This window comes from Hydrogenophaga laconesensis (assembly GCF_031457235.1).
Classification (GTDB): domain Bacteria; phylum Pseudomonadota; class Gammaproteobacteria; order Burkholderiales; family Burkholderiaceae_C; genus Hydrogenophaga; species Hydrogenophaga laconesensis.
In genome coordinates this window covers 1-54,672 of the sequence record NZ_JAVDWE010000015.1, presented here as the reverse complement: position 1 = coordinate 54,672, position 54,672 = coordinate 1, and the positions used below count along the sequence as shown (strand labels likewise).

At 67.2% G+C, this 54,672-nt stretch carries 59 protein-coding genes, 1 pseudogene and 1 riboswitch (1 of these 61 only partly in view); of the genes and pseudogenes, 29 read left to right on the top strand and 31 right to left on the bottom strand.

Annotation, left to right across the window (positions count from 1 at the left end; genetic code table 11):
- From J2X09_RS21705 to J2X09_RS21610, 20 genes and pseudogenes are all read right to left on the bottom strand, one after another.
- Window positions 1–922: the 5' portion of an enoyl-CoA hydratase-related protein gene (locus tag J2X09_RS21705; protein ID WP_204735547.1), read on the bottom strand. It extends 815 nt beyond the left edge of the window; 922 of the gene's 1,737 nt are visible here — the first part of the coding sequence; the start codon lies at window positions 920–922; the stop codon falls past the left edge of the window.
- On the bottom strand, window positions 919–1,395 hold the full coding sequence (locus J2X09_RS21700; protein ID WP_204735548.1) for a hypothetical protein: 477 nt from the start codon (window positions 1,393–1,395) through the stop codon (window positions 919–921). Before J2X09_RS21700 ends, J2X09_RS21705 begins: the two co-directional genes overlap by 4 nt.
- Before the next feature lie 112 nt (window positions 1,396–1,507).
- Window positions 1,508–2,566: a hydrogenase expression/formation protein HypE gene (hypE, locus tag J2X09_RS21695; RefSeq protein ID WP_204735549.1), complete on the bottom strand. Its 1,059-nt coding sequence runs from the start codon at window positions 2,564–2,566 to the stop codon at window positions 1,508–1,510.
- 1 nt (window position 2,567) lies between these two features.
- Complete coding sequence (gene hypD, locus J2X09_RS21690; RefSeq protein WP_310309370.1) at window positions 2,568–3,824, bottom strand: hydrogenase formation protein HypD; 1,257 nt, start codon at window positions 3,822–3,824, stop codon at window positions 2,568–2,570.
- Entirely contained in the window at window positions 3,821–4,099 is a 279-nt protein-coding gene (locus tag J2X09_RS21685) for a HypC/HybG/HupF family hydrogenase formation chaperone (protein ID WP_204735550.1), read from the bottom strand. Before J2X09_RS21685 ends, hypD begins: the two co-directional genes overlap by 4 nt.
- Complete coding sequence (locus J2X09_RS21680; protein WP_204735551.1) at window positions 4,090–5,346, bottom strand: Kae1-like domain-containing protein; 1,257 nt, start codon at window positions 5,344–5,346, stop codon at window positions 4,090–4,092. The genes J2X09_RS21685 and J2X09_RS21680 overlap by 10 nt, the downstream gene beginning before the upstream one ends.
- A 6-nt stretch (window positions 5,347–5,352) precedes the next feature.
- A complete protein-coding gene (gene hypB, locus J2X09_RS21675) occupies window positions 5,353–6,333 on the bottom strand; it encodes a hydrogenase nickel incorporation protein HypB (RefSeq protein ID WP_204735552.1) in 981 nt (326 codons plus the stop codon).
- A 32-nt stretch (window positions 6,334–6,365) separates the two neighbouring features.
- Complete coding sequence (locus J2X09_RS21670) at window positions 6,366–6,713, bottom strand: hydrogenase maturation nickel metallochaperone HypA/HybF (RefSeq protein ID WP_204735553.1); 348 nt, start codon at window positions 6,711–6,713, stop codon at window positions 6,366–6,368.
- On the bottom strand, window positions 6,706–7,848 hold the full coding sequence (locus J2X09_RS21665; protein WP_204735554.1) for a hypothetical protein: 1,143 nt from the start codon (window positions 7,846–7,848) through the stop codon (window positions 6,706–6,708). Before J2X09_RS21665 ends, J2X09_RS21670 begins: the two co-directional genes overlap by 8 nt.
- The gene (gene hybE / locus J2X09_RS21660; protein ID WP_204735555.1) at window positions 7,845–8,414 is read right to left on the bottom strand and encodes a [NiFe]-hydrogenase assembly chaperone HybE; all 570 of its coding nucleotides are present in this window, start codon (window positions 8,412–8,414) and stop codon (window positions 7,845–7,847) included. Before hybE ends, J2X09_RS21665 begins: the two co-directional genes overlap by 4 nt.
- Window positions 8,411–8,638: a rubredoxin gene (locus J2X09_RS21655; RefSeq protein ID WP_204735556.1), complete on the bottom strand. Its 228-nt coding sequence runs from the start codon at window positions 8,636–8,638 to the stop codon at window positions 8,411–8,413. Before J2X09_RS21655 ends, hybE begins: the two co-directional genes overlap by 4 nt.
- A complete protein-coding gene (locus J2X09_RS21650; RefSeq protein ID WP_204735557.1) occupies window positions 8,635–9,522 on the bottom strand; it encodes a hydrogenase expression/formation protein in 888 nt (295 codons plus the stop codon). Before J2X09_RS21650 ends, J2X09_RS21655 begins: the two co-directional genes overlap by 4 nt.
- A gap of 20 nt (window positions 9,523–9,542) precedes the next feature.
- Complete coding sequence (locus tag J2X09_RS21645; protein WP_204735558.1) at window positions 9,543–10,037, bottom strand: thioredoxin domain-containing protein; 495 nt, start codon at window positions 10,035–10,037, stop codon at window positions 9,543–9,545.
- 19 nt (window positions 10,038–10,056) lie between these two features.
- Window positions 10,057–10,359 (bottom strand): HypC/HybG/HupF family hydrogenase formation chaperone, encoded by a 303-nt coding sequence (locus tag J2X09_RS21640; RefSeq protein ID WP_204735559.1) that lies wholly within the window; start codon window positions 10,357–10,359, stop codon window positions 10,057–10,059.
- Window positions 10,360–10,486: 127 nt separating this feature from the next.
- Window positions 10,487–11,140, bottom strand: a pseudogene (locus J2X09_RS21635) (HyaD/HybD family hydrogenase maturation endopeptidase); the annotation flags it as partial.
- Window positions 11,141–11,160: 20 nt separating this feature from the next.
- Window positions 11,161–11,550 (bottom strand): HigA family addiction module antitoxin, encoded by a 390-nt coding sequence (locus J2X09_RS21630; RefSeq protein ID WP_204735561.1) that lies wholly within the window; start codon window positions 11,548–11,550, stop codon window positions 11,161–11,163.
- A 116-nt stretch (window positions 11,551–11,666) separates the two neighbouring features.
- The gene (cybH, locus tag J2X09_RS21625) at window positions 11,667–12,398 is read right to left on the bottom strand and encodes a Ni/Fe-hydrogenase, b-type cytochrome subunit (RefSeq protein WP_204735562.1); all 732 of its coding nucleotides are present in this window, start codon (window positions 12,396–12,398) and stop codon (window positions 11,667–11,669) included.
- Window positions 12,399–12,426: 28 nt separating this feature from the next.
- Window positions 12,427–13,029 (bottom strand): HupE/UreJ family protein, encoded by a 603-nt coding sequence (locus tag J2X09_RS21620; RefSeq protein ID WP_204735563.1) that lies wholly within the window; start codon window positions 13,027–13,029, stop codon window positions 12,427–12,429.
- A 26-nt stretch (window positions 13,030–13,055) separates the two neighbouring features.
- Entirely contained in the window at window positions 13,056–14,915 is a 1,860-nt protein-coding gene (locus J2X09_RS21615; protein ID WP_204735564.1) for a nickel-dependent hydrogenase large subunit, read from the bottom strand.
- Window positions 14,916–14,942: 27 nt separating this feature from the next.
- Window positions 14,943–16,043, bottom strand: coding sequence for a hydrogenase small subunit (locus J2X09_RS21610; protein ID WP_204735565.1), 1,101 nt, complete (start codon window positions 16,041–16,043; stop codon window positions 14,943–14,945).
- Between the two features lie 248 nt (window positions 16,044–16,291).
- Between J2X09_RS21610 and J2X09_RS21605 the strand changes: the two genes are divergently transcribed.
- Window positions 16,292–16,822 (top strand): DUF488 domain-containing protein, encoded by a 531-nt coding sequence (locus J2X09_RS21605; RefSeq protein ID WP_204735566.1) that lies wholly within the window; start codon window positions 16,292–16,294, stop codon window positions 16,820–16,822.
- Here J2X09_RS21605 and J2X09_RS21600 read toward each other — a convergent pair.
- Together J2X09_RS21600 and J2X09_RS21595 are read right to left on the bottom strand one after the other, a co-directional pair.
- On the bottom strand, window positions 16,779–17,573 hold the full coding sequence (locus J2X09_RS21600) for a DUF8757 domain-containing protein (protein ID WP_510184453.1): 795 nt from the start codon (window positions 17,571–17,573) through the stop codon (window positions 16,779–16,781). The two genes, J2X09_RS21605 and J2X09_RS21600, sit on opposite strands and share 44 nt — an antisense overlap.
- Before the next feature lie 62 nt (window positions 17,574–17,635).
- Window positions 17,636–18,562 carry a LysR family transcriptional regulator gene (locus J2X09_RS21595; RefSeq protein WP_204735568.1) on the bottom strand — a complete coding sequence of 309 codons (927 nt, stop codon included), beginning with the start codon at window positions 18,560–18,562 and terminating at the stop codon, window positions 17,636–17,638.
- 119 nt (window positions 18,563–18,681) lie between these two features.
- On the opposite strand from J2X09_RS21595, the gene J2X09_RS21590 reads away from it, so the two are divergent.
- The 9 genes from J2X09_RS21590 (at window position 18,682) to J2X09_RS21550 (ending at window position 26,262) form a co-directional block, all read left to right on the top strand.
- Complete coding sequence (locus tag J2X09_RS21590) at window positions 18,682–19,242, top strand: cupin domain-containing protein (protein WP_204735569.1); 561 nt, start codon at window positions 18,682–18,684, stop codon at window positions 19,240–19,242.
- A gap of 15 nt (window positions 19,243–19,257) precedes the next feature.
- Complete coding sequence (locus J2X09_RS21585) at window positions 19,258–20,052, top strand: alpha/beta fold hydrolase (protein ID WP_204735570.1); 795 nt, start codon at window positions 19,258–19,260, stop codon at window positions 20,050–20,052.
- A gap of 14 nt (window positions 20,053–20,066) precedes the next feature.
- Window positions 20,067–21,662, top strand: a complete 1,596-nt coding sequence (locus J2X09_RS21580; RefSeq protein WP_204735571.1) for an FAD-dependent oxidoreductase — start codon at window positions 20,067–20,069, stop codon at window positions 21,660–21,662.
- Window positions 21,659–21,853, top strand: coding sequence for a hypothetical protein (locus J2X09_RS21575; protein ID WP_204735572.1), 195 nt, complete (start codon window positions 21,659–21,661; stop codon window positions 21,851–21,853). The genes J2X09_RS21580 and J2X09_RS21575 overlap by 4 nt, the downstream gene beginning before the upstream one ends.
- Window positions 21,854–21,894: 41 nt before the next feature.
- The gene (locus J2X09_RS21570; RefSeq protein WP_204735573.1) at window positions 21,895–22,893 is read left to right on the top strand and encodes a Bug family tripartite tricarboxylate transporter substrate binding protein; all 999 of its coding nucleotides are present in this window, start codon (window positions 21,895–21,897) and stop codon (window positions 22,891–22,893) included.
- A gap of 21 nt (window positions 22,894–22,914) precedes the next feature.
- Window positions 22,915–23,889: a Bug family tripartite tricarboxylate transporter substrate binding protein gene (locus J2X09_RS21565; protein WP_204735574.1), complete on the top strand. Its 975-nt coding sequence runs from the start codon at window positions 22,915–22,917 to the stop codon at window positions 23,887–23,889.
- 203 nt (window positions 23,890–24,092) lie between these two features.
- Window positions 24,093–24,491 (top strand): hypothetical protein, encoded by a 399-nt coding sequence (locus tag J2X09_RS21560; protein WP_204735575.1) that lies wholly within the window; start codon window positions 24,093–24,095, stop codon window positions 24,489–24,491.
- 154 nt (window positions 24,492–24,645) lie between these two features.
- Window positions 24,646–24,912: a helix-turn-helix domain-containing protein gene (locus J2X09_RS21555; RefSeq protein ID WP_204735576.1), complete on the top strand. Its 267-nt coding sequence runs from the start codon at window positions 24,646–24,648 to the stop codon at window positions 24,910–24,912.
- A gap of 3 nt (window positions 24,913–24,915) precedes the next feature.
- Entirely contained in the window at window positions 24,916–26,262 is a 1,347-nt protein-coding gene (locus tag J2X09_RS21550) for a type II toxin-antitoxin system HipA family toxin (protein WP_204735577.1), read from the top strand.
- On the opposite strand, the gene J2X09_RS21545 is transcribed toward J2X09_RS21550, so the two are convergent.
- Together J2X09_RS21545 and J2X09_RS21540 are read right to left on the bottom strand one after the other, a co-directional pair.
- Window positions 26,259–27,710, bottom strand: coding sequence for a sensor histidine kinase (locus tag J2X09_RS21545; protein ID WP_204735578.1), 1,452 nt, complete (start codon window positions 27,708–27,710; stop codon window positions 26,259–26,261). The two genes, J2X09_RS21550 and J2X09_RS21545, sit on opposite strands and share 4 nt — an antisense overlap.
- A 1-nt stretch (window position 27,711) precedes the next feature.
- Entirely contained in the window at window positions 27,712–28,371 is a 660-nt protein-coding gene (locus J2X09_RS21540; RefSeq protein ID WP_204735579.1) for a response regulator transcription factor, read from the bottom strand.
- A 215-nt stretch (window positions 28,372–28,586) separates the two neighbouring features.
- On the opposite strand from J2X09_RS21540, the gene phnD reads away from it, so the two are divergent.
- Genes phnD through phnE (J2X09_RS21520) form a run of 4 tightly spaced genes read left to right on the top strand, consistent with a single transcriptional unit; the run spans window position 28,587 to window position 32,035 of the window.
- Complete coding sequence (gene phnD / locus J2X09_RS21535) at window positions 28,587–29,615, top strand: phosphate/phosphite/phosphonate ABC transporter substrate-binding protein (RefSeq protein WP_310309355.1); 1,029 nt, start codon at window positions 28,587–28,589, stop codon at window positions 29,613–29,615.
- A 5-nt stretch (window positions 29,616–29,620) separates the two neighbouring features.
- A complete protein-coding gene (phnC, locus tag J2X09_RS21530; RefSeq protein WP_204735580.1) occupies window positions 29,621–30,415 on the top strand; it encodes a phosphonate ABC transporter ATP-binding protein in 795 nt (264 codons plus the stop codon).
- Window positions 30,412–31,212: a phosphonate ABC transporter, permease protein PhnE gene (gene phnE / locus J2X09_RS21525; RefSeq protein WP_204735581.1), complete on the top strand. Its 801-nt coding sequence runs from the start codon at window positions 30,412–30,414 to the stop codon at window positions 31,210–31,212. Before phnC ends, phnE (J2X09_RS21525) begins: the two co-directional genes overlap by 4 nt.
- The gene (gene phnE / locus J2X09_RS21520; protein ID WP_204735582.1) at window positions 31,205–32,035 is read left to right on the top strand and encodes a phosphonate ABC transporter, permease protein PhnE; all 831 of its coding nucleotides are present in this window, start codon (window positions 31,205–31,207) and stop codon (window positions 32,033–32,035) included. Before phnE (J2X09_RS21525) ends, phnE (J2X09_RS21520) begins: the two co-directional genes overlap by 8 nt.
- Before the next feature lie 83 nt (window positions 32,036–32,118).
- Here the strand turns inward: phnE (J2X09_RS21520) and gyrB are convergent, their stop codons facing one another.
- The 3 genes from gyrB to dnaA all read right to left on the bottom strand — a co-directional run bounded on the left by gyrB (window position 32,119) and on the right by dnaA (window position 37,525).
- Window positions 32,119–34,734, bottom strand: a complete 2,616-nt coding sequence (gyrB, locus tag J2X09_RS21515; protein ID WP_204735583.1) for a DNA topoisomerase (ATP-hydrolyzing) subunit B — start codon at window positions 34,732–34,734, stop codon at window positions 32,119–32,121.
- Window positions 34,735–34,816: 82 nt separating this feature from the next.
- Window positions 34,817–35,923, bottom strand: coding sequence for a DNA polymerase III subunit beta (gene dnaN, locus J2X09_RS21510; protein ID WP_204735584.1), 1,107 nt, complete (start codon window positions 35,921–35,923; stop codon window positions 34,817–34,819).
- 183 nt (window positions 35,924–36,106) lie between these two features.
- Window positions 36,107–37,525: a chromosomal replication initiator protein DnaA gene (gene dnaA / locus J2X09_RS21505; protein ID WP_204735585.1), complete on the bottom strand. Its 1,419-nt coding sequence runs from the start codon at window positions 37,523–37,525 to the stop codon at window positions 36,107–36,109.
- Window positions 37,526–37,758: 233 nt separating this feature from the next.
- Here dnaA and rpmH point away from each other — a divergent pair, with 233 nt between their 5' ends.
- From rpmH to J2X09_RS21470, 7 genes are all read left to right on the top strand, one after another.
- Window positions 37,759–37,893: a 50S ribosomal protein L34 gene (gene rpmH / locus J2X09_RS21500; protein ID WP_006299042.1), complete on the top strand. Its 135-nt coding sequence runs from the start codon at window positions 37,759–37,761 to the stop codon at window positions 37,891–37,893.
- Window positions 37,894–37,966: 73 nt separating this feature from the next.
- Window positions 37,967–38,362, top strand: coding sequence for a ribonuclease P protein component (locus J2X09_RS21495; RefSeq protein ID WP_204735602.1), 396 nt, complete (start codon window positions 37,967–37,969; stop codon window positions 38,360–38,362).
- Window positions 38,352–38,639, top strand: a complete 288-nt coding sequence (yidD, locus tag J2X09_RS21490; protein WP_204735586.1) for a membrane protein insertion efficiency factor YidD — start codon at window positions 38,352–38,354, stop codon at window positions 38,637–38,639. Before J2X09_RS21495 ends, yidD begins: the two co-directional genes overlap by 11 nt.
- Entirely contained in the window at window positions 38,636–40,342 is a 1,707-nt protein-coding gene (yidC, locus tag J2X09_RS21485) for a membrane protein insertase YidC (RefSeq protein ID WP_204735587.1), read from the top strand. The genes yidD and yidC overlap by 4 nt, the downstream gene beginning before the upstream one ends.
- Window positions 40,343–40,477: 135 nt before the next feature.
- The gene (gene mnmE, locus J2X09_RS21480) at window positions 40,478–41,884 is read left to right on the top strand and encodes a tRNA uridine-5-carboxymethylaminomethyl(34) synthesis GTPase MnmE (RefSeq protein WP_204735588.1); all 1,407 of its coding nucleotides are present in this window, start codon (window positions 40,478–40,480) and stop codon (window positions 41,882–41,884) included.
- A gap of 108 nt (window positions 41,885–41,992) precedes the next feature.
- Window positions 41,993–42,484 carry a Crp/Fnr family transcriptional regulator gene (locus tag J2X09_RS21475; protein ID WP_204735589.1) on the top strand — a complete coding sequence of 164 codons (492 nt, stop codon included), beginning with the start codon at window positions 41,993–41,995 and terminating at the stop codon, window positions 42,482–42,484.
- 85 nt (window positions 42,485–42,569) lie between these two features.
- Complete coding sequence (locus tag J2X09_RS21470) at window positions 42,570–43,286, top strand: hypothetical protein (RefSeq protein WP_204735590.1); 717 nt, start codon at window positions 42,570–42,572, stop codon at window positions 43,284–43,286.
- A 19-nt stretch (window positions 43,287–43,305) separates the two neighbouring features.
- Here J2X09_RS21470 and J2X09_RS21465 read toward each other — a convergent pair whose 3' ends face one another.
- Together J2X09_RS21465 and J2X09_RS21460 are read right to left on the bottom strand one after the other, a co-directional pair.
- A complete protein-coding gene (locus J2X09_RS21465; RefSeq protein ID WP_204735591.1) occupies window positions 43,306–43,851 on the bottom strand; it encodes an adenine phosphoribosyltransferase in 546 nt (181 codons plus the stop codon).
- A gap of 212 nt (window positions 43,852–44,063) precedes the next feature.
- Window positions 44,064–46,049 carry a monovalent cation:proton antiporter family protein gene (locus tag J2X09_RS21460; protein WP_204735603.1) on the bottom strand — a complete coding sequence of 662 codons (1,986 nt, stop codon included), beginning with the start codon at window positions 46,047–46,049 and terminating at the stop codon, window positions 44,064–44,066.
- A gap of 61 nt (window positions 46,050–46,110) precedes the next feature.
- Between J2X09_RS21460 and J2X09_RS21455 the strand changes: the two genes are divergently transcribed.
- From J2X09_RS21455 to J2X09_RS21440, 4 genes are read left to right on the top strand one after another with little or no spacing between them, the layout of a single operon-like run.
- Window positions 46,111–47,109, top strand: a complete 999-nt coding sequence (locus J2X09_RS21455) for a KpsF/GutQ family sugar-phosphate isomerase (protein WP_204735592.1) — start codon at window positions 46,111–46,113, stop codon at window positions 47,107–47,109.
- A gap of 11 nt (window positions 47,110–47,120) precedes the next feature.
- Window positions 47,121–47,666: a KdsC family phosphatase gene (locus tag J2X09_RS21450; RefSeq protein ID WP_204735604.1), complete on the top strand. Its 546-nt coding sequence runs from the start codon at window positions 47,121–47,123 to the stop codon at window positions 47,664–47,666.
- Complete coding sequence (lptC, locus tag J2X09_RS21445) at window positions 47,663–48,334, top strand: LPS export ABC transporter periplasmic protein LptC (RefSeq protein WP_310309300.1); 672 nt, start codon at window positions 47,663–47,665, stop codon at window positions 48,332–48,334. Before J2X09_RS21450 ends, lptC begins: the two co-directional genes overlap by 4 nt.
- 19 nt (window positions 48,335–48,353) lie before the next feature.
- On the top strand, window positions 48,354–49,175 hold the full coding sequence (locus J2X09_RS21440) for an SDR family oxidoreductase (RefSeq protein ID WP_204735593.1): 822 nt from the start codon (window positions 48,354–48,356) through the stop codon (window positions 49,173–49,175).
- 96 nt (window positions 49,176–49,271) lie between these two features.
- Here J2X09_RS21440 and rbp read toward each other — a convergent pair whose 3' ends face one another.
- The gene (gene rbp, locus J2X09_RS21435; RefSeq protein ID WP_204735594.1) at window positions 49,272–49,670 is read right to left on the bottom strand and encodes an RNA-binding regulator; all 399 of its coding nucleotides are present in this window, start codon (window positions 49,668–49,670) and stop codon (window positions 49,272–49,274) included.
- A 283-nt stretch (window positions 49,671–49,953) separates the two neighbouring features.
- Window positions 49,954–50,029, top strand: a riboswitch (SAM riboswitch).
- Between the two features lie 54 nt (window positions 50,030–50,083).
- Here rbp and metX point away from each other — a divergent pair.
- Both metX and metW read left to right on the top strand, forming a co-directional pair.
- The gene (gene metX / locus J2X09_RS21430) at window positions 50,084–51,253 is read left to right on the top strand and encodes a homoserine O-succinyltransferase MetX (RefSeq protein WP_204735595.1); all 1,170 of its coding nucleotides are present in this window, start codon (window positions 50,084–50,086) and stop codon (window positions 51,251–51,253) included.
- Window positions 51,250–51,831 carry a methionine biosynthesis protein MetW gene (gene metW, locus J2X09_RS21425; protein ID WP_204735596.1) on the top strand — a complete coding sequence of 194 codons (582 nt, stop codon included), beginning with the start codon at window positions 51,250–51,252 and terminating at the stop codon, window positions 51,829–51,831. Before metX ends, metW begins: the two co-directional genes overlap by 4 nt.
- 18 nt (window positions 51,832–51,849) lie before the next feature.
- Here the strand turns inward: metW and J2X09_RS21420 are convergent, their stop codons facing one another.
- Entirely contained in the window at window positions 51,850–52,536 is a 687-nt protein-coding gene (locus J2X09_RS21420; protein ID WP_204735597.1) for a transglutaminase-like domain-containing protein, read from the bottom strand.
- A gap of 216 nt (window positions 52,537–52,752) precedes the next feature.
- Here J2X09_RS21420 and J2X09_RS21415 point away from each other — a divergent pair, with 216 nt between their 5' ends.
- Window positions 52,753–53,283, top strand: coding sequence for a chemotaxis protein CheW (locus J2X09_RS21415; protein ID WP_204735598.1), 531 nt, complete (start codon window positions 52,753–52,755; stop codon window positions 53,281–53,283).
- A 49-nt stretch (window positions 53,284–53,332) separates the two neighbouring features.
- Window positions 53,333–54,672, top strand: a 1,340-nt coding sequence (locus J2X09_RS21410; RefSeq protein WP_204735599.1) for a methyl-accepting chemotaxis protein, incomplete at its 3' end; no start/stop codon positions are given.

The window sequence follows — 54,672 nt, the reverse complement described above, 5'->3', positions numbered from 1 at the left end:
CGTGTTCGGTGTAGCGCAGCTCGCCCCATTCGCTGTCGGGCCGCTGCAGCGGCACGGGCAGGCGGGGCAGGGCGGCGGCTTCGGTGGCGAAGGCCTCGGCCGCCACCTGCTTGAACCCGGGTGCGCCCTCGGCCACACGGCGCGCCTGGCCGATCCACACGCCACCGTCGCGCGTGCGGCGCAACAGTGCGCCATCGCGCACCGCCAGCACCTCGCCCGGTGCGGCGTGCGCAAAGCCGGCCATCACCGCCGCGCTCGCGGCGTGGCCGTCGCCCAGGTGGCAGGCGTGCCCCCAGAGCGCATCGAGCACGCCGGGCTGACCGTCGGCGCAGCGCAACCGCGCCAGCACCTCGGCGGTGGTGTGGCGGCTCCAGTCGATGGCGCGGTCGGCCTGCCGCATCGCGGACCGCCATTGCGCGGCCGGCGGGGCATCGCCCTGGCGTTCCCCGCGCTCGAAACGCTGCAGGGCGGCGAGCGTCGCCTGCAGCGCGGCCTGCGTCACCTCGCGCCGGTACAGGCTGCCTTTGCTCGCCTCGCGCAGGGGGAACACGGCGTGTGCCCACACCGGGCCGGCGTCGAAATCGGCGTTGGCCTGCAGCACCGTCACGCCCCATTCGCGTTCGCCGCGCAGCACCGCCCAGTCCAGCGCCGAAGGGCCCTGGTCACCCGGCGGCCCGGGGTGGACGACGAGGCAGGTGAGCGCCTGCCACACGCTGGCCGGTATGCGGCGCTTGAGAAAAGGCGCGAGCAGCAGGTCGGGCCGGAACAGCGCCACCGCCTCTTCGGTCACGCGGTCGTTGATGTCCAGTTCCACGCTCACGGTGTGGCCGCGCGCGCGCAACTCGGCGAACAGGCGCTGCGTGAGGCTGTTGAAGCTGTGGCACAGCAACAGGATGCGCAGGCCGCCCGCCGGGGTGTTCATGGGCCTGGCCGCAGCCCCTGCAGTTCGCGCGCGGCGTGCCTGCGGCCCATGTGGGCGGCCAGCCGCGACTCGATGCCATCCAGCGCGGCGTTGAACGCGGCCACCGTGTGCGCGTCGCGCAGCGGTTGCACCACGGCCGGCGTATCGGCGCCGAAGTGCACGGCCAGCCGCGCCAGCGCCTTCCGGCACAACGCGTCGTGCACCGTGGCCGGCAAGGCCGTGGCCGTGGGGGGTGGCGCGGGGGGCGGCGCGGGGGGCGGCGCGGGCGCGGGCACCGGTTCGATCAGCCCCAGCGCCAGCAGCGCCTGCATCTGTTCGCGCACCTGCGGCACGCCACGCGAGGCCAGGGCGCTCACGGTGTCGCTGCCGTTCACCATGATCAGCACCGAGCGCATGGCGGCCGGCACGCGGTCCGAACGCTGCACGACCTCGGCGCGCCCGCGCGCGGTTTTCTGGAACACGGTATTGGGCATCAACTTCCCCTTCCGGCGTGAGATGTCCCCTCCAGGGACACCGAGGGTCCGGCTTCGCCGGCCCCAGGGTGTCGCCCCCCCGGGGGGAGGCGCCAAAGGCGACGCAGGCGGGTCAACATATCCGCGGCAGTTGCTCACCGCTGAGCCAGTCCACCACGCGCCGCCCGCCGAAGCGCGTGGCCATCTGCACGAAGTGGTGCGGGTCGGTGGTCACCTCGCCGATGCGCGCGGCCTCGGCGCCCAGCGGGTGCGCGCGCATGGCGGCCAGCACGGCGTCGGCCGCTTCGGGCGCGCACACGGCGACCAGCTTGCCTTCGTTGGCCACGTACAGCGGGTCCAGCCCGAGCAGTTCGCAGGCCGCGTCCACCTGCGGCCGCACCGGGATGGCGGCCTCCTGCAGCAGCATGCCCACGCCCGACTGTTTCGCGATCTCGTTGAGCGTGGTGGCCAGGCCGCCGCGCGTGGGGTCGCGCAGCACGCGCACCGCGCCGGGCGCCGCGTGCAGCATGGCGGCCACCAGGGTGTGCAGCGCGGCGGTGTCGCTCTCGATGGTGGTTTCGAACGCGAGCGACTCGCGCTGCGAAAGCACGGCCACGCCGTGGTCGCCAATGGGGCCGGAGAGCAGCAGCACGTCACCCGCGCGCGCGTTGCACCCGGCGATGTCCACCCCCGGTGGCACCACGCCCACGCCGGTGGTGCTGATGAACACACCGTCGCCCTTGCCCTTCTCCACCACCTTGGTGTCGCCGGTGACGATGGGCACGCCGGCGGCGCGCGCGGCCGCCGCCATGGAGCGCACGATGCGCTGCAGCTCGATCAGCGGAAAACCTTCCTCCAGGATGAAGCTCGCGCTCAGCCACAGCGGCGTGGCGCCCGACATGGCCACGTCGTTCACCGTGCCGTGCACCGAGAGGCAGCCCACGTCGCCACCGGGAAAGAAGAGCGGCGACACCACATGGCCGTCGGTGGCCATCACCAGCCGGCCTTCCCCGGCCGGGAAGCTGGGCAGCGGCAGGCGCGCGCCGTCGTCGCCCTGGCGCAGGTACGGGTTGTCGAAGGCAGCGAGAAACAGCTCCTCGATCAGCTGCGCCGCAGCCTTACCACCGGCGCCGTGGCCCATGTCCACGCGGCCGTGCTTGATGTCGAGCGGGCGTGTGTAGTCTTTTTTCATTTCAGCTTTCCAATGCCTCCGGAGCGCCTCCCAGGGGCACCGAGGAACCGGCTTCGCCGGGCCTCAGGTGCCGTCCCCCTCCCGCCGAAGGCGAGAGAGGGGGAAGCCGCGAAGCGGCGCAGGGGGTGATCTCCTGGACATCCCGGAAGCGCCCGTAGGTGTAGTGCGCCGCGCAGGCGCCCTCGCTCGACACCATGCACGAGCCCACCGGGTTCTCGGGTGTGCACACGGTGCCGAAGATCTTGCAGTCGGTCGGCCGCTTCACGCCGCGCAGGATCGCGCCGCACTCGCAGGCCTTGTTGTCGGCCACGGGCCTGTAGTTCAGCCCGAAGCGGCGCTCGGCATCGAAGTCGGCGTAGGCCTCGCGGATCTTCAGCGCGCTGTACGGCACCTCGCCCAGGCCGCGCCATTCGAAGCTGGGTCGCAGCTCGAACACCTCGGACACCATGGCCTGCGCCTTCAGGTTGCCTTCGGAGGTGACGGCGCGCTTGAACTGGTTCTCCACCAGCGCGCGGCCCTCGTTCACCTGGCGCACCAGCATCAGGATGGCCTGCATCACATCCAGCGGCTCGAAGCCCGCGATGACGACCGGCTTGCGGTACTCCTCGGCGAAGTGCTCGTAGGGGCCGGAGCCGATCACGATGCTCACGTGCGCGGGGCCGACGAAACCATCGATGGGCACCGTGCCGTAGTCGCGCACCTCGGGCGATTCGAGGATGTGCGTGATCGCTGACGGTGTGAGCACGTGGCAGCACAGCACGCTGAAGTTGGTGAGGCCTTCGCGCTTCGCGAGCTGCAGCGTGAGCGCGGTGGGCGGCGTGGTGGTCTCGAAGCCGATGGCGAAGAAGACCACCTCGCGTTGCGGGTTCTGGCGCGCGATGGTCAGCGCGTCGGCGGCGGAATACACCATGCGGATGTCGCCGCCGCGCGCCTTGGCTCGAATGAGAGACAGGCTTTCCGATGCCGGCACGCGCATGGTGTCGCCGTAGGTGCAGACGATGGCGCCCTGCGCGAGCGCGAGGCCGATGGCCTGGTCGATGCGGCCGATGGGCAGCACGCACACCGGGCAGCCGGGGCCGTGCACCATCTTCACGTTGGGCGGCAGCAGCTCCATCACGCCGTAGCGCGAGATCGCGTGCGTGTGGCCGCCGCAGAACTCCATGAAGCTGTAGGTGCGGGCCGGGTCGGCCTCGGCGGCGATGCGCGCGCCGATCTGTTGCGCGAGTTCACCGTCGCGGAATTCGTCGATGTATTTCATGGGAGCACCTCCGCCCCCACGCTCCCCACTGCGTGGGGTTCGCTGCTCCCCTCCTCGTTCATGCGCGCCATCTCGGCGAACAGCGCCAGCGTGCGTTCGGCTTCCTCGGGGTCGATGGTGCCGATGGCGTGGCCCACGTGCACGATCACGTAGTCGCCCACCTGCACATCGGCCACCAGGGCGATGGAGATTTCCTTGCGGATGCCACCGAGGTCGACCACGGCCTGGTCGTCGGGTCGAAGCTCCACCAGCCGCGCGGGTATGGCTAGGCACATGGTTGGGTCTCCTTTTCGTGGGTGTCGTTGTTCTGTGGGGTGCCGACTTCGAGCTGCCGCGCCGCCACCCAGGCCTGGCCGAGCGCCAGGCCCGCGTCGCCACAGCCGCTGGCGCCCGGCAGGTGCACCTCGAGGCCGGCGGCGCGCAGGCGCTCGATCACGCGCTCGCGCAGCACGCGGTTGAAGAAGCAGCCACCACCCAGGCACACGGTGCGCGTGCCGTGTTGGCGAGCGGCCTGCGTGGCCCAGTGCGCCAGCGCGTCGGCCAGCGCCACATGAAAGCCCGCGGCGGCCTCGTCCGCACTCGCGGCCGGCACGTCGAGCAGCCGGGCGAACAAGCCGCGCAGGTCGAGCCGGCGCTGGCCGTCGGGCAGGGTGTCGGTGAGCAGCTCCACCAGCGCGTCGGCCAACGGCTCGGGCGCGGGGTGGTGTTCGAGCCAGCGGCGGGCCGCAGTTTCCAGTGCGATCGCGGCCTCGGCCTCGTCGGTCTGGCGCACGCTCAGGCCCAGCGCGGCGGCGGCGGCGTCGAACCAGCGGCCGGTGCTGCTGGTCAGCGGGCTGTTCAGGCCGCGTTCCAGCATCTGCCGCACGCCTTGCGCCGTGGCCTCGCCCACGGCGGGGGCGAAGCGCGGCACGATCTCGGCGCCGCGTTCCAGCGCGTGCAGCGCGCTCGCGGCCATGCGCCAGGGCTCGCGCGCGGCGCGGTCGCCGCCGGGCAGGGCGAGTGGGTGCAGGTGGCCCAGGCGCTGGCAGCGTGCGCCGTCCACCAGCAACAGCTCACCGCCCCAGGCTTCGAAGTCGGTCGCCGGGCCGCCCCAAGACCGGCTGTCCCCCACTGGGGGAACGGGCGAAGCCCGGCAGGGGGAGGCCTGTTTTTCGCCCAGGCCCACGCCGTCGAGCGCGAGGCCGATCACCGGGCCTTGCAACTGGTTTTCAGCGACAACAGCCGCGATGTGTGCGTGGTGGTGCTGCACGCCAATGGCGGGCACGCCCAGCGCGTCCGCGAGTTCCACCGCGAAACGTGTGCTGAAGAAATCCGGATGCAGGTCGTGTGCCACCGCGCGCACCGGCTGGCCGTGTGCACCCAGCAGCGCGCGCGCCGAGGCTTCCAGCGCGGCGCAGGCCGCCGGGTCGCTCAGGTCGCCGTGCACGGCGGACCAGTGGGCCTGCCCCTGCGCGTCGAGCAGGCACGCGGCGTTCTTCAGCCAGGCGCCGCAGGCGATCACGGGCGGGGCGCGGTGTTCCATGGCGTGTCAGCCCGCGGCGCCCAAGGCCTCACGCGTGCGGGCCAGTTCGGCTTCGAGCTGGCGCACGCGTTCGCGCAGCGCGGTCTCGGTGCCGTGGGGTTCATCGTGGTGGTGATGGTGGTCGTGGCCCATGCGGTGGTCCAGCCAGTGCAGCCAGGCGTCCATGCCCTCGCCCGTGGTGGCCGAGAGCTGGATCACCTCGATGCCTGGGTTCACGCGCCGCGCGAGTTCGATGCAGCGCGCCACGTCGAAGCGCACGTGCGGCAAGAGGTCCACCTTGTTGAGCACCATGAGCGAGGCGGCGGCGAACATGTCGGGGTACTTCAGCGGTTTGTCCTCGCCCTCGGTCACCGAGAGGATCGCCACCTTCGCGGCCTCACCCAGGTCCCACACGGCGGGGCACACCAGGTTGCCCACGTTCTCGATGAACAGCAGGCTGTGCGCGTGGTGGTGATGGTGGTGCCGGTGGTCATGGCCGTGATCGTGGTCGTGCTCATGCGTGTGCAACCGCGAGAAGGCCTCGGCCACCATGGGCGCGTCGAGGTGGCAGCCCTTGCCGGTGTTGACCTGGATCGCCGGGGCACCCGTGGCGCGGATGCGGTCGGCGTCGAAGCTGGTCTGCTGGTCGCCCTCGATCACCGACACCGGCAGGCCCGGCGCGTGGGTCTTCAGTGCTTCGATGGTGGCGCACAGCAGCGTGGTCTTGCCCGAACCCGGGCTGGACACGAGGTTGAGCGCGGTCACGCCATGCGCGTCGAAGTGCGCGCGGTTCTGCGCGGCCACGCGGTTGTTCGCACCGAGGATGTCGGTCTCCAGCTTGATCGCGCGCGCCTGGCTCATGCCCGGCACCGACACGCGGGCCGCGCCCGCGCCGAAGTGCAGGTCGCCACTGGCCGGGTTCACCTGCACCGGTGCTTCGGTGGCCGGGGCGTGGTGGTGGTGTTGGTGCGTGGCACCGCTGTCACTGCATCCGCATACGACACACATGTCGGGTCTCCTGTTCTGTCTCGTGAGGCCATTCAATCATCGGCCACCTGCATGTCCAGCACGCGCAATTCGCTGCCGCCGGTCGGTTGCAGGTGAAAGCCACCGCAGGCCGGGCAGGCGTCGCCGCGCTGTGCCAGGGCCACGGTCTGCGAGCAGCCCAGGCACCAGGCCTGGCCCGCGGGTTCTTCGATCTCGATGCGCGCGCCGTCGAGCAGCGTGCCGGGCGCCAGCGCCTCCAGCGCGAAACGCAGCGCGCGCACGTCCACGCCCGCGAGCTGCCCGGCTTCGAGCCGCAGCGCCAGCAGGCGCGTGAAGCCTTCGCGTGCGGCGGTGTCTTCCACCAGCTGCAGCACACCGCCGGCCAGGCTGGCTTCATGCATGGCCCACCTCCTGCGCCTGCGCACGCGGCGCCGCGCGGCGCTCGATGGTGAAGGGCACGCAGGGGTCGAACGCGGCCACCAGCAGGTTCACGCTGCGCGCCAATGTGGCCTCCGGTTGTGCGGGGTCGAGCCGCGCCAGGCGCTGCGCCACTTCGCCCTGCGGGTGGAAGTTCCATTCGGTGGGCGCCACCACGCGGCAGGCCAGCACGCGGTGCGAGGCCGGGTCCACCTCCACCTGGTGCACCAGCAGGCCGCGCGCCATCTCCACCCAGGCCAGGCCCCGGTTCGGGCCGGTGGCCACGGCACCATGGCTCAGGCAGGTGTCGCCGCCGTCCAGCGCGAGCCGCGCCAGTTCGGCCAGGCGTGCGCCGAGCAGCCCCCAGGGCGTGAGCGGCAGGTCTTCGCGGGCCTGGCCGATGCGGCTCCAGGGGCCAGTGTGCGCGCAGGCGCCGTGCCACAGCGGGCGCAGCGCGAAGGCCGGCCTGTGTGCGAGCGTGGCGCCCAGCATGCGCAAGCTGATCGGGTCGGCGTGCGGGCGCAAGGCGTTGTCGGGTTGCAGCGCGGGGCCGGTGTCGGCTGGCCGTGCGTGGCGCAGCGCCTGGGGAAGCCAGTGTTCATGGCGTTGTGCCCAGGTGTCGAGCCAGTCGGTGCCGCCCGCGCGCCAGGCCGCGAGCCAGTCGGCCACCGGCCTGTGCAGCAGCGCGTGCTGCAGCCAGTCGCGCAGCGCGGGCCAGGGGTCGGTGGCGTCCTGCCGGGGTAGCGGGCAGGTGCGCAGGTCGGTGGTGGCCTGCGTGGCGAGCGCGGGCGCAAGCAGGAGCGGCCAGTCCAGGCCGATGCGGCGGACGTGCTCCATCGCCGTCTCGCGGCGCAGGCGTTCGGCCACCGCCTCGGGTGGCGGCAGCAGGCCGGGCACGGCCGCGTCGATCGCGATCTGGCTGCACAGGTGGTGCGCGTGGCCGCACAGGTTGAACAGGCTGGCCATCAACCCGGGCAGCCGCGCCGCTGGCACGCCGTGGCCCATGCGCGAGGCCCAGTCCTGGCGCGAGCTCTGCAGGCCCAGCGGTGGCGGTGCCCCGGGCGTGACGCGCAGCGCGCCGGCCAGCTGCTGCAAACCGCCGAGCGCCACGTCGGTCATGCGCGGCCCCCGAGGAAGAAGGCGCGGCGCGCCGGCACCGGCTCGCGCACGGCCGGTGCCGGCGCCGCAACCGGCGCGGGCCGCGTCAACGCCAGCGCCTCCCGCGCGGTCTCGCGCGCCAGCGCCTGCGTGGTGAATTCGCCCATGGGCGAGAACAGCGCGCAGGTCTCGTGGAAGCCCACGGCGGGGTCGTGCGCGCCGATGAAATCGAAACGCTCGCTGCCGAACGCGTGCACCGTGCTGCGGCCCACGCGGTGGCCGTGCGGCAGCGGCTGCGCGGGCAGGCGCACCAGGCTCATGAACCACGGCGTGATGAGCACGCCCTCGGCCACCGGTTCTTCGGCATCCGCCGCACTCCACTCGAAACCCACCGCCTCCACCTGCAGCGCTGCGTTGAGCAGGGGAATGCCCTGCATGCGCTCGACCTGCACAAGGCGGTAGAAGTTTTCGAGCGCGAGGACGCGCTCCTCCAGCACATGCCGCGGAACCGGCTGGGCCGGGCCGCTGGCATGGCCCCCCTGCAAGGGGGAAGACGCGAAGCGGCGCAGGGGGTGTTCCTGTGTCATGGCAGCAGAAGGAACTGATCGGGCTCGCAATCGCAGTTCGGGCAGCGCCAGTGCGCCGGCAGGTCGGCGAACGGCGTGCCGGCGGGAATCTGCCATTGCGGGTCGCCCGTGGCCGGGTCGTACACCCACCAGCAGATCTTGCATTCCAGGCGCGAGTCCGGCCGCAGCACCTCGCGGTTGCCGAGGTAGGAGCCCTCGAAGCCTTCGAAGTGGTCCACCTTCATTCCCCTTCGAGGTACACCATCACCTCGCGCAAGCGGTCGTGCGAATCGCGCAGGTCTTCGGGTGCGGCCATGGCCACCTCGGGCATGTCCACCACCTCCACCGTGTTGAGGATGACCTTGTCCATGGAGTTGTAGTACACCACGCGCCAGCAGTTCGGCAGGCGCGTGTTCGAGATGCGGCAGTTGCCGTAGCCGCGCGAGAGCATCAGCACGCGACCGGTGCCGAGCTGGTGGTCCAGAAAACCGATGTCTTCCGGCGACACCGGCAGCAGCGTGAGGTTGACCACGTGCGGCACCTGGCCGGGCCGCCATTGCGCCACCTGGTCGCGGATCTCGTCCACCAGCAGCGGTGCGTTCTGCACGTTGGGGGGCAGCTCGCCGCGCCACTCGGGCGGCGTGGTCCACACGTCCTCGGCGGCGATGGTCGAGAACAGCGACGGCACGGGGCCGACCTCGATCGCGTCGTCCACCAGCACCAGCACCGGTTCGTCCGCGCCTTCGCCGCGCCGCCAGGTCATGAGGCGCCACACGCCTGCGAACACCGATTCCTGCACGCGCACTTCCAGGTTGCCCGCGCCGAGTTGCACGATGGCGCTGGCCTCCCCCTCGCCCAGCACCTGGTTGATGATCTGGAAATCGCGCGGGGCCAGCTGGCCCAGCCGCACCATGCCGGGCGCACCGCCCTCGGCACCGCGTTCGAGCAGCGCCAGCACCTGCTGCAGCGCGCTGCGCGCCTGGTCCAGGCCCGCGAGTTCCTCGGGCTCGGGCAGCACCGGTGGGCGGTAGGTGGTCATGTCCTTGGGCATGGGCATGTAGTCGAGCGTCTCGTCCTCGGTGTGCGTGCCGGGGCCCAGGGCCACGAGGGGAATGGGAAATTCTTTCATGGGGTGTCCTTGGAAAAGAGTCAGTGGCAGCCGCCGGTGTCGCTGGAAGAGGTCTTGCTCACCACCGGAATGCCGATGGTGGGTGGGCGCGAAGGGGGCATGCGCAACGCCGCGTCCACGCCCTGCAGGTACACGTCCCAGTCCTGCATGCCGGCGATGGCGGTCACGTACTGGCCACCGCGGAAGAACAGCAGCGAAGGCCAGCGCTGCGAGCCGTAGCGGCGCGCCACCGCGTCCTCGCTGTCGCGCGGCACGGCCGCCACCTCGAAGCGTTGCGGGAACACCTTCATCAGCTCGGGCAGCACGGCCGCCACGTCCTGCCCTTCGGGAAAGCGCACCGCGTCGCCCGCGAGCAGCAGCACGCGGTCGCCGGGCAGCGCGGTCCAGTCGGCCACGCTGGTTTCGTCCACCAGCGCGGCGCCGAAGTCGCGCACCAGGCGCATCACCAGCGGCGCGGCAGGGTCGGTGCTGGGCGGGGTGACGGCCAGCGGCTTGAAAACGGTCTCTGTGCTCATGAAAGGTCTCCAGAAAGAATCAGTGGCCAGCGAGCTGGCGGAGTTGTTCGGCGCTCATGCGCGAAGGCAGTTCGAAGCCGGCGTCAGCGCCCGCGCCATCGCCCTGCATGGCGCCGAAGACGAGGTCCAGCGTGGCGTTCACCTCGGCGGCGCGTTCGGCGTCGATGCGCTCGCGCGCATCGCCCAGGAACACCAGCAGCCAGTCGCCAGCGGCCACGTCGCCCACCAGCGCGGTGTTCACACGGCGGCGCTCGCCGCGCCCCTCGCACAGCGCGTGGCCGGGTTCGGTGCCGGTGACCTGCATGGGGATGCCGATGCACATGTCAGTGCCTCTCCACCGGTTGCTGCAATTCATCGTGCGAGGACATACCGTCCAGGGATACCGCCGGGCCGGCTTTGCCGGACGGCTGGTATCGCCCCCCTGGGGGGGTGGCGCGCAGCGACGCGGGGGGGAGAAACCTGTCATCGCCGTCGCGGCAGGCGGCCGTGGGCGAAGGGCGCTGCGTTTCGTAGGCGGCGAGCGCGAGCTCGTCCATGGTCACCGTCTCGCGGCCACGCAGGGGTTCGGTGCGTGCCACCGGCTGGCCGCCCCAGCGCGCGATCTCGTCCACGCCGAGCGCCAGGGCTTCCTCCATCGCGGCCTTCACCACCGGGCGCAGGCTGCCGCCGTAGTCTTCCAGCTCCTGCGGCTGGCAGCCGATGAGCAGCACGCGCGACGGGTATTTGCCTGTCAGCTGGGCGAGCGACAGCACCTCCTGGAAACCGGTCTGGTGCAGGCTCATCTTCTTGGCGCCCATGAAGCGCGGCACCTCGTCGTCGCGCACCAGCTTCAGCGTGCCAGGCGCCAGGCCGTAGTCGATGGCGTCGAAGATCAGCAGGGCGTCCGCTTCCTGCACGTGCTGGATGAGGTACAGGCCCTGCGTGCCGCCGTCCACCAGCGACACGTGCGGCGCGAAGGCGTGGCGCTGCTGCAGGGCCTCCACACAGCGCACGCCGAAGCCTTCGTCGGCCCACAGCAGGTTGCCGATGCCGAGCACGCAGATGGAAGAAGGCAGGGTGTCACCACCGGGGTGACAGGTCGATTCGGGCGAGGTGGGGCGCATGGCGGGACTCACTCGGAAAATCAGTTGGAGAAGGGGGAAGGCGCGGCCCGGCGGGCCGAGGGCTGCGCTGCGCGTGGCATTGAAGACTGCACTGCGCGCAGTCGCTTCCACGCGTGGAAGCTGTCCCAGGCGGCCTGCTGCGTGAGCCAGAAGGCGGCGTCCACGCTGAAGACGCGCGCGCAGCGGATGGCCGTGTCGGGCGACATGGCCCGCTGGCCATGCACCAGCTCGTGCAGCCGGCGGCGCGACATGCCCAGCAGCCGCGCGGCCTCGCTCTGGTTGAGCGAGAGCGGCAACAGGCAGGTGCGCGCCAGCAGCCGCCCCGGGTGCGTGGGCACGCGCAGCGGCACGCCCACCGGTGGGATCGCCGATGCAGCCAGCAACGAGGAACGTGAGCGAAGGCGCGACATGGTGAAGAAGCAGAACGAGAGAAGTGCCTTGAATCCAGAGGTGCCGAGGAACCGGCTTCGCCGGGCCTCAGGCACCGCCCCCCTGAGGGGGGTGACGCCGAAGGCGGCGCGGGGGGTTATTCCTTGAACGTCCGATGACCGGAAATCATCGTGCTCACGATGCTCTGGCGGCCCATGATGTCTTCGCGGATCGCCGCGTAGATGTGCAGCATCACGAACACCACGATGCCCCACATGCCCATGCGGTGCCAGGTGTGCACGTCCTGGCTCTGGCCGAACAGCGGAATCACCCAGCCGAACAGGTGGTCCTGCCACGAGCCGGCCTGCGAGCCTTCGCTGTACAGCGCGAAGCCCGTCACCACCATGAAGATCGAGAGCAACAGGTAGAAGAAGAACATGGCGAAGCGCGCCAGCGGGTTGTGGCCCACGTACTGGTTCGGCTTCGGAATGAGGAACAGGTACCAGCGCAGCATGTTGAACACCTCGAGCCAGTACGCTTTCTGGAACACCGGCACCCAGAACAGTTCCTTGGCGTGGTGGTTGCCCACCAGGGCCCAGTACGCGCGCACCACCAGGCCGATGGCCATGATGTAGCCCGCCGCGAAGTGCGCGAAGCGGATGTAGCCCATAAGGTAGTGCGCGCTGGCCTCGCCCGGCATGGTGGGCAGCGGCTGGCCGATGAAATAACCGGTGACGCACAGCACCGTGATGGAGAGCGCGTTGATCCAGTGCCAGAGGCGCACCGGCGCCTCGTACACATAGACCGAGCGGATCGTCTGACCCTGCTGCAGTTCCAGCGCGTCGCGCTCGGCGCCGGTTGGCACGTGGTGTTGGGATGTGGCGGACATGGTGATGACCTCCTGGTGTGAAGAAGGCTCAGGCCGCGAGTTGCCCGAAGAGGTACAGGCCCGCCGCGCTCAACAGCGCGCCCAGCCCACCCAGCACCACGCCGCTGCGCGCACCCAGCCAGCGCTGGATGCCCAGGCCGACGCCCACGCCGCCCAGGTGCAGCAGCGCGGTGGTGAACAGGAAGCCCACCGCGTAGCCGGCGAAACCGCTCTCCGGCGTTTCGGAACCGTGCGCCAGGCCGTGCAGCGAAGCGGCGGCCGCGATCAGGCCCAGGCCAATGGCCGGCGCCGCAGTGCGGCGCGCCAGCAGCAGCATGGCGCCGAACATCACCACCGAGAGCGACACACCGTGTTCCAGATAAGGCACGGTGAAGCCCAGCATGCCCAGCGTCGCGCTCACGATGAGCGCGAGCAGGAACGCGGCCGGGCCCTGCCAGGCCTTGTGGGCCGGCAGCGCCGAGACCGACCACACCCCCACGGCCACCATGGCCAGCAGGTGGTCGGCGCCAAAGGGGTGCACCAGGCCTTCGAACAGGCTGCTGGTGCCATGGCCGGTGTGGGCCTGCGCGGCGCCAGCCAGGCCGGCGAGCAGGGTGGCGGCGATCAGGCCGCGCTTGGTATTGCGGTTCATGGAAGTCTCCTCGTTGTTCTGTCGGGTCAGCGCACGGTCACTCTGCTCATCTCCTGGCCGTCCTCGCTCATCACGTGCGTCGAGCAGGCCAGGCAGGGGTCGAAGCTGTGCAGCGTGCGCAGGATCTCCAGCGGCTGTTCGGGGTTGACCATCGGCGTGTTCATCAGCGACGCTTCGAACGCGCCGATCTGGCCTTTGTGGTCGCGCGGCGAACCGTTCCAGGTGGTGGGCACCACGCACTGGTAGTTCTCGATCTTCCCGTCCTTGATGCGGATCCAGTGGCCCAGCATGCCGCGCGGCGCGGCCACCGTGCCCACGCCCTTGGCCTCCTTCGGCCAGGTCTTCGGGTCCCACTTCTCCACGTTGGCGGTGCTCGAGTCACCCGCCTTGATGTTGCCGACCATCTGCTTGAAGTCGTCCATCATCATCTCGGCGGCGTACTGGCTTTCCAGCGCGCGTGCCAGCGTGCGGCCGATGGTGGTGGGCAGCAGCTGCTTGGCGGTGTACTTCGTCTCGGGCAGGCCCAGCGCTTTCGGAATGCCGCTGTTGATGGCCACCGCCGCTTCGTCCACCTGCTGCTTCACGCGCTGGCAATACTTGTTGCCCTGCATGGCGTGCGCATAGCCCAGGATGTAGCGCGAGAGCGGCCCCACTTCCACCGCATGGCCGCGCCAGCGGGGCGACTTGATCCACGAGTACTTGGCCGATTCGTCGAGCTGCTCGATCTTCGTGCGCGTGCCCTTGAAGTTCGGGCCTTCGGGCTTGTAGTTCGCTTCGGTCACGCCGTCCCAGGGGTGCAGGCCCTTGGTTTCGTCGCCGTACTTGTACCAGCTGTGCGTCACGAACTCCTGCACCTGCTCTGGGTCGCGCGGGTCGATCTCGTGGATCTTGTTCCAGTCGCCATCCAGAATCACGCCGCCCGGCAGCTGGTGCGTGCTGTGGTCGTAAGGCACCTTCTCATAGGTGCCGTAGTCCGCCACGTTGGTGGCAGAAAGGCCGCCGCCGTACAGCCAGCCCGCCTGCTTGTAGATGGTGCCGATGGCCAGCACGTCCGGCACGTAGACGTTGTTGTTGAAGTCGATCATTTCCTGGATGCGGGCCTGAACGAAATTCAGCCGCTCCATGTTGATCGGGGCACCGGCGGCGCCATCGCCGTCGATGTTGATCGCGCAGGGCACGCCGCCCACCAGGTAGTTCGGGTGCGGGTTCTTGCCGCCGAAGATGGTGTGCACCTTCACCCATTCCTTCTGCAGGTCCAGCGCCTCCAGGTAGTGCGTCACCGCCATCAGGTTCGCCTCGGGCGGCAGCACATAGGCCTTGGAACCCCAGTAGCCGTTCGCGAACGGGCCGAGCTGGCCGCTCTCCACGAACTTCTTCAAACGGTTCTGCACGTCACGGAAATAACCCGGCGACGACAGCGGGTGCGAAGGCGACACCATGTGCTGCAGGTCGCTCGTCTTCTTCGGGTCCGCCTTCAGGCACGACACCACGTCCACCCAGTCCAGCGCGTGCAGGTGGTAGAAGTGCACCGCGTGGTCGTGCACCTGCAGCGTCTTGGCCATCATCTCGCGGATGAGGTGGGCGTTCAGCGGAATCTTGATGCCCAGCGCGTCTTCCACCGCGCGCACCGAGGTGAGCGCGTGGCAGCCCGTGCACACGCCGCAGATGCGTTCCACGAACGCCCAGGCGTCGCGCGGGTCGCGGCCTTTCAGAATCACCTCCAGCCCGCGCCACATGGTGCCGGTGGACACCGCGTTGCGGATCACGTTGTTGCTGTCGAGGTTCACCTCGCAGCGCATGTGGCCTTCGATCCGCGTCACCGGGTCGACGACGATGCGCCGCCCCGTGTTGTCCATGCGGAAGCCTTGAGTCTCGTAAGCACCCATGTTCTTGTCCTCGTTCTCGTCGTGGGGTCAGTGGTTCGCGGGTGCGTCGGCCTTATGGCCCGTCTTGCCCTTGCGGCTGTCGCTCGCGCGCTTGGCCACCGAAATGGCCGCGTGCGCCGCCACCGCCGCGCCCACCACGCCAGCGGCCGTCGCGCCGATCTGGTCTGCGTTGGCCTCGATGCCGAAGGCGTGGATGTCCGTCAGGCGGTCGTAGAACGAACCCTTGTCCCAGAAGCCGTCTTCCGAACAGCCAATGCAGCCGTGGCCCGCCTTGATGGGGAAGCTCGTGCCCTCATTCCACTGCACAGTGGAGCAGGCGTTGTACGAGGTGGGGCCCTTGCAGCCCACCTTGTAGAGGCAGTAACCCTTGCGCGCCGAGGCGTCGTCCCACGCCTCCACGAACTGGCCCGCGTCGAAGTGCGGGCGGCGGTAGCACTTGTCGTGGATGCGCTGGCTGTAGAACATCTTCGGCCGGCCCTGGCGGTCCAGCTCGGGCACGCGGTCGAAGGTGAGCATGTAGGTGATCACGCCCGTCATCACCTCGGGAATGGGCGGGCAGCCCGGCACCTTGATGATGGGCTTGTCGGTGATCACCTTGTGGATCGGCGTGGCCTGCGTCGGGTTCGGCTTGGCCGCCTGCACGCAACCCCACGAAGCGCAGGAACCCCAGGCAATGATGGCCTTGGCGTCCTTCGCCACGTGCTTGAGCTTTTCAATGAACGGCTTGCCCGACTGGATGCAGAACATGCCGTCTTCATTCAGCGGCGGGTTGCCTTCCACCGCCAGGATGTACTGGCCCTTGTACTTGGTCATGATCTCTTCGAGGATCGCCTCGGCCTGGTGGCCGGCGGCGGCCATCAGCGTGTCGTCGTAGTCCAGCGAGATCATGGAGAGCACCACGTCCTTGGCCAGCGGGTGCGCGCTGCGGATGAACGATTCGGTGCAACACGTGCATTCCAGCCCGTGCAGCCACAGCACCGGGGTGCGCGGCTTGTTTTCCATGGCGTGCGCAATCTGCGGCACGAAAGAAGGCGCCAACCCCAGCGAGGTGGCCGTGAGCGAGCAGTATTTGAGAAAGCTGCGGCGCGAGATGCCTTTGCGGCGCATGACCTCGTAGAAGGTTTCCATGACGGGATGTCTCCGGTGCTTTGTTAGGGGCGGGGCGACGCTGCTTCGCAAGTCGTGAGCCAGCCTGGTGCATGCACGGGAATACCCTATGGGGCGCGGCTAAGTGGTTGATTTGGTTGGGGTGTAAAAGTGGCCTTGTCCGAAGAGGCCATGCTTGAGCTTCTGTGGTGTAAGAAGGTCTGTCGGTCTTGTGAACATAGTGAAAGGAAACATTGCGGTGCATCCAGGGTCTCGATTTCCCACACAGCATGTTCATCACCGCTTCGCGTAGTCACCCCAGTAAACTCGTTCAGATGGATTCCACGCACCACCTTTTCACACTCGGCTACGAAGGTTTGGACATTTCAACGTTCATCGAACGGGCTCGTGCTGCCGGCGTTAAAACTGTCGTCGATGTGCGAGAGTTGCCGCTTTCTCGAAAGAAGGGCTTTTCGAAATCCAGCTTTCGCGACGCACTTGCCGAAGCCGGCATCGCTTACGCCCACATTCCTGCGCTGGGCTGTCCCAAGGAGGTCCGCGAAAGATACAAAGCAGATGGCTCTTGGGCGACTTATACGCGTGGTTTTCTTGCGTACTTGGAGACTCAGCAGAGCACGGTGAACGAGTTGGTGAAGATCGCCAACGCGACGACTGCTTGCCTAGTCTGTTTCGAATCTGATTTCACGATGTGCCACCGCACTTATGTGGCACGCGCTGCGCGGACGAAAGGTGGTCCGGTAGTTGTGCACCTTACCTCTAGAACAAGCTTTCCTGATGTTGCTGGCCGGCTTGCGGCCTAGGTGGACAAATTACGCTAACGGCCAGCCATTGATCGGGGAATCGGTGAATTGTCCCCAGTAAAAGAAGTAGGTCGCGTGCGGGCAACTCGCGTTCGTACTTCTCCCGAAACGGAGCCTCCCATCCAGAGGCGCCTAACTTCCTCCGAAGGTTTCTAAACAGCGCGCCAGCTTCCCAGTCCACGATCTTGTGTCTGTAGGAGCGCACCTCACCGTCAACGATGCACTCGTAGCGATAGTGGAAATCGAACGGCAACTTCTCTAGCAGCCGTATATGTTTGCTTTCCTCATCACCGTCGAAGAGGTTGCCTTGACTTTGCAGTTGAAGCAACTTTTCTTTTTCTGCGGTGGTCCATTCGGTACTTTTTGCAGGGGATATGTCGAGGCCGAGGATGCGCGACGGCCGGAGCAATGCAAGTGATGTGCCGTTTTCAATCCGTGCCGCTTGGATGGTTGAAAAATCGTCAAACACGGTCAGTTGGGACAGTAGTTGCATTCGTCGTGGCCAACCCTCCTTTCCCGCCCTAAGGGGTTCAGGATCGCATTCGACTGTGTCCACGAATAAACGGTGGCTTTCGGGGCGATGGTCGGCGTTCGCCTTTTCAACTCGCGCTTCGATCCACTGCCATTTTCGGAACTGCTGATCATCCGCTACCAAGCGGAAAGGTACAGGGTAAAGGCGAACAAGCTTGCCGTTTTCTGTCATCCCGGCCACGCAAGAAGTTTTTGAAGTCCCCTCGAAAACCCGAACCACTTGGAAGTAGAGAATTTCCCCTTGGTGGAGTCTCTACGTGAAGTAGCGATCAATCGCACAAGTCACGATGGCTTCGCCAACAAGGTCGCCAACGGCCAGCGCCCTTGTTCCACCAGGCCGCCCATCATCCGCTGCAGGCTCGTCGCCGTGGCCCGCACCCCCGCACTGTGTCTTCGCGCCTGGCTCACGTACAGCGACCACGTGATGAACAAACCCTTGATCGGCGTGGCGCTGAGTTCGTGCATCTGCGGAAAGTCGTGCATGGCGCAGTAGGGCATCACGGTGTAGCCCAGGCCGTCTTTCACGAGCGACAGGCAGAGCTGCAGCGTCTCCGCGTCAGCCGCGCGGCGAAATTTCTGGCCGTGGCGTTTCAGGTAGGTGTCCACCGTCTTGCGGATGAGGTTGGGCCGGCCGGGCAGGATGAGCTTGCACGCGCCGAGCTGTTCGGCGCTCATGGGGCGGTCGGGGTGCAGCCGGGCATCGGCGGGGCCCACCAGCAGCAGGGGTTCGCGGATGAGCGGCGTCTGGTCGTGCAGGGGTGAGGTGCCTTCCTCGAAGTCCATGATGGCCACGTCGATCAGGCCCTGCTGCATCCATTCGCGCAGGTGGTGGATGAAGCCTTCGTAGATGCGCAGCGACACGGCCGAGCGCGAGGGGATTTCCGCCGCCGCGAAGGGCGCGGTGATGAGCCGGTGCATGGAGAACGGCAGGCCGATGGAGACCTGCGCGCGCGCTTCGCGGCCCAGTTCGTCGCGCAGCAGCTCGGCTTGCCGCAGCAGGGGCCGCGCGCCGTTGAAGAGCAGGGTGCCGGCTTCGGTCAGCTTCACGCCGCGCGCTTCGCGCACCAGCAGCTGGATGCCGAGGTCGTGCTCGAGCGCGTTGAGGCGGCGCGAGAGCGCGGGCTGGGTGATCTCCATCTCCAGCGCGGCCTTGTTGATGCTGCCGGCTTCCACCACGCGCATAAAGCAGTCCACCAGTTTCAGGTCCACAGGGTCTCCGTTCCGGTTGGGTTCGAGTTCAACGATTGTCGTTGAACTGCCATGCCGAATCTCATGTATCGCATATCCCTGTCCGTCCCTACCATTCGCGGCACAAGGAGACAGACAGCATGACGGTTGAGAAGCAACAACCCGGCGCGGTGCGCCGTGTGGTGACGGGCCACGACGCGGCCGGCCGGTCGGTGATTGCGCAGGATGGCCTCTCGCCGTTCGTGTTGCGCACCACGGCCACCGGCCCGGTGGTGACGGATCTTTGGAAGACCTTCGGCTCGCCCGCCGACAACACGGGCAACACCGAACCCTGCTCCACCGTCACGCTCGCACCGCCCGCGGGCGGCAGCGTGTTCCGCGTGGTGCAGTTCCCGCCCGACGCGGGCTACATGGCCGGCTGGGACGAGCACGCCGCCTTTGCCGCGATGGGGCATGACCTGTCTGGCGCGGCCACGCGCAAGGGCAGCACGGTGGGCATGCACACCACCGCGTCGGTGGACTACGCCATCGTGCTCGCGGGCGAGATCTGGGCAGTGATGGACGAAGGCGAGACGCTGCTGAAAGCCGGCGACGTGCTGGTGCAGCGCGGCACCAGCCACGGCTGGAGCAACCGCACGGCTCAAGCGGCCACGGTGGCCTTTGTGCTGATCGACGCGCTGCCGCTGCCGGCGCGCGGCTGAACGGGGCGCGCTCGCATGGAGACCTTGATCATCGGCCAGCGTTCGCCGCGCATTGCGGTGAGCGTGGCGGGGCGGGGGCCGCTGGTGCTCATGGTGCACGGCATGGGGGGCGACCGCAGCACCTGGCACGGGCAGATCGAGGCGCTGCGGCCGCACTTCACGGCGGTGAGCGTGGACCTGCGCGGCTACGGCGCCAGCGGCGATATTGAAGGCCCGCTGGACTTTCACCGCGACTTCGGCGCGGACCTGCTCACGGTGATGGACCATTTCAACGCGCCGCGTACGCATCTGGTGGGCCTGTCCATGGGCAGCCGCGTGGTGCGCTCGGTGGCGCTGCGCCACCCGCAGCGCGTGGCCTCGCTGGTGCTCGCCAACGCCAGCCCGGGCTTCGACGCCATGCCGCCCGACGAGGTGGACCGCTTCATTGCCGACCGCTCCGCCGCGTTCCGCGACGGGCGCGTGCCCGACAGCTTCGGCATGGACCAGGCCCGCGCCATGTGCGCGCCCGGCGCCGCACCCGAGGCCCTGCGCATCGCGGCGGACGCGATGCAGCGCATCCGCCTGAAGAACTACCTCGCGGTGCTGGAGGCCTCGACACGGCAGGACCGGGGCGACCCGCTGGAGCAGATCGCCTGCCCCACGCTGGTCATCTCCACCGACCAGGACCGGGTGTACCCCGAAGCCGTGACGCGGCAATTGCTGGCGCGCATTCCCGGCGCGGTGCACGCGCGCATCGAGCGCGCCGGGCACCTGAGCAACCTGGAGCAGCCCGAGGTCTTCAACCGGGCCCTGCTCGATTTCCTTCGTTGAGAAAGAACACACCCATGTACTTCAACTGGCAGACCATGCCCTGCAAAGCACCCGAGGGGCTGGACAACACCACGGCCGAGGTCGTGATCGTGGGCGCAGGCCCGGTGGGCCTGGCCACCGCGCTCGGCCTGGCGCGTCACGGCGTGCGCAGCGTGGTGCTGGAAGCGCGCGACACGATTTCGCAAGGCAGCCGCGCACTGGCCATGAGCCGGCGTTCCATGCAGATCCTCGACCACCTCGGCGTGGGCGACCGCGTGATGGAGAAGGCGCTCACCTGGTCCGCCGGGTGGACGTTCTACCAGCGCGAGCTGGTGCATTCCATGGTGATCGCGCCGCCGCCGCACGAGAAGCACGGCCAGACCAACCTGCAGCAGTGCTGGATGGAACAGCTGCTGCTCGACGAACTGCTGGCCACGGGCTTTTGCGACGTGCGCTACCAGCACCGCGTCACGCAGATCGACGCGAACGACGATGCGGTGCACCTCGCCGTGGCCACGCCGCTGGGCGACTACACGCTGGACGCGCCCTGGTTCGTGGCCGCCGACGGGCCGCGCGGAATCACGCGGCGCTGCGTGGGCATCGACTACGAAGGCACCTCGTACTCGCAGCGCTTTGTCATCAACGACATCCTCTGCAAACAGCCACTGCCCGAAGGCCGCCGCCTGTTCTTCAGCCCGCCCTACCTGCCGGGCAAGACGGTGCTGATGCACAAGGCGCCGTTCGACATGTGGCGGCTGGACTTCCAGCTCATGGACGACCAGGACGCCGAGACCGAGATGCAGCCCGAGCAGGTGCATGCGCGGATCCGCGCGCATTTCGAGCTGATGGGCATCGAGCCCGACTACGAACTCGTGCTGACCTCGGTGTACAAGGCCAATGCCGTGTCGCTGCCCAGCTACAACCGTGGCCGGGTGCTGTTCGCGGGCGACGCGGCACACCAGGTGCCGATCTTCGGGGGGCGCGGCGTGAACCACGGCTACGAGGACGCGCACAACCTCGCGTGGAAACTGGCGCGCGTGGTGAAGGGCGAGTCCGACGCGCAGTTGCTGGACTCGTACACGCAGGAACGGCGTGGCGCACTGCTGGCCACGCTGGCCGAGCTCACGCGCACCACCATCTTCATCACCACGCCTTCGCCCGGCATTGCGCTGGTGCGCGAGGCGGTGCTCTCGCTCTCGCTGAGCGAGAACTTCCTGGGCAACCTGTTCGATCCCTACGCCACGCCGCCACACGACTGCACCGACAGCCCGCTCAACACCCCGGACGACGGCGCCTTTGGCCCCGCGTGCCGCCCAGGGGCGCTCGTGCCCGATGCCGTGTTGAACCCGGCCGGCGAGCGCCTGTACGACCAGCTCGGCACGCGGTTCGCGCTGATCGTTTTCACCGACGGTGCTGCGCATTTCGATGCCGAGCGCTTCGCCGAACCGCTGCAGGTGTTGCACCTCTCAGCCGACAGCACGCTGGGCCGCCTGTTCGACGCACGCCCCGGCAGCTGTTACCTGATACGGCCCGACCACCGCGTGGCCGCGCGGTGGCGCGAGGCCACCCCCGAGCAGGTGGACGCAGCATTGGGTGCGGCCGCCTGCGCCCGCACCGAGGAGATGCAATGAGCACCACCACCGACCCGAACACCACCTTCGCCGAACGCGACTTCATCGACCTCGCCGCCGCGATCGACCAGGTGCCCGCGCCGCAACGCGAACTGTTCCTCACCAAGCTGGTGATCCTGCTGGCCGCCGGTGCACCGGCGGGCGCGCTGGCCCAGCGCATCGAACGCGCCAGGAGGCACCTGCCGGCCTGAGCGCGCCCTGTTCCCGCATTTCAAAAAGAAGGAGACAACACGTGAAGAAGTTCTTGAAAGCCTCGCGCCTCGCGGGCGTGCTGTTCGCGCTGGGCCTTGCGGTGGGCGCCTGGGCGCAGACCGCACCCGACGTGGCCTACCCCACCAAGCCGGTGCGCCTCATCGTGCCGCTGGGCGCGGGCGGTGCGCCCGATGTCGTGACGCGGCTGCTGGGCCAGATCCTCACGGAGAAGAACGGCCAGTCTTTCGTGGTGGAGAACCGGCCCGGTGCCAACACCATCATCGGCACCGACACCTGCGCCAAGGCGCCGCCCGATGGCAGCACGCTGTGTGTGGTGAGCGGCAGTTCGCTCTCCATCAACCCGCACCTGTACCGCAAGCTGCCGTACGACGCGGCGAAAGACTTCGAGGCGGTTTCGCCGCTGGTGGTGCCGGACATGGTGTTCCTTGTCTCGCCCTCGGTGCCCGTGAACAACATGAAGGAGCTCATCGCCCACGCGCAGAAGAACCCGGGCAAGCTGGCCTACGGTTCCTTCGGCAATGGATCGGACACGCACCTCACCATGGAATGGCTCAAGCGCGCCACGAACACCGAGCTGCTGCACGTGCCCTTCAACGGCTTCGGCCCGATGATGCAGGCCTTCCTCACCGGCGACATCCAGCTGCTCTACGTGTCGGTGGGCAACCCCGGCATCGTGGCGCAGACCAGGGCCGGCAAGATGCGCGCGCTCGCGGTGCTGGCCCCCACGCGCTCGGCGCAACTGCCCGACGTGCCCACGCTCGCCGAAACCGGCGTGGGCGACCCCGGCACCTTCACCTGGTTCGGCCTCATGGCACCGGCCGGCACGCCGCGCGCCATCGTCAACAAGCTCAATGCGCAGATCAATGCGGCGATGCAGACACCCGCGATGCGCGAGCAGAACGCCACCATGTCCATGCGCACGACCGCGCAGTCGCCCGAGGCGTTCGCGGCCTTCCTGAAAAAGGACCGCGAGGTCTGGCACGGGCTGGTGAAGCAGACCGGCATCCAGCTGGACTGAGCCATGACAAGGACCCACACCATGACCAGACCCCTGCTCAAACTCACCTGCGCCTTCGGCCTGCTGGCCAGCGCCTGGGCCTGCGCCGCGCAGACCGCCGCCGCCTGGCCCGCGCGGCCCATCAAGGTCATCGTGCCGCTCGCCGCCGGCGGACCGGTGGACCTCGTCGCGCGCCGCGTGAGCGAGCGCCTCTCGAGACAGCTCGGCCAGCCGGTGACGGTGGAGAACCGGGCCGGCGGCAGCGGCATCATCGGCGCCACCGCGTGCAAGACGGCGCAGGCCGACGGCCATACGCTGTGCATCCTGCTGAGCGACACCGTCGTCATCAACCCGGCCATCTACAAGAAGCTGCCGTATGCGGTGAGCGACTTCGCACCGATCTCGGAAATCAGCCGCATCGACACGGCCGTGGTCGTCACCACCAGCCTGCCGATCCGCAGCATCCAGGAGCTGGTGCAGTACGACCGCGCGAACCCCGGCAAGCTGAACTGGGGCCACTTCGGCATTGGCAGTTCGTCGCACCTGTTCATGGCACAGGTCAACGAGAAGCTGGGCTCGCGCATCGTCGACGTGCCCTACCAGGGCGGCGGCCCCGTGCTCAATGGCCTGCTGGGCAACCAGGTGCAGGTGTCGAGCCTGTCGTACTCGCTGGTGGCGCAGCACATCGAGTCGGGCAAGCTGCGTGCGCTCGCCGTGCTGGGCGATGTGCCCTCGCCACGCTTCGCCGGCGTGCCGCTGCTCAAGAACCAGGGGCTGGGCACGGCGCGCAACGCGTGGGTGGGCCTGTACGCGCCCACCGGCACACCACCGGCCGTGATCGCGCGGCTGTACGACGAGGTCAAGGCCATCACCTCCGACACCGAGTTCCAGAAGGCGCTGGACGCGCAAGGCCTGGCGGTGACGGGCCGCAGCCCCGAAGAGACGGCGGCCGTGATCAAGGCCGAGGGAGAGGACTGGCGCGCGGTGGCGAAGGTGGCGAATGTCAGTCTCGATTGACCACTGCTGCCTCTGAGGTCAACCATTCTTCTGACATCGCCGCAAAGACCGGCATCGCAATCGCCAAAGGTGCCGATTCCCTCACGGACGGCGCGAGGGGTGCGTGGGCAGAATCCACGCAAGACCACTTTCTCTCTGCGATGTCCGTCATTCTTTTCCCCCCATCCCGGGCAAGGCCTGGTGGTGGCGTCCCCTTCCGCGTGATGCGGCCCACCCTTGCGCTCACGCCGGATGACGTCGAGTCGCTGACGCAACAGGACTTCTTCGAAGTGATCCAGGCCGATGCCGCGAACGGCACGGCGGTCATCCATGAAGACGACGAGATGCGGCTGGTGCAGTACCTCGAGTTCCACGGCCTGCGCCTGCCCAGCGCGGTGGACGCGAACCAGCTTCGCGAGCTGTGCAACACGCTGCGCTGGACCTATGGCCAGGCGGTGCGCATGGCGGTGCACGGCGGCACGGATCTCGTGCGCGAGTTTCCCGGCCTCAATGCCGACCGCATTGCCTATGTGCACGCCGTGGCGAGCCAGAACCACGCCCTGGTGCGCGACAAGGCGCGCCTGGTGTTCAAGGACCGCGCCAGCACGATCTTCCTGTACTGACCATGTGGCAACGGCCCGCGCTGGCCGTCTGCATTCGCCCGCGAGGTGAAAAAAGGCACCGCTTATTCCGGTAAATGATTTTTACCGGTAATGCCGGTTATTGACGAATACTGCTTTTTCCACTAAATTGAATTTACTGGAACAGGCGGTGAACATGTCCAATCGAATCCAAGCCATCACAACGGCATCGCAGCTTGGCACGCTGCTGCGGGGGGCTCGCAAGAGCCGCAAGCTCACGCAGGCCCAGCTGGGCGAGCGGCTGGGCTTGAGCCAGAAGCGCCTTTCCGAACTGGAGCTGTCACCGGGCACGCTGAGCGTGGACCAGCTCCTGGGCGTCTGTGCCCAGCTGGGGCTTCAGCTGAGCGTGCAGCCCAGCGACGAGACCCCGCCCGCGCAAAGCACATCGAAAGTGATCTGGTAAACCATGGGTCGGCGCGCGCATTCCCGCCCGTTGTCCGTGTGGACCAATGGCGAGCTTGTGGGGCACTGGACGCCATCGGGTCGCCGGCCCATGGCGTTGAGCTACGCGGAGAGCTGGCTGGCATCGGCCTCCGCGCGGCCGCTGTCGCTGTCTCTTCCGCTGCCGTTGCTGGGCAACGAACCTCTGCGCGGCGAGCTGGTGCACAGCTTCTTCGAGAACCTCTTGCCCGACAGTGGAGCCATCCGCAGACGGCTTGCGCAGCGGTATGCCGCAGGCTCCGAAGACACGTTCGATCTGCTCGCGGCCATCGGGCGCGATTGCGTCGGAGCGGTGCAGTTGCTGGAGGCCGATGAAACACCCACCGGCTTCGACCGCATCGAAGGCGAGCCGCTGGACGACGAAGCCGTGGCCACCCTGCTGCGTTCGGCGGTGGGTGGGGCGACGTTCGGCCCGGCGAGCCAGCAGCAGGACTTCCGCATCTCGATCGCTGGCGCGCAGGAGAAGACCGCCTTGCTGCACCATGGCGGCCGATGGATGCGCCCGCTGGGCGCCACGCCGACAACGCACATCATCAAACTGCCGCTGGGCATGGTGGGCAACATGCAGGCCGACATGCGCACATCGGTCCACAACGAATGGCTGTGCCTGAAGCTGATGGCCGCGCTGGGTTTCGATGTGGCGCGGGCAGACATCGCCACCTTCGCGGACCATGCGCCGGTGCTGGTGGTCGAGCGGTTTGACCGCAAGCCGCATCCGGCCGAGCCGTGGATTCTCCGCTTGCCCCAGGAAGACTTCTGCCAGGCACTCGGCGTGGGCCCTGCCCTGAAGTACGAAGCCGACGGCGGCCCCGGCATCGAACGGCTGGCACAGGTGCTGCATGGCTCGCAGAATGCGCGCGCCGACCTGCGCACCTTGCTCGCGAGCCAGGTGGCGTTCTGGCTGATGGCGGCGACCGATGGCCACGCCAAGAATTTCAGCCTGCGGCTGCACGCGGGCGGCGTCTACATGCTGGCGCCTTTGTACGACGTGCTCTCGGTCTGGCCCATCATCGGCCGCGGCAAGAACCAGCTGGCATGGAAGAACGCCAGGCTGGCGATGGCCGTGACTGGCAAGAACCGCCACTACCCACTGGCCACCGTGATGCGACGCCACTTCAACGCCACCGCTGCGCGGTGCGGCTGGGGCGACAGCGCCGAGGACGTCATTCGCGATCTGCTGTCCCGTGTCGAGGGCGCCATCGACACGGTGGGCAGTCAATTGCCAAAAGGCTTTCCGGAAGACGTGGCTGCCGCCATCTTCAAGGGCATGCGCGGTCAGGCAAAGCGGCTGCGGGAGCAGCCGGCGGCTTAGTTGTCCGGTGCCACGGGGCGCCAGACCAGTTCCACATCCAGCCCCAGCAGCCGGCCGTCTTCCACCCGGTTGTTCAACCGCAGCCCGGCGCCAATGGTGCGCGCCAGGTCGGCGCAGATGGCCAGCCCCAGCCCCGCGCCGCTGTTCGGCCGCGCCGAGGGCTCGCGGGCGAACGGCGTGAACGCCACGGCCTGCATGCCGGGCGACATGCCGGGCCCCGTGTCCCACACGACGAGGCGCACACCGCCTTGCTCCCTGGCCTCGATGCGCACGCCAAGCCGGCCCTGGTCGGGCGTGAATTCCATGGCGTTGCGCAGCAGGTTCGCAAGGATCTCGCGCACCATCCAGCGCTGGCTCTCCATCACGAACGGTCTGGCATCGAGTTGAAAGTCGAGGTGCTTGCGGGCAATGAGGGGCGAGAGCTCGATGGCGATCTCGCTCACCAGTTCACCCAGGTCGAAGGCCTCGTTCTGTGCCGCAGCGAGCGATTCGGTCTGCTGCGCCCGCGCCAGCGAGAGCAGCTGCTCGGCCAGCCGCGTGGCACGGCGCGAGGTGGTGGCGATGGAGGCGAGCGCTTCCTGCGGCGGAATGTCGCCACTCAACCCCGCATCGGCCTGCAGCTGCAGCACGCTCAGCGGTGTGCGCAGCTGGTGCGAGGCATCGGCCACGAAGCGGCGCTGCTGTTCGCGCGCGCCGTGCAGGCGGGCCAGCAGGCCGTTGAAGGCCACCACCACCGGCTGCAGCTCGCGCAGCGCCACGGGGTCCTCCAGCGGGGCCAGATCGTCCGCGGGGCGCCGTTCCAGCCGGCGCGCAAAGGCGCGCAGCGGTTGCTGTGCCCAGGTGGCCATCACCCACACCAGCGCGAGCAGGGTGGCCAGCAGCGCGCCCTGGCGCAACAGCGTCTGCAGGAGGATGTCGCGCGCCAGGCGGTCGCGGTAGGCGGAGGGCTCGCCCACCTGCACGATCAGCAGGCGCATGCCTTCGAAGGTTTCCACGGGTTGTAGCAGCGCGGCCATGCGCATGGCCTCGCTGCCCTGCTGTGTGTCGTAGAGGTCGATCATGGCGCGGTACAGCGGGTGGATGGCCGGGCGCCCCTGGTACGGCGGCAGCGCTTCGTCGCCCGCGAGGTAGCGGCCGTCGAGGTAGCTCACGCGGTAGACCATGCGGCTGCGCGTGCCGGAATCGCCCGACGCGCTGCTGTCGTAGATCTCCAGCGCGGCGTGTGGCAGCGTGATCTGCAGCTCGCCGCGCTCCAGGCGGATGAGGTCGGCCAGCGCATGCGCGGAGGTCACGAGCAGGCGGTCGAACGCGATCTGGCTGATGCGCAGCGTGGCGCGGTAGCTGGTGTAGGCGTCCAGCGCGAGGAACAGCACGAAGGGCACGGCCAGCCACAGCATGAGCCGCCGTCGCAGCGAAGGCGGCGTCCTGGATGCCAGCTCCTCGGCCACGTCAGCTTTCCTGCAGCAGGTAGCCCACTCCACGCAAGGTCATGATGCCCACGCCCGTGTTCACCAGCTTCTTGCGCACGCGGTGCACCACCACCTCGATGGCATCGGACTGTGCGGGCAGGTCCTGTCCGAACGCCAGCGTGGTGAGCCGTTCCTTGGCCACGGCGTGGCCGGGCTGGGCGATCAGTGCGGCCAGCAGGGCGCCCTCGCGCGGTGTGAGATCGAGGGCCTGCGCGCCCACATAGAAGGCGCCCGAGGCGCGGTCGTGCCGCAGCGCGCCGCAATGTGGCATGTCGGCGGCGTGGGAGCGGCGTGCCAGCGCGCGCACGCGGGCTTCGAGTTCGTCGATGTCGAAGGGTTTGGCCAGGTAGTCGTCGGCCCCGGCGTTGAGGCCGGCCACACGGTCGCCCACGGCACCCCGCGCCGTCAGCACCAGCACCGGTGTGGCATCGCCCCGGCCGCGCATGCGCTGCAACAGCTGCAGGCCGTCCATGCCGGGAATGCCCAGGTCCAGCAGCACCACGTCGCAGGTGCTGGTGCGCAGCCATTCCAGCGCGGTCAGGCCGTCGCTGCAGCGCGCGACGTCGAAGCCGCGTTTGGACAGCACGCGCACGAGTGCACCACCCAGATCGAAATCGTCTTCCACCAACAGCAGTTTCATGGGCTCACCGAGGCACAGGAGACGGGCAGTCTAAGGGTTGACGACGGCAGCATGCGCCTGGGGCCAGTGCCCATCAGGGCAAACACCGAGGGGTTTTGAAAGCAGGCTGAAAGCCGGGTGAAGGCCAACAGAAAGACAGCGCACCACGGCAGGCCGGCGCCTTTCTATAGTCGGACCACCAGTTCCAACGGTCCACCCAACAGGAGACAGACACCATGAAGAACACGATGCCCCGCGCCTCGAAATCCCTGCCCGCGACACTGGCTGCGGGCGTGCTCGCCGCCGGCCTGCTGGCCAGCACCGCCGTGCAGGCGCAAGGCGCGGAATGCGCGAACCGCGGTGACCTCGACACCGCCTACTGCGACGCCAACAAGGACCTGGTGGCCGACACGCCGACCGACCCGAAAAAGCTGCGCAACCCCAGCACCCTGGTGTTCACCTTCACACCCATCGAGGAACCCGCGGTCTACGAAAAACTGTTCGACCCGTTCACCAGACACCTTTCCCAGTGCACCGGAAAACGGGTGGTGTTCTTCCAGGTACAGAGCAATGCGGCGCAGATCGAGGCCATGCGGGCGGGCCGCCTGCACGTGGCGGGTTTCTCCACCGGTGCCACCGGTTTCGCGGTGAACGTGGCCGGCGCGGTGCCGTTCGCGGTGAAGAGCACGGAGCAGGGCCCGCGCGACGACAAGCTGATCATGATCTCGCGCAAGGACGGCGCGGTGCAGTCGCTCAACGACCTCAAGGGCAAGCGCGTGGCGCACGCATCGCCTTCCTCCAACTCCGGCCACCTGGCGCCGCTGGCACTGCTGCCCAAGGTGGGCGTCACACCGGGCAAGGACTACAACATCGTGTTCTCCGGCAAGCACGACCAGTCCATCCTCGGCGTGGCCAGCCGCGATTACGACAGCGCCGCGGTGGCGGCCAATGTGTTCCACCGCATGGCCGCGCGCGGCACCATCAAGACGGCCGACTTCAACATCCTCTACACCAGCGACCCGTTCCCCACCACCTCGTTCGCCTACGCGCACGACCTGGCGCCCGAGCTGCGCGCCAAGCTGGTGGGCTGCTTCATGAACTACACCTTCACGCCCGAGATGACCAAAGCGTTCGAAGGCGACGTGAAGTTCATCCCCTCTACCTACCTGAAGGACTTCGCCATCGTGCGCGACGTGGCCACGGCCGCCGGCGAAAGCTTCAACCGCTCGGCCTACGAAAAAGAAGCGGCGAAGGGCAAGAAGTGAGCACCATGCCTCTCGCCGATCTCCCCATCAAGCCCGGCTCGCTCCAGATACGTCACCTGGCCAAGGCCTACAAGCCCGGGCACCCGGTGCTCAAGGACATCAACCTGGACATCGACGGCACGGGCCTCACGGCCATCATCGGGCCCTCGGGCACGGGCAAGTCCACGCTCATCCGCTGCATCAACCGGCTGGTCGACCCCAGTGCCGGCGAGATCTGGCTGAGCGTCGACGGGCAGCGGCTGGACATGGCCCGGCTCAAGGGCGGTGCGCTGCGCCGCAGCCGGCGCCACATCGGCATGGTGTTCCAGGAATACAACCTGGTGGAGCGCCTGAGCGTGATGGAGAACCTGCTGACCGGGCGGCTGGGCTATGTGTCGGCGTGGCAGGCGTTCCGCCGGAAGTTTCCGCGCGAGGATTTCGACCGCGCCCACGAGCTGCTGGACACCGTGGGCCTCGGTGCCTTCGCCAACCAGCGCGCGGACGCACTCAGCGGCGGCCAGCGCCAGCGCGTGGGCATTGCCCGCGCGCTGATGCAGTGCCCCAGCGTGATGCTGGCCGACGAGCCCACTTCATCGCTCGACCCCAAGACCTCGGTGGAGATCATTCAACTGCTGCGCGAACAGGGGCAGCGCCACAACATTCCGGTGGTGGTCAACATCCACGACGTGGAGCTGGCCCGGCGCCATGCCGACCGCGTCATCGGCATGACGGGCGGCGAGGTGGTTTACGACGGCCCGCCTTCGGGACTCAACGGCGACCATCTCGACACGATCTACGGGGGCCGCGCGTGGCAGCAATGAACCCCACCACCACGGCCGCCGCGCCCGCGGAAAAGGCGTTCGCCTGGAGCGCCGCTGAAAAGCTCTGCTGGCTGGCGGTGCTGCTGTATGCGGCGTATGTGCTCGGCCAGATCGACCTCACCCAGGAACGGTTGCTGCACGGCATGGAACAGGGCGCCCGTTTCCTGGCGCGCATGTTTCCGCCCGAGCTCTCGCGCATGGACGTGCTCTGGAGTGGCATCCGCGAAAGCCTGCAGATCGCCGTGCTGGCCACGGCGATTGGCGTGGCGCTGAGCCTGCCCATCGGCCTGCTCGCCGCGGGCAACATGGTGCCCGGCCCGGTGCGCACCGTCACGCGCGGTTTCATCGCGCTGTGCCGTTCGCTGCACCCGGTGATCAAGGCCATCCTGTTCGTCAAGGCGGTGGGCTTCGGCCCGCTGGCGGGCATTCTTGCGCTGGTGGTGGGCACCATCGGTTTCGTCGGCAAGCTGTTTGCCGATGCCATCGAGGAAATCTCGCCCAAGCAGGTGGAGGCCGTCCGCGCCACGGGGGCGTCGTTCATGAACGTGGTGCTGTTCGGGGTGCTGCCGCAGGTGATGAGCCGCTTCGTCGGCTTCTCCACCTACCAGCTGGATTCGAACCTGCGCAACTCCACCATGGTGGGCATCGTGGGCGCCGGCGGGATCGGCGGCACGCTGTTCGCCGCGTTCCAGCGCTTCGACTACGACTTCGTCTTCACCATCCTCGCCACCATCGTCTGCATCATCGTGGTGGGCGAATTGCTGGTCAACGCTGCCCGGAAGGCGCTCGATGTCTGACACCACCGCCGCCCCCTTCCCCCTCGCCCCCGCTTCCAGCGGTACCTGGCAGCGGCACACGCTCACGCAGCGCATGTTGCGCTACGCGTTGTGGCTGTTCATGGTGTGGGCCCTGGTCCAGTCGCTGCGGCACGTGGAGGTGATCCCCGAGTTCCTGTACGACGCACCCGAGCAGATGGGCGACATGCTCACCCGCATGTGGCCCGTGGACTGGAGCCACTACCCCGACACCATCCACAGCGCCTTGATGGAAACGCTGCACATGGCCACGCTGGGCACGTTGCTCTCTCTGCCCCTGGCCGTGCCGCTCGGCCTGCTGATGGCGTCCAACCTCACGCGCAACCGCGCGCTGAACTTCATGGCGCGAGTGCTGCTCGTGTCGAGCCGTTCGGTGAATTCGCTGGTGTGGGCGCTGCTGTTCGTGGCCATCTTCGGACCTGGCCCGCTGGCCGGCATGCTGGCCATTGCGCTGCGCTCCGTGGGCTTCGTGGGCAAGCTCATCGCAGAAGCCATCGAACAGACGCCACGCGGCCCGATCGAGGCGCTGCAGGCGGCGGGCGCCTCCACGCTGGCGCAGGTCTGGTACGGCTACTGGCCGCAGATCAAGCCAGCCTTCTGGTCGGTCGCCCTGCTGCGCTGGGACATCAACATCCGCGAATCCGGCGTGCTCGGGCTGGTGGGTGCGGGCGGCATCGGCATGGCGCTGGACACGGCACTCAACCTCTTCCACTGGAACCGCGTCGCCCTGGTGCTGATCGCGATCTTCGCGGTGGTGCTGATCGCCGAGGTGGTGGTGGTGCAGATCCGCAAGCGGGTGTTGTGAGCGGGGAAAGACAAAAAAGGCCCCTGGGTCTCTCGACTCAGGGGCCTGGGTTTTTCAGCTCGTGAAGCGGTCGGCCAGGACGATCACACGTCGATATTTCCCGCCCGCAGTGCATTCGTCTCGATGAAGTCGCGGCGCGGTTCCACCTCGTCGCCCATCAGCATGGTGAACACGCGGTCGGCCTCGATGGCGTCGTCGATCTGCACCTTGAGCAGGCGGCGCACTTCCGGGTCCATGGTGGTTTCCCAGAGCTGCTCGGGGTTCATCTCGCCCAGGCCTTTGTAGCGCTGGCGGCTGGTGGTGCGCTCGGCTTCGCTGATGAGCCAGCGCATGGCCTGGCGGAAGTCGCTGACCTTCTCTTCCTTCTGCTTGTCGCCCTCGCCGCGCGTGACCTTCGCGCCTTCGCCGAGCAGACCACGGAAGGTGTCGGCGGCGGTGGCCAGCGCGGCGTAGTCGGCGCCGTGCACGAAGTCCTGCGTGATGACGCTGCTCTTGATGTTGCCGTGGTGGCGGCGGCTGATGCGCAGGATGGGTTTGTCGGTGCGCACGTCGAACTCGGCCGCCACTTCAGCGGGCACGCCGGTGGTGGCGAGCTCGCGCAGCTTGGCCTGCAGTGCGATGGCGCTCACTTCGGCCTGCTCGACCGAGTCGAGGTTGAGTGACACGCCGTCGGCGATGGCGCGCAGGGCTTCGGCGTCCATGAAGTTGGAGAGGCGCGCGATCACGCTCTCGGCGATCTGGTGCTTGCGCGCGAGTTCGGCCAGGGTGTCGCCGGTGAGCGTGGTCTGCGTGGCACCACCGGTGAGCACGCTGGCGTCCTTCAGGGCGATGCGCAGCAGGAAGCCGTCGAGCGCGGAGCCATCCTTCAGGTACAGCTCTTCCTTGCCGGCCTTCACCTTGTACAGCGGCGGCTGCGCGATGTAGATGTGGCCGCGTTCCACCAGCTCGGGCATCTGGCGGTAGAAGAAGGTCAGCAGCAGGGTGCGGATGTGCGCGCCGTCCACGTCGGCGTCGGTCATGATGATGATGCGGTGGTAGCGGAGCTTGGCGACATTGAAGTCGTCCACGCCCGCGGTGCCGCCCACACCGGTGGCCTTGCCGATGCCGGTGCCCAGCGCGGTGATGAGCGTGAGGATTTCGTTGCTGGTGAGCAGCTTCTCGTAGCGCGCTTTCTCCACGTTCAGGATCTTGCCGCGCAGGGGCAGGATCGCCTGGAACTTGCGGTCACGGCCCTGCTTGGCGGAGCCACCGGCGGAGTCGCCCTCCACGATGTAGATCTCGCACAGGGCGGGGTCTTTCTCCTGGCAGTCGGCCAGCTTGCCCGGCAGGCCCATGCCATCGAGCACGCCCTTGCGGCGCGTCATCTCGCGGGCCTTGCGCGCGGCTTCGCGCGCGCGCGCGGCTTCGACGATCTTGCCGCAGATGATCTTGGCGTCGTTGGGGCGCTCCTGCAGGTAGTCGGTGAGCAGGCGGGCCACCACGTCTTCCACCGGGCCGCGCACTTCGCTGGAGACCAGCTTGTCCTTGGTCTGGCTGGAAAACTTGGGCTCGGGCACCTTCACGCTGAGCACGCAGCACAGGCCCTCGCGCATGTCGTCGCCGGTGACTTCGACCTTGGCTTTCTTCGCCAGCTCGTTTTCTTCGATGTACTTGTTGATCACCCGCGTCATGGCGGCGCGCAGGCCGGTGAGGTGGGTGCCGCCATCGCGCTGCGGGATGTTGTTGGTGAAGCAGAGCACCTGCTCGTTGTAGCCGCTGTTCCACTGCATGGCGACTTCCACGCCGATGTTGGTGCCCTGGTCGCTCTGGCGGTCACCGAGCGCGTGGAACACGTTGGGGTGCAGGACGGTCTTGCCCTTGTTGATGAAGTCGACGAAGCCCTTGACGCCACCGGCGCCGGAGAAGTCGTCTTCCTTGCCGCTGCGTTCGTCCTTGAGGCGGATGCGCACGCCGTTGTTGAGGAAGCTGAGTTCGCGCAGGCGCTTGGACAGGATCTCGTAGTGGAAGTCGCTGTTCTCGCGGAAGATTTCGTAGTCGGGCAGGAAGTGCACTTCGGTGCCGCGCTTCTCGGTGGCCCCGGTGATGCGCATGGGCGAGATCTCCACGCCCGTGGGCGTGGACTCGATCAGCCGGTTCTGCACGAAGCCGCGCGCGAATTCGAGCTGGTGCACGTGGCCTTCACGGCGCACGGTCAGGCGCAGCCACTGGCTGAGTGCGTTCACGCAGCTCACGCCCACGCCGTGGAGGCCGCCCGACACCTTGTAGCTGTTCTGGTTGAACTTGCCGCCCGCGTGCAGTTCGGTCAGTGCGATCTCGGACGCCGAGCGCTTGGGCTCGTGCTTGTCGTCCATCTTCACACCGGTGGGAATGCCGCGGCCGTTGTCCACCACACTGATGGAGTTGTCGGTGTGGATGGTCACCACGATGTCGTCGCAATGGCCGGCCAGCGCTTCGTCGATGGAGTTGTCGACCACCTCGAACACGAGGTGGTGCAGGCCGGTGCCGTCGGAGGTGTCGCCGATGTACATGCCGGGGCGCTTGCGAACGGCTTCCAGGCCTTCCAGGATCTGGATCGAACCCTCGCCATAGCCTTCGCTGGCACCGGCCTGGTGGGCGTCGATGGTGGGCTGGAAGTTGGAGCTTTCGGCTTGGGCCGCACCGGTGTTGACAGATTCGGCGGGCTTGTTGGCGTCGGACATGGTGAAGTTTCTCGATCTCAGTAAACGCCAAACCCGCGTGGTTCGCGGGTTTGGAAGGCGGGAGCAACCAGGACGGCTGGACTCAGATCCGCATCGGCATGACGACGTACTTGAAAGCGTTGTCGTCGGGGTTGGTGACCAGCGCAGAGCTGTTGCCGTCGGAGAGTTCGATGCGAACCATCTCCTGCGACATGTTCTGCAGTGCGTCGATCAGGTAGGTGACGTTGAAGCCGATCTCGATCGTGTCGCCTCCGTAGTCGATGTCGAGTTCGTCGACAGCTTCTTCCTGCTCGGCGTTGCTCGAGGCCACACGCAGTGCGCCCGGCTCGACGTTCAGGCGCACGCCCTTGAACTTTTCGCTGGTCATGATGGCGGTGCGCTGCAGCGAAGCCAGCAGTGGCGCGCGGCCCAGGGTGACGATGTTCTTGTGGTTCTTCGGGATCACGCGGTTGTAGTCGGGGAACTTGCCCTCGACCAGCTTGGTGACGAACTCCATGCCGTCGAAGCTGAACTTGGCCTGGTTGGCGGCGAACTGCATCTCGATCGCGCCCTCCTTGTCGGAGAGCAGGCGCTGCAGTTCCAGCACGGTCTTGCGCGGCAGGATCACCTCCTGCTTGGGCACTTCCACGTCCAGCGTGCTGGACGCAAACGCGAGACGGTGGCCATCGGTGGCGACCAGGCTGAGCTGCTTGCCTTCGGCCACGAACAGGATGCCGTTGAGGTAGTAGCGGATGTCGTGCACGGCCATCGCGAACGAGACCTGGCCGAGCAGGCTCTTGAGCGTTTTCTGTGGCACCGAGAACACCGGACCGAAGCTGGCGGACTCCTGCACCAGAGGGAAGTCCTCGGCCGGCATGCTCTGCAGCGTGAAGCGGCTCTTGCCACCTTTGAGGATCAGCTTGCCGGCGCTGGATTCGAGGCTGACGGTCTGGTCACCCGGCATGGTGCGCAGGATGTCGATCAGCTTGCGGGCACCCAGCGTGGTGGCGAAATTGCCGCTGTCGCCTTCGAGTTCGGCTGTGGTGCGGATCTGGATTTCCAGGTCGCTGGTGGTCAGTTGCACCTGCGAGCCAGTCTTGCGCAGCAGGACGTTGGCCAGGATCGGCAGGGTGTGACGGCGCTCCACGATGCCCGCGACGGACTGCAGCGCGGCCAAAACTTTGTCCTGGGTCGATTTCAAAACGATCATGTCAGACTCTTTCTTTTCTGGTTGCTTGCCGGCCGGCTCCTGCCCCCCGGTTGGCCCGGCCCGTTGCCTGGGCCAAATCCCCGCTATTTTCGCCTTTTTGTGGCCGGTTCCCGCAAAATCGCCGCTGGCGTCTTCCAGCGAGCGATTCCCGGCGTCGGCCGGTGGTGCAGGGGTGGTCCGGCCTCATCCCTTGAGCGTCTGTTCCAGCACGTGCAGTTGCTGGTTCAACTCGGTGTTCTGCTGGCGCTCCGCGCCAATCTTGCGCACCGCATGCAACACCGTGGTGTGATCACGACCGCCGAACAGCTCACCGATCTCGGGCAGGCTTTTCTGGGTCAGCTCCTTGGCCAGGAACATGGCGATCTGGCGCGGCCGCGCAATGCTGGCCGGCCGCTTCTTGCTGTACATGTCGGCGACCTTGATCTTGTAGAAATCGGCCACCGTCTTCTGGATGTTCTCGACGCTGATCTGCCGGTTCTGGATCGACAGCAGGTCCTTGAGCGCGTCGCGCGCCAGCTGGATCGAGATTTCCTTCTGGTTGAAGCGCGAGTAGGCCAGGATCTTGCGCAGCGCGCCTTCGAGTTCGCGCACGTTGGAGCGCACGTTCTTGGCGACGAAGAAAGCCACCTCCTCGGGCATGACCGCGTTTTCCACCGCCGCCTTGTTGATCAGGATGGCCACGCGCATTTCCAGTTCCGGTGGCTCGATGGCCACGGTGAGACCGGAATCGAAGCGTGAAACGAGGCGTTCGTGGATGTCGGCCAGGCCCTTGGGATAGGTGTCGCTGGTGAGCACGATGTGGCTCTTCTTGGCCAGTAGCGCCTCGAAGGCGTTGAAGAACTCCTCCTGGGTGCGCTCCTTGTTGGCGAAGAACTGCACATCGTCGATCAGCAGCAGATCGAGCGAGTGGTAGCGCTCCTTGAATTCATCGAAGGTCTTGCGCTGATAGGACTTGACCACATCGGAGACGAACTGCTCGGCGTGGATGTACAGAACTTTGGCCTGTGGACGATCGGCCAGCAGGTGGTTGCCGATGGCGTGAACCAGGTGGGTCTTGCCCAGGCCGACGCCGCCGTAGATGAAAAGCGGGTTGTACAACTGCCCAAGGCTGCCAGCCACGTGCATGGCGGCGGCGCGCGCCATGCGGTTGGCCGAACCTTCCACGAGCGTGGAGAACGCCAGCGCCGGGTTGAGACGGGTCTTGGGGCCGCTGGGAACGGTCGCTTCGGCCGGTGCGAGATCGGGCAGTTCAGCCAGCACCTGGTCTTGCACGGTACGTGGTGCAGGTGCCGTGCGGCTGGGGCCTTCGCGGGGAGCGAGCGCTAACTCAAGAACCACCGGGGCACCCTGGATGCTCTCCAGGAGGGCGGTGATGCGGGTAGCATACTGGGCGCGGATCCAGTCCATCTTGAACCGGTTGGCCACGGAAACGACCACGCGCGAGCCGTCGGCCGCCACCGTGGCGGACAGGGGGCGGATCCAGGTGTTGAACTGCTGTTCGGGGATCTCTTGCGACAGCCGGTCCATGCAGGCGGTCCAGAGAGAAAGGGTGTCCAGCTGGGTTTCGGCCAGGGACGCGTCAGGGGGAGTGCCCTCGATCATGCTGGGAGCTGGGAAATCGTTGTGCTTGTGGACAAATGTCTCGGGGCAATCGGTGGATTGTAGTGCGCCGGGTCAGTTATCCACAAGGTGGAGGGGCTCCTCGATGATCACGTTTTCCCTATGGATGGCGGGGCGGTTCTGATGAGTCCCGCCCGCTCACGGCGCCCGGTGCTTGCGGGCCTGAACGGTTTTTTGCGATAATTGCGGGTTTCCCCGATTTCCACAGACACATCATGAAACGCACTTACCAACCCTCCAAGATCCGCCGCGCCCGCACCCACGGCTTCCTCGTCCGCATGAAGACCCGCGGTGGCCGTGCCGTGATCAACGCCCGCCGCGCCAAGGGCCGCAAGCGCCTGGCCGTCTGAGGCCGCGCGCATTGTTCTGCCGGCGCCGACTCGCCCGGCTCCCTCATCGCATGACCTGGACGGTTCAGCGGTGATCCAGCGGCTGCGGTCCCGGCAACAGTTCCAGGCCGTCATGGCGGGCGCCCCCGTGGCCAAAACCCCCCACTTCGCCTTGCACCGCGCCGCGCTGTCCAGCGCGCACGACGGCAAAGCCCTGTTTCCTGTGGCCGATGCCTGGCTGGGTGTGCTGCTGCCCAAACGCTGGGCCAAGCGTGCCGTCACGCGCAACACCATTCGCCGCCAGATCTACGAAGTCGCCCGCCACCAGTCGGCAACCCTGCCGCAGGCGGCGCACGTGGTGCGCTTGCGCAGCGAGTTCAGCCGCAAGCACTTCGTCAGCGCCACGTCCGACGCGCTCAAGTCCGCCGTGCGGGCGGAGCTGGAACAGTTGCTGGCGCCATCCCGCACGGAGGGCCGCCATGCTCGCTGACTGGCCGCGCCAGGGCCTGCTGGGCCTGGTCAAGGGATACCGCCTGCTGCTGAGCCCCTGGCTGGGCAGTGGGTGCCGTTTCGAACCTTCGTGCTCGCTCTATTCGATTGGCGCACTGGAGCGCCACGGCGCTTTGGGTGGCAGTTACCTCACGCTGCGGCGGCTCGTGCGCTGCCATCCCTGGTGCGACGGCGGCCATGATCCGGTGCCCGCCGAGATTCGCGCGCCGTTCTCCCGCCTGATTTCACCTTCCTGCGAAAAGAAGAACCCGTCATGAATGACATCCGTCGGTCCATCCTGTGGGTGGTTTTTGGTCTGTCGATGGTCCTCATCTGGGACAAGTGGCAGATTCACAATGGCAACAAGCCCACTTTCTTCCCGGGCTCCGCGCCGGCCGTGACTGCCCCTGCGGCGTCGACCAGCCAGCCCGGCGGTGCCACCAGCACCGGTGTGCCTGTGGCATCGGGTACCCCGGCCGCAGGCGGCGAAGCGCCGGCCGCCGCGCCGGGCGCCGTTGCCCAGCGCCACGAGGTCACCACCGACGTGTTCAAGCTGGTGTTCAACAGCGAAGGCGGCTCCCTGATCGGCGCCGAGCTGCTCAAACACGCCGAGGCCACCGGCCAGAGCAAGGACAAGACGGAACGTCCCTTCACCCTGCTGACGCAAGGTGGTGGCGAACACATCTACGTCGCACAGACCGGTCTGATCGGCGGCAACTTCCCCACCCACAAGACGCCCATGGCGCTGGTGGGGAACCCCGCGGCGCTCACCGATGGTCAGAACGAGCTGCAGGTGCGTTTCGAGTCGCCCGAAGTGGGTGGTGTGAAGCTGGTCAAGACTTACACGCTCACGCGGGGCAGCTATGCCATCGGCGTGCGGCACGAAGTGCAGAACGTGGGCACCCAGGCTGTGACGCCGCAGCTGTACCAGCAACTGGTGCGCGATGGCAGCAAGCTCAGCAGCGAGACGCCCTTCTACTCGACCTTCACCGGTCCGGCCGTGTACACCCACGAGAAGAAGTACCAGAAGATCGAGTTCAGCAACATCGAGAAGAACAAGGCCGAGTTCGTCAAGTCCGCCAGCGATGGCTATGTGGCGATGGTGCAGCACTACTTTGCGTCGGCCTGGCTGCTGGACGATGGTGTGGCTCGCGAGAACTTCGCGCGCAAGATCGACAACAACCTGTTTGCTGTCGGCAGCATCACCAGTCTGAACGTCATCGAGCCGGGTCAGAGCCTGAGCCAGCAGTCACGTCTGTTCCTGGGTCCCCAAGAGGAAAAGGTGCTCGAGACGATCGCACCCGGCCTGGAGTTGGTGAAGGACTATGGCTGGCTCACCATCCTCGCCAAGCCGCTGTACTGGCTGCTCGAGAAGATCCACGGCTACGTGGGCAACTGGGGCTGGGCCATCGTGTTGCTGGTGGTGCTGATCAAGGCGGCTTTCTACTGGTTGAACTCCAGCGCCTACCGCAGCATGGCGAAGATGAAGAAGATCAATCCCCGCATCATGGACATGCGCGAACGCCTCAAGGGCAACCCGCAGCAGATGCAGCAGGAGATGATGAAGATTTACCGCGAGGAAAAGGTCAACCCGCTGGGCGGCTGCTTCCCGATCCTGATCCAGATCCCGGTGTTCATCGCGCTCTACTGGGTGCTGCTGTCCAGCGTGGAAATGCGCAACGCGCCCTGGGTGGGCTGGATCACCGACCTGTCGTCGCCCGATCCCTTCTTCATCCTGCCGCTGGTGATGGCGGTGACCACGCTGATCCAGACCGCGCTCAACCCGCTGCCGCCGGACCCGCTGCAGGCCAAGCTGATGTGGCTGATGCCGCTGATGTTCTCGGTCATGTTCTTCTTCTTCCCGGCTGGCCTGGTGCTGTACTGGATCACGAACAACGTGTTGACCATCGCGCAGCAGTCCGTGATCAACAAGAGCATGGGTGTGCCGCTGAAATTCAGCATGCCGAACTTCAGGGCCTAGCAGGCCACCCCCTGCGCCGCTGACGCAGGGGCGGCACCTTGGGCCCGTAGAGCCGGGCCCTTGACGCCCTTGAAGGGGCTTCCTTCTCCGGCCTGGGCCTGCATCGCAGGCCTTTGTCTTTTATGCTCACCCACCATGCTTGCCGCCTCGCGTGACCCCATCGTCGCCATTGCCACCGCGCCCGGCCGCGGGGCCGTGGGCATCGTGCGGGTGTCGGGGCGGGGGCTGGCGCCGTTCGTGCAAGCCTTGCTGGGCCGCGCGCTGAAATCGCGCGAGGCAACGTATCTGCCCTTTGCCGATGCAGCCGGTGCACCGATCGACCATGGCCTGGCGCTCTGGTTTCCCGGTCCACACTCCTACACCGGTGAGGACGTGCTCGAGTTGCAAGGCCATGGTGGGCCGGTGGTGTTGCAGTTGCTGCTGGCGCGCTGCCTGGAGGTCGCGCGCGGCACCGCGCCCACACTGCGGCTGGCGCGTGCGGGCGAATTCACCGAGCGGGCCTTTCTCAACGACAAGCTCGATCTCGCCCAGGCCGAGGCGGTGGCCGACCTGATCGATGCCAGCACAGAAGCCGCGGCGCGCAGTGCCTCGCGTTCGCTGGCCGGCGTCTTTTCGGGCCGCGTGCACGCGCTGCGCGACGCGCTGGTGAACCTGCGCATGCTGGTCGAAGCGACGCTGGATTTTCCTGAAGAAGACATCGACTTCCTGCAGAGGGCCGATGCCATGGGGCAGCTCGAGCGGCTGCGAACAGCGCTGGCCGGCGTGCAGGGCCAGGCGCGGCAGGGCGCGCTGCTGCGCGACGGCCTGCAGGTGGTCATCGCCGGCCAGCCGAACGCGGGCAAGAGCTCGCTGCTCAATGCGCTGGCGGGTGCTGAACTGGCCATTGTCACGCCCGTGGCAGGCACCACGCGCGATGTGGTGCAGCAGACGATCCAGATCGAGGGCGTGCCGCTGCACGTCATCGACACCGCCGGCCTGCGGGACAGCCCGGATGTGGACGAGGTCGAGAAGATCGGCATCGAACGCGCCTGGGAGCGCATCCAGCGCGCGGACGCGGTGCTGTTCCTGCACGACCTTGCACGCGCCGATGCGCCGGCTTATCGCGAAGCCGATGCGTCCATTGCCAGAAGCCTGGCCGACACACTGCCTGCGGGTGTGCCGGTGCTGCACATCTGGAACAAGCTCGATCAGTTGGCGGACCGCATGGCCGTGTTGCCGGCAGATCAGCCCGGCGCGCTCGCGATATCGGCCAAGCGGGGCACAGGGCTGGAGGCTCTGCGCCACCGTCTGCTGGAGATCGCGGGCTGGCAGCACGCGGGCGACGGGCTGTTCATGGCCCGGGAGCGGCATCTGCAAGCCCTGCGGCGTGTTGGCGATCACCTGGAGACGTCGCATGCCTTGTTGCAGCAACGCGCCGAGCATCTCGATCTGCTTGCCGAGGAGTTGCGGCTGGCGCAGCAGGCACTGAGCGAAATCACCGGGGAGTTCACCGCCGACGACTTGCTGGGCGAGATTTTTTCGCGTTTCTGCATCGGCAAGTGAGGCAGCAGGCACCGCTCGGGGCCGCTGCGATACCGCCCGGAGTGCAACTGTAAGAACGGGTAAGCGGATGCTTGCGGCACGGGGTGCGGCGCGGTTATCTTGGAGCGCATGAATGCCCAGTTGCCCACTGCCGTGCGTTTCGACATCCAAGGTCTGGCCCAGTCCATGCGCCTGAGCAGCGCGCTGGACGCCGTGCCGCTGAACCTGAGCGACGGTCAGTGGCCGCAGTTGGCCAATTACCTGCAGCCGGTGGCCTTGCAGCAAGGCCAGGTGCTGATCGAACAGGGTGTGAAAGACCGCACCGTGTACTTCGTGGAGAGCGGCACGCTCACCGTGCACTACGAAGACTCGCGCGAGCGCGTGCGCATCGCCGTGGTGGGATCGGGCTCGTTGCTGGGTGAGGGCGCCTTCTTCAGCCACCTGCCGCGAAGCGCCACGGTGCACGCGGGCAGCGACTGCCGGCTGTGGTGCCTCACGCCGCTGCGTTTTCGCGAGCTCTCCACACGCCACCCGGACATCGCGCTGGATGTGAGCGTGGCCATGGCCGCCGTGCTGGCGCGCCGCATGTACAACCGGCCCAAGCGGGTCGCCGTGACGTGAGCACGGTCGACGCGAACGGAATCAGGGCTGTCCGATGCTGCTTTTTCAACCCTTTGCGCGCGCATCCCTGGCGCACACTCTTCCCATGTCCCTGATGAGCTGGCTGCAGGCCAAAAAAACCACCGCACCGGGCAAGGGTCCCTTTACCCGGGCCCGCAAGAAGTTCAGCCAGACCACGTTGCCGCTGATCTCGCCGCGCCGCGGGCGTCGCATCCTGCGTCGTGAGCAGCTGTTCTCGGTGGTGCGCGAGTCGCTCATCCGGGCCGGTGTGCTGTCCACGAGTTACGAGTTCAAGGTGCTCACGCTGGACGCCAATGGGGACACTTTCCTGGTGCTGGTGGATCTTGCCTTGCCGGCCCTGTCCATGCCCGACGAGTACCTGCTCGAAATCGAGCGCTGGATCCAGCAGAGTGGGCGCACGCGCCATGAGATGGACGTGCGTTCGGTGTACTGGCGCCGCAAGGCCGTGCCGGATCAGGTGGGCATGGCGCTCAAGGCGGCCGTGGCGGCTCAGACACGGCGCGAGGCCGTGCCCATGACACCCGGTGCCGTGCCGGCGACCCCACCACCGCGGCCCAAACCCGTGGTCAGTGACACGGCGATTCCCCGTCCCACCATGCCGCACGCCAACGGTCCGGCGCAGAGGGTCGACGACGACGAGGTGGCGGCGTTTCGCCAGGCCTTGCAGGCCAAGCCGCCCGCGCCATACCGCACCCCTGCCGAAGCGCAGGCGGAGATGCCGGTGCCCGAGTCGCACAGCGACTTTGCCGCGCTGAGCGAAACGCAGTACGGCAAGCTCTGAAACGGCGCCCGCCCGCCGCTCAGTGGCCGGCGAAATCGAGCAGCGTGAAAAGCTCGAGCCCGGACGCGCGCAGCTTCTCCGAGCCACCGAGTTCGGGCAGGTCGACAATGGCCGCGCCTTCCGTCACCTCGGCGCCCAGCTTCTCCAGCAAACGCCGTCCCGCCATCATCGTCCCGCCGGTGGCGATCAGGTCGTCGATGAGCACCACCCGGTCCCCGGGCCTCACCGCGTCGGTGTGCAGTTCCACCGTCGCGCTGCCGTACTCCAGCTCGTACGTTTCTTCCACCGTGGTGAAGGGCAGTTTGCCCTTCTTGCGGATCGGCACGAAGCCGACGCCAAGCTCGTAGGCGAGCACCGAGCCGATGATGAACCCGCGCGCATCGAGCCCGGCCACCACCGTGGGGCGCAGGGCGGCGTCCATGTAGCGGTGCACGAAGGTGTCGATCAGCACCCGGAAGACCTTGGGGTCCTGCAGCAGCGGTGTGATGTCGCGGAACTGCACGCCCGGTGCGGGCCAGTCGGGCACGGTGCGGATGTGGGATTTCAGGAAGGCAGAGGTGTCCATGGGCTCGTTCCGTGGGGGAAGCGGCCATTATCGGCGGGACAAAAAAATCCCCGGCGCATGGGCCGGGGGGGGAGACCATGGCGACCCTGTGCAATGCCATGGGCTGGAACCAGGTGGTCTTGGTTGGCCAACCGCTGCATTCTGCTGACCGTGGGCATCTGCGGGTCAGCGCTCCCGGTATGTGGTGGCCGCCAGCCGACGAAGCGCGTCGATCAACCCGAGAGCAGTTTTTCCTCGGCCAGTGCCAGGGCCGGGGCCTTGCCGCTGATGACCACGGTGTCACCGCCCTCGAACACGACGCCGTCTTCCGGGGTCTGCGCCCGGCCATTGGCACGTCTCAGGCTCACCACGCGCACACCGACCGCGTGCAAGGCCAGGCTGCCCAGCGTCTTGCCAACGTTGCGCCCGCCTGCCGGCAGCGTCACGGTGTTGAGGCGCTCGTGGTCGATCTCGTCGACACTGCTGTCGTCGGCACCGTGGAAGTAGCCGCGCAGGAGGTTGTAGCGCGCATCGCGCTGGTCCTGCACCACGCGGATCACGCGCCGCATGGGCACGCCCACCAGGGCCAGCGCGTGGCTGGCCAGCATCAGGCTGGCCTCGATTGCTTCCGGCACGACTTCGGCCGCGCCGGCGCTGCGCAGCTTCTCGAGATCGCCGTCATCCACCGTGCGCACCACCACCGGCACGTGTGAGGCCTGCTCGTGCGCGTGGTGCAGCACCTTGAGCGCACTGGCGGTGTCGAGGTAGGTCACCACCACCGCGCTGGCGCGGTGCAGGCCAGCGGCCATGAGCGCCTGCAGGCGGGCGGCATCGCCGAACACCACCGAATGCCCGGCGGCGGCGGCCTGGCGCACACGATCGGGGTCGAGGTCGAGTGCCATGTAGGGAATGCCCTCCGCCTCCAGCAGGCGCGCGAGGTTCTGGCCACAGCGGCCGTAGCCGCAGATGATCACGTGCTTGTCCGCGTTGATCGCCTTGCGTGCGATGCTGGTCATCTGCACCGACTGCATCAGCCAGTCGCTGCCCACCAGCCGGGTCACGATGCTGTTGGCGTACAGGATGGCCAGGGGTGTGGCGAGCATCGACAGCACCATGGACGCCAGGATCGGGTTGAACAGCTGTGGCGGCACCAGGTTGTTCTGGCCCGAGAGTGCGAGCAGCACCAGGCCGAACTCGCCGGCCTGCGCCAGGTACAGACCCGTGCGCAGCGCCGTGCCCATGGGGGCGCCAAAGGCGCGCGTGATGGCGGTGATGAGCGCGAGCTTGCAGGCCATCGAGACGGTCAGCAGCAGCAGCACCAGCGGCCAGCGGTCCAGCACCAGACGCCAGTCCAGCATCATGCCTATGGTGATGAAGAACAGGCCCAGCAGCACGTCGTGGAACGGCCGGATGTCGGTCTCCACCTGGTGCTTGAATTCGGTTTCCGAAATGAGCATGCCGGCGACGAATGCACCCAGGGCCAGCGACAGGCCGGCGTGCTCGGTGAGCCACGCCAGACCGAGCGTGATGAGCAGCAGGTTGAGCATGAAGAGCTCGTCGCTCCTGCGGCGCGCCACCAGCGTGAGCCACCAGCGCATGAGTTTCTGCCCACCCGTCAGGAGCAGGCCAAGCAGCAGCACGGCCTTGAGCGTGGCCCATCCGAGTGCCCTCAACAGGACCTCGGGTTCAGCGGCCAGGGCGGGGATGATCACCAGCAGCGGCACCACCGCCAGGTCCTGGAACAGCAGGATGCCCAACACGCGCTTGCCGTGTTCCGACTCCAGCTCCAGCCGCTCGGCCACCATCTTGATCACGATCGCGGTGCTGCTCATGGCCATGATGCCGCCCAGTGCCAGTGCGGATTGCCAGGGGACGTTCCACCAGGCCGGCAACAGCATGGTGAGCAGCAGCGAGCCCCCGGTGGTCAGCAGCACGGTCAGCAGCACCTGCGACAGGCCCAGGCCGAACACATGCCGCTTCATCGCGCGCAGCTTGGGCAGGCTGAATTCCAGTCCGATCACGAACATCAGGAAGACCACGCCGAATTCGGCGAGATAGCGCACCCCGCTGGAGTTCTGCGCCAGCGCCAGTGCATTCGGCCCGATCACCACGCCGACGGCCAGGTAGCCGAGCATGGGTGGCAGACGCAGCGTGCGGCACACCACCACCGCCAGCACGGCGGCCAGCAGGTAGAGCAACGCGAGATCGAGCGAGTTCATCGACCGATGGTAATCGGCCGGCCGCCAGCGTGGCAGCGGGGCGGCGGCGATAATTGCGCGCATGACCCTGCCCCCTTCCTTCGACCCGGCCCGGGCCCTGGCCCTGGCCAGGGAGACCCTGAACATCGAGGCGCAGGCCGTGATCGCGCTGGCGCAGCGCGTGGACGTCTCCTTCGTCCGCGCCATCGAGCTTGTGCTCGGTATTCCTGGCCGTGTGGTGGTCATGGGCATGGGCAAGAGCGGCCACATCGGTCGCAAGCTGGCCGCCACGCTGGCCTCCACCGGCACGCCGGCCATGTTCGTGCATCCGGCCGAAGCCAGCCACGGCGATCTGGGCATGATCACCGGCACCGATGTGGTGCTGGGCATCAGCAACAGCGGTGAGAGCGAAGAACTCACCGCCATCCTCCCGCTCATCAAGCGGATGGGCGTGCCCCTGCTGGCCATCACCGGCCGGCGTGATTCCACCCTGGGCCGCCACGCCGACGTGGTGCTCGATGCGTCCGTCGACAAGGAGGCCTGCCCGCACAACCTGGCTCCCACCGCCAGCACCACCGCGCAGCTCGCGCTGGGCGACGCGCTGGCCGTGGCCTTGCTCGATGCGCGTGGCTTCCGGGCCGACGACTTCGCCCGCTCACACCCTGGCGGCGCGCTCGGCCGCAAGCTGCTCACCCATGTGAGCGACGTCATGCGCGTGGTCGCCGACACCCCCAGCGTCGGACCGGACGCCGGACTCATGGACCTGATGCGCGAGATCAGCGCCAAGGGTCTGGGCATGGCCGCCGTGGTGGACGCGGAGGGTCGCGTGGTCGGGATCTTCACCGATGGCGACCTGCGACGCTTGATCGAGAAAACCGGGAGCGGGGCAGACTTGCGCGCCTTGCGGGCGCGCGACGTCATGCACCCCAACCCCCGCACCGTGCGCCCGGATGCACTGGCGGTGGAGGCCGCCGGCCTGATGGAAGCCAGCCGCATCACCAGCGTGCTGGTGGTGGACGACCAAGGCCGCCTGCTCGGCGCGCTCAACAGCAACGACCTCATGCGCGCAAAGGTGATCTGAACGTGGAACCCCTGCGCCCTGTGCTGACCTTTCCACCCGCCCTGCTGCTGCGTGCGCAGGCCGTGCGCGTGGTGTTCTTCGACGTCGATGGCGTGTTCACCGATGGCGGTCTCTATTTCAGCGAGACGGGCGAAACCCTCAAGCGTTTTCACACGCTCGACGGCCATGGCGTCAAGCTGCTGCAACGTGCCGGTATCACCCCCGCCGTGGTGAGCGGACGCGACTCCGCTGCGCTGCGCCTGCGCCTTTCGGCGCTGGGGGTCGTGCATGCCAGGCTCGGTACCGAGGACAAGGCCCCGGCCGCCGGGTCGATCCTGGCCGAGCTCGGGCTCGACTGGAGCGCAGCCGCCGCCATGGGCGACGACTGGCCCGACCTGCCCCTGCTGCGCCGTGCCGCCTTCGCCGCTGCGCCCCCTTCTGCGCACGCCGAGGTGCTCGCCCTGGCCCATCACGTCACCGAGCGCCAGGCGGGCGCAGGAGCCGTTCGTGAATTCTGCGATCTGCTGCTGGTGGCCAGTGGTGTCTACGTCCATGAACTGGAAGCGGCTGCGCGGTGAGTACGTCGGATCCCCTCGACTTTTTTGACACCGTCGACCAGACGGTCGATGCGCCGCGCCCACCACGCCGCAAACGCAAGCTGATCGACCAACTGTCCATCTATCTGCCCGTGTTGCTGATGGGCCTGCTCGCGCTGGCCTCGTACTGGCTGTTGCGTTCCACGCCCGCGCCCGAGGTGGCCGAGGCAGAGCGGCCGGTGAGTGTCGAGCCCGATTACTTCATGCGCCGTTTCTCGGTCAAGGCCTTTGATGGTCAGGGCACGCTCAAGACCGAGATCAAGGGCGCAGAGGCCCGGCACTATCCCGCCACCGACATGGTGGAGATCGACAACGCGCGCATCCGCCATATCGGTAAACAGGGCCTGCCCACGGTGGCGACCGCCAAGCTGGTGACCACCAACGGCGACAACACCGAATTCGTGCTCCGTGGTAACGCGGTGATCGTGCGCGAGGCCGGCACCGACGCGAATGGCCAGCCCCAGCCCCGACTTGAGTTCCAGGGCGAGTTCCTGCATATCTTCCTGGAGCCCGACCGCATCGTCTCCGATCGCCCCGTCACCCTGCTGCGAGGCAACGACCGGCTGGTGGCTGACACGCTCAACTACACCGGTGAAGACCAGATCGCCAACTTCAAAGGCCGCGTGAAAGTCCAACTCGCGCCGCGCTGACCCCTTCTGTTTCGTCACCATGCCAACCTCGACGACCTCGTTCCCCTCGACAGCCGGCCCGCTGGTGTTCATCACCGGCGCCTCCAGCGGCATTGGCCAGGCGCTGGCGGCTCGCTTCGCGCGCGCCGGTTACCGCCTCGCGCTGGTGGCGCGTCGCACGGATGAGATGCATGCCTGGGCGCGGACCCAGGGCTTCGACGCCGCCCGGTGCCAGGTGTATGGGGCCGACGTGGCGGACATCGACAGCATCGTCGCTGCAGGCCAGGCCACCCTCGCCAGCCAGGGCGTGCCGGACGTGGTCATCGCCAACGCGGGCATCAGCATCGGCATGGACACGGCCGACCGTGCCGACATCGACGTCATGGCCCGCACCTTCGCCACCAACAACACCGGTCTGGCCGCCACCTTCCATCCGTTCGTGTCCGCCATGACTGCGCGCGGCAGTGGTGCCCTGGTCGGCATCGGCAGCGTTGCCGCCATCCGGGGGCTTCCTGGGCATGGTGCCTACTGCGCCAGCAAGGCGGCCGTGGTGGCGTACTGCGAGAGCCTGCGCGGCGAGCTCCGTGGCAGTGGAGTGTCCGTCGTCACCGTGTTGCCGGGGTATGTGGACACCCCCCTGACGCGCCAGAACCGCTACAGCATGCCGTTCCTGCTCAGTGCGGAGGTGTTCGCCGACCGCGCGTTCGATGCCATACGCGCGGGCACGAGCTACCGCGTCATTCCCTGGCAGATGGGCGTGGTCGCCAAGTTGCTGCGCCTGCTGCCCAATCCTCTGTACGACCGTGTGCTCGCCGGGCGACCCCGCAAGCACCGGCAGGGGGAACGGACGTCAGGCACCTGAGGGCCCCATGAAAAAAGCCCTGGGGCAGAGGCCCCAGGGCTTTTGTGTCGTGTAGAACCGGCGCCGGGCGCCGGTCAGCTCGACGGGTGCGGGCGATCAGTAACCGCCGCGGCCACCGCCACCGCCTTCACGACGGCCGCCGCCGCCGTAGGGGCTGCGGAAACCGCCTTCGCCACCACCACCGAAGCCACCGCCACCGCTGCGGCCACCGCCGAAGCCACCGCCACCGCTGCGCGGGGGGCGGGCTTCCATCGGACGGGCTTCATTGACCACCAGGCTGCGACCGCCCAGCGATTGACCATTCATGCCTTCGATGGCGGATTGTGCTTCGGCATCGCTGCCCATTTCCACGAAGCCGAAACCCTTGGAGCGGCCCGTTTCGCGTTCCATCATGACCTTGGCGCTGTTGACAGAACCATAGGCGCTGAAAGCTTGTTGCAGGTCTTCGTCGCGCACGGTGTAAGGCAGATTGCCCACGTACAGTTTGTTGCCCATGGTTGGGACTCCTAATAACACTGAGAAAAATAGCGATGGAGCCCCGTTAGCACACAAAAACCTGTAGCACGCGAAACCGACCGATCACTTGTAAAAAACGAGCGTTTTCGACGCTCGCCAAGGGATTATGCGCGGAATGTCCCGCAAACACTAACTATTTTTCAGGATGTGCAAGCCGGTGAAATTGCCGATGCGCGGCTACAACATCGCGCGCGGCACACCGGGAAAACCCGTCTTGGCGGCCCGTGGAAGGCTGCTATCGAACCAGGCCATTCCATTTATACTCACACCCAGCGCCGATTTGTTCCAGATTGCGGGCGCTTTAAAAATGCCGCTAAAGGGGAGATTCCCGGTCTCGCTCTTGGCGGCACCGGGTTTTTTCATTGGGCGACCGCTGCCCGCAGGATACGGCCTTGATTGTCACGCCCCAGACCTTCCGATTCACCGAACCGTTGCCGCTGCGTTCCGGTGCCGTGTTGCCGGCCTACGAGCTGATGGTGGAAACCTATGGAACGCTCAATGCCGATCGCTCCAACGCGGTGCTGATCTGCCACGCACTCAACGCCTCGCACCACGTGGCAGGCTGGTACGCCGACGACAACGGCCAGCCGCTGGCGCGCAGCGAAGGGTGGTGGAACAACATGATCGGGCCGGGCAAGCCGGTGGACACTGACCGCTGGTTTGTCATTGGCGTCAACAACCTGGGTTCCTGTTTCGGCTCCACCGGCCCCACCCATGTCAATCCTGGCACGGGCACGCCCTGGGGGGCGGACTTTCCGGTCGTGACGGTGGAAGACTGGGTGGACGCCCAGGCCCGACTGCTCGACGTCATGGGCATCCAGACGCTGGCGGCGGTGATGGGTGGCAGCCTGGGGGGCATGCAGACCCTGAGCTGGACCTTGCAATACCCCGAGCGCGTGCGCCACGCGGTGGTGGTGGCCAGCGCACCCAACCTCACCGCCGAGAACATCGCCTTCAACGAGGTGGCGCGCCGCGCCATCGTGAGCGACCCCGATTTCCATGGAGGGCACTACCTGCGCGAGGGCACGCTCCCCCGACGTGGCCTGCGCATTGCCCGCATGATCGGCCACATCACCTACCTCAGCGACGACGTGATGAACGAGAAGTTCGGGCGCAGCCTGCGTTCGAGCGACGCCGATGACCCTGCAGCTGCCGCGGAACTGGCGTACCGCTATTCGACGCAGGAAATCGAATTCCAGATCGAGAGCTACCTGCGCTACCAGGGCGACAAGTTCAGCGAATACTTCGACGCCAACACATACTTGCTGATCACCCGCGCACTCGACTACTTCGACCCTGCGCGTGCGTTCGACAACAACCTCACCGCCGCGCTGGGGCGCGCCAGGGCCAAGTTCCTCCTCGTGAGTTTCACCACCGACTGGCGCTTTTCGCCGGCGCGCAGCCGCGAGATCGTGAAGGCGTTGCTCGACAACCGGCGCGACGTGAGCTACGCCGAGATCGATGCGCCCCACGGGCACGATGCCTTCCTGCTCGACGACCCGCGTTACCTGCAAGCGGTGCGGGCGTACTTCGAACAGACCATTGCAGGAGGTGTGGCGTGAGCGAGAAACCTTTGAACGATGCCATTGCACGGCTGGTGCCGCCGGGCTCGCGCGTGCTCGACCTGGGCTGTGGCGACGGTGCGTTGCTGGCCCACCTGCAGACCACGCGTGGCTGCAGTGGCTATGGTGTGGAGATCGACGATGCCAAGGTGCTGGCCTGCGTGCGACGCGGGGTGAACGTGCTGCAGCTCAACCTGGAAGACGGACTGACCATGTTCGGCGACGACGCCTTCGACGTGGTGCTGCAGATCGACACCCTGCAACACCTGCGCAACGCCGAAACCATGCTGCGCGAGACCGCGCGCGTGGGGCGGCTGGGGGTGGTGGCCTTTCCCAACTTCGCGCACTGGCCCAACCGCCTGCATGTGCTGCAAGGCCGCATGCCCGTCACCAAGCGGTTGCCTTATCAGTGGTACGACACCCCCAACATCCGCGTCGGCACACACGCCGACTTCGAGGTGCTGGCGCGGCGCAACGGGCTCACGATCGAAGACAGCTTCGGCCTGCACGAAGGCCGTGAGGTGCGCGTGTTGCCCAACCTGATGGCCAGCACGGCGGTCTTCCGTTTCTCGAGCTGACGGCGCGGCTGCGCGGGGTCAGGCGCGGCCGGTTTCCTGTGCAGCGTCTACCGCGAAGTCGCCTTCGACCTTGTCCACGTCGACGAGCATGTAGGGGTAGAGCTCGCTGAACACGGCGCGCATGCGCGCAAGTGGCAGGTCATCGAAGGCCCCGTGGTCGTTCACGTACTCCATGTGCTGGCGGCCTTCGCGGTCGAAGGGGTGGTACAGGGAGTCGTTCTCTCCGTCGAACTCCAGCGGCAGCAGGCCGAACTTGTCGCACAGCTCGATGTTGAAGGCGGGCGTCGCCTTGCGCCAGGCACCATCGATCCACAGGCTGGTGTAGCCGTGCCACGCGAACACATCGGTCTTCATGGTGTTGCGCAGCCGCTCGGTGGAGAGGTGGTTGCGCACGTCGGCAAAGCCCAGCCGCGCGGGAATACCGGCGGCGCGGGCCACGGCGGCCAGCAACACCGCCTTTGGCACGCACCAGCCGTAGCCGAGTTCCAGCGCATGGCTGGCACTCATGCCGGTGTCTGACATGTCGACCCGGTAGGGGTCGTAGCGCAGGCGGTCGCGCACCGCGAGGTACAGCGATATCGCCCGCTCGCGCGGCGAGTCGCCGCGGGCGTGTTCCCGGGCAAATGCCTGCACGGCAGGGTGTTCGCTTTCGATCCAGCGGGTTGGGGCCAGGTGTTGCGGGCCGGGCGGTGTGTCTGTGCTCATCGGGCCAAGTTACCAGATGGGATGTGTCGCCCTCGACGCCTGAGGGACAAACCCTGGGACAGCATGGGATCGTATGTGTACTTTGGCATTCGTTGCGACGCCCGCCAGGTGCCTGGGCGGCGATTGGGGCCGGTTTGTCGGCTTTTTTTCGACTTCAGCCCTCGACGGCCTGGCCGATATTCCTTGGACCAATCCCGTCAATTGAGGACCCGATCCATGGACATGCGCAACGAAGCCGCTCACATTGCCCGCCACGACAGTGCCCGGGCCGCCGCCGCACAGACGGCCAGCGCCGAATTCCTGACCTTCCGCCTGGGCGGTGAGGAGTACGGCATCGACATCCTGCGCGTGCAGGAGATTCGCTCCTACGAAGAACCCACCCGCATTGCCAACGCGCCCTCGTTCATCAAGGGTGTCGTGAACCTTCGCGGCGTGATCGTGCCCGTGGTGGACCTTCGCATCAAGCTCGGTTGCGAGAAGGTGGAATACAACGGCTTCACCGTGGTGATCGTGCTCAACGTGCACGGCCGCGTGGTCGGCGCTGTGGTGGATTCGGTGTCGGACGTGCTGGAACTTGCCGGCGATCTGATCAAGCCGGCGCCCGAAATGAACACCAGCGTGAACACCAGCTTCATCACCGGCATCGCCAGCGTGGGTGAACGCATGCTCATCCTGATGGATATCGAAGCCCTGATGTCCGGCAGTGACATGGGCCTGATGGACAGCAACGCCCAGGCCCTTCAATAAGCGTCAGACCCAGACAACAGCGTGGCGAAGGCCGCGACGAGGAGTTCCCATGAGAGAAACCAATGACCGACCGAGCTCGGTGGCGCGCCGCGTCGCCCTGCTCGCCGTGGCCCTGCTCGCCACGGTGCTAGTGCTCATCTGCGGCGTCATGTCCGTCATGGCGGAGAGGTCCTCCCGGGAGCGCACGATGCAATGGACGGCCGACAAGGCCTTGTCCGTGGCCGATTCGATCGATGCGTTCGACAACACCGCCCGCATGATGACGGACCGCGCCTACCGGCCGTTCCGGCAGAAGTTCGCCGAGAAGTTCGAGCTGGACGTGCAGGCCGGCATGCTCAAGGGCTGGGGCATGCTGCTCAACAACGATTTCTCCGAGGTCGACACCTTCAACCGCACCAACGGCGGTGTGGCGACGATTTTCATGCGCAAGGGTGACGACTTCGAACGTGTGAGCACCTCACTCAAGAAGGAAGACGGGCAGCGGGCCATGGGCACGCTGCTCGCCCGCACGCATCCGGCCTATCCGCTGATGCTGGATGGCAAGACGTACACCGGGCGCGCCGTACTGTTTGGCAAGCCCTACATGACGCACTACGAAGCCCTGAAGGACGACGCCGGCAAGGTGGTTGGCATTCTCTTCATTGGTTTCGATGTGACCGACTTCCAGTCTGCGCTGGACAAGCTGGTGGCCGACGCGCGCTTCTTTGAAAGCGGTGGCACCTACGTGATCGACCCACGGGGCTCGAACGCGGAAGCCGTCTTCGCGGCGCACCCCACGGCGGCTGGCAAGAAGGTGCTGGAGGTCAACCCTGGTGCGGCAGCGATGCTCGACGCCATGCGCGGTTCTCCCCAGGTGACCGTCCGCGACGCGGTGCCGCTGCTCAATGCCGACATCAAGAGCCCCTGGGTGGTCAAGCGCGAGTCGCAGTCTGGCTGGTGGGTGGTGGGTGAGGTGTCCGACACCGAAGCCATGGCCAGCTACTGGCGCACGATCTATGGTCTGTGGGCGATGCTGGCCCTGGCCACCGTCGTGCTGGGTTTGGGTCTGTACATGCTGGTGCGCCGCAACGTGAGCCAACCGCTCGCGCAGCTCACATCGGCCGTGACCACAGTGGCGCAGGGGGACCTGAGCCAGGCCTTCCAGTCGGGCCGACAGGATGAGATCGGCCGCCTGGTGCGCGAAGTCGAGAGCATGCGCCAGCGCTTCCTCCGCATGATGCGCGAGCTGCGCAGCGCGACGGACAGCATCAACACGGCGTCGGTGGAGATTGCGTCTGGGAACCAGGACCTGAGCGCGCGCACGGAGCAGGCGGCGAGCAACCTGCAGGAGACGGCGGCGAGCATGGAGCAGCTCACGAGCACGGTGCGCCAGAGCGCGGACGCGGCGAG

Coding starts and splice junctions, on each gene's coding strand:
- J2X09_RS21700 (WP_204735548.1), bottom strand. CDS start 1,395: ATGCCCAATACCGTGTTCCAGAAAACCGCGCGCGGGCGCGCCGAGGTC.
- hypE (WP_204735549.1), bottom strand. CDS start 2,566: ATGAAAAAAGACTACACACGCCCGCTCGACATCAAGCACGGCCGCGTG.
- hypD (WP_310309370.1), bottom strand. CDS start 3,824: ATGAAATACATCGACGAATTCCGCGACGGTGAACTCGCGCAACAGATC.
- J2X09_RS21685 (WP_204735550.1), bottom strand. CDS start 4,099: ATGTGCCTAGCCATACCCGCGCGGCTGGTGGAGCTTCGACCCGACGAC.
- J2X09_RS21680 (WP_204735551.1), bottom strand. CDS start 5,346: ATGGAACACCGCGCCCCGCCCGTGATCGCCTGCGGCGCCTGGCTGAAG.
- hypB (WP_204735552.1), bottom strand. CDS start 6,333: ATGTGTGTCGTATGCGGATGCAGTGACAGCGGTGCCACGCACCAACAC.
- J2X09_RS21670 (WP_204735553.1), bottom strand. CDS start 6,713: ATGCATGAAGCCAGCCTGGCCGGCGGTGTGCTGCAGCTGGTGGAAGAC.
- J2X09_RS21665 (WP_204735554.1), bottom strand. CDS start 7,848: ATGACCGACGTGGCGCTCGGCGGTTTGCAGCAGCTGGCCGGCGCGCTG.
- hybE (WP_204735555.1), bottom strand. CDS start 8,414: ATGACACAGGAACACCCCCTGCGCCGCTTCGCGTCTTCCCCCTTGCAG.
- J2X09_RS21655 (WP_204735556.1), bottom strand. CDS start 8,638: ATGAAGGTGGACCACTTCGAAGGCTTCGAGGGCTCCTACCTCGGCAAC.
- J2X09_RS21650 (WP_204735557.1), bottom strand. CDS start 9,522: ATGAAAGAATTTCCCATTCCCCTCGTGGCCCTGGGCCCCGGCACGCAC.
- J2X09_RS21645 (WP_204735558.1), bottom strand. CDS start 10,037: ATGAGCACAGAGACCGTTTTCAAGCCGCTGGCCGTCACCCCGCCCAGC.
- J2X09_RS21640 (WP_204735559.1), bottom strand. CDS start 10,359: ATGTGCATCGGCATCCCCATGCAGGTCACCGGCACCGAACCCGGCCAC.
- J2X09_RS21630 (WP_204735561.1), bottom strand. CDS start 11,550: ATGTCGCGCCTTCGCTCACGTTCCTCGTTGCTGGCTGCATCGGCGATC.
- cybH (WP_204735562.1), bottom strand. CDS start 12,398: ATGTCCGCCACATCCCAACACCACGTGCCAACCGGCGCCGAGCGCGAC.
- J2X09_RS21620 (WP_204735563.1), bottom strand. CDS start 13,029: ATGAACCGCAATACCAAGCGCGGCCTGATCGCCGCCACCCTGCTCGCC.
- J2X09_RS21615 (WP_204735564.1), bottom strand. CDS start 14,915: ATGGGTGCTTACGAGACTCAAGGCTTCCGCATGGACAACACGGGGCGG.
- J2X09_RS21610 (WP_204735565.1), bottom strand. CDS start 16,043: ATGGAAACCTTCTACGAGGTCATGCGCCGCAAAGGCATCTCGCGCCGC.
- J2X09_RS21605 (WP_204735566.1), top strand. CDS start 16,292: ATGTTCATCACCGCTTCGCGTAGTCACCCCAGTAAACTCGTTCAGATG.
- J2X09_RS21590 (WP_204735569.1), top strand. CDS start 18,682: ATGACGGTTGAGAAGCAACAACCCGGCGCGGTGCGCCGTGTGGTGACG.
- J2X09_RS21585 (WP_204735570.1), top strand. CDS start 19,258: ATGGAGACCTTGATCATCGGCCAGCGTTCGCCGCGCATTGCGGTGAGC.
- J2X09_RS21580 (WP_204735571.1), top strand. CDS start 20,067: ATGTACTTCAACTGGCAGACCATGCCCTGCAAAGCACCCGAGGGGCTG.
- J2X09_RS21575 (WP_204735572.1), top strand. CDS start 21,659: ATGAGCACCACCACCGACCCGAACACCACCTTCGCCGAACGCGACTTC.
- J2X09_RS21565 (WP_204735574.1), top strand. CDS start 22,915: ATGACCAGACCCCTGCTCAAACTCACCTGCGCCTTCGGCCTGCTGGCC.
- J2X09_RS21560 (WP_204735575.1), top strand. CDS start 24,093: ATGCGGCCCACCCTTGCGCTCACGCCGGATGACGTCGAGTCGCTGACG.
- J2X09_RS21555 (WP_204735576.1), top strand. CDS start 24,646: ATGTCCAATCGAATCCAAGCCATCACAACGGCATCGCAGCTTGGCACG.
- J2X09_RS21550 (WP_204735577.1), top strand. CDS start 24,916: ATGGGTCGGCGCGCGCATTCCCGCCCGTTGTCCGTGTGGACCAATGGC.
- J2X09_RS21540 (WP_204735579.1), bottom strand. CDS start 28,371: ATGAAACTGCTGTTGGTGGAAGACGATTTCGATCTGGGTGGTGCACTC.
- phnD (WP_310309355.1), top strand. CDS start 28,587: ATGAAGAACACGATGCCCCGCGCCTCGAAATCCCTGCCCGCGACACTG.
- phnC (WP_204735580.1), top strand. CDS start 29,621: ATGCCTCTCGCCGATCTCCCCATCAAGCCCGGCTCGCTCCAGATACGT.
- phnE (WP_204735581.1), top strand. CDS start 30,412: ATGAACCCCACCACCACGGCCGCCGCGCCCGCGGAAAAGGCGTTCGCC.
- phnE (WP_204735582.1), top strand. CDS start 31,205: ATGTCTGACACCACCGCCGCCCCCTTCCCCCTCGCCCCCGCTTCCAGC.
- gyrB (WP_204735583.1), bottom strand. CDS start 34,734: ATGTCCGACGCCAACAAGCCCGCCGAATCTGTCAACACCGGTGCGGCC.
- dnaN (WP_204735584.1), bottom strand. CDS start 35,923: ATGATCGTTTTGAAATCGACCCAGGACAAAGTTTTGGCCGCGCTGCAG.
- dnaA (WP_204735585.1), bottom strand. CDS start 37,525: ATGATCGAGGGCACTCCCCCTGACGCGTCCCTGGCCGAAACCCAGCTG.
- rpmH (WP_006299042.1), top strand. CDS start 37,759: ATGAAACGCACTTACCAACCCTCCAAGATCCGCCGCGCCCGCACCCAC.
- yidD (WP_204735586.1), top strand. CDS start 38,352: ATGCTCGCTGACTGGCCGCGCCAGGGCCTGCTGGGCCTGGTCAAGGGA.
- yidC (WP_204735587.1), top strand. CDS start 38,636: ATGAATGACATCCGTCGGTCCATCCTGTGGGTGGTTTTTGGTCTGTCG.
- mnmE (WP_204735588.1), top strand. CDS start 40,478: ATGCTTGCCGCCTCGCGTGACCCCATCGTCGCCATTGCCACCGCGCCC.
- J2X09_RS21475 (WP_204735589.1), top strand. CDS start 41,993: ATGAATGCCCAGTTGCCCACTGCCGTGCGTTTCGACATCCAAGGTCTG.
- J2X09_RS21470 (WP_204735590.1), top strand. CDS start 42,570: ATGTCCCTGATGAGCTGGCTGCAGGCCAAAAAAACCACCGCACCGGGC.
- J2X09_RS21465 (WP_204735591.1), bottom strand. CDS start 43,851: ATGGACACCTCTGCCTTCCTGAAATCCCACATCCGCACCGTGCCCGAC.
- J2X09_RS21460 (WP_204735603.1), bottom strand. CDS start 46,049: ATGAACTCGCTCGATCTCGCGTTGCTCTACCTGCTGGCCGCCGTGCTG.
- J2X09_RS21455 (WP_204735592.1), top strand. CDS start 46,111: ATGACCCTGCCCCCTTCCTTCGACCCGGCCCGGGCCCTGGCCCTGGCC.
- J2X09_RS21440 (WP_204735593.1), top strand. CDS start 48,354: ATGCCAACCTCGACGACCTCGTTCCCCTCGACAGCCGGCCCGCTGGTG.
- rbp (WP_204735594.1), bottom strand. CDS start 49,670: ATGGGCAACAAACTGTACGTGGGCAATCTGCCTTACACCGTGCGCGAC.
- J2X09_RS21420 (WP_204735597.1), bottom strand. CDS start 52,536: ATGAGCACAGACACACCGCCCGGCCCGCAACACCTGGCCCCAACCCGC.
- J2X09_RS21415 (WP_204735598.1), top strand. CDS start 52,753: ATGGACATGCGCAACGAAGCCGCTCACATTGCCCGCCACGACAGTGCC.